Consider the following 55,866-nt stretch of genomic DNA (forward strand, 5'->3'; position numbering starts at 1 on the left):
GCGTCATCTCGAAGCTCGCGGCACATCCTTCGACCAACTGGTGGACGATGTTCGCCGCCAGGAAGCCGAACGGTATCTACGCGACACCGACGTTCCGCTCGGACAGATCGCCAGCATCATCGGGTACACCGAACAGAGTGCCCTGACCAGGTCATCAAAGAGGTGGTTCGGTCAATCGCCGTCAGCGATTCGACGCACATCTACCAACGCCCGTAATCCGCCTTGAGAATCTTGTTCCGGTCGACGCCGACCCCATCGACCGTGAACTTGTCGATTTCGTACTGATGAATGTGCGCGGCCGGGTGCACGACGCCGTTCGAACCCCAGTTGTGCTGCCAGAAGTACGTGCCGAAGCCGGCGTCGGTTGCCCAACCGATGGTCGGAGCGTTTGCGTAGACGCCGGTCAGGGACTTGCCGAGCACCTCCTGGCAGCCCTTCAGGTAGGGCGCGATGAGCGTCTCGAACTCGTCGAACGTCGGGTTGTCATCGATGCTCATGTAGATCGGCTTGTTCTTCGGACCTCCCGCGGCGAGGTGAAGTTCGAGTCCGCGCTTGGCGTGCTTGAGGCCGGCGTCGTATCCGCCGCGCCAGTCCGAGGTGTCGCCCTTGCCGAACTGGTAGCACGAAACGACGGCGAGTCCGGCCGCCTGCAGCGCCTGCGCCTCGGTCTGGAGCATGGGCTTTCCGACCATCCACTCCGCGCCCGGGCGACGGTCGGACACGTAGCGGATCGCACCCTTGAAGCCGGCGGCGGCGATCGCGGCAGCCGACGGAACGCCGCCGGCATAGTCGATGAGGTCTCCCCCGACATCGTTCGACGAGGGCGCAGCGGGAGCGGGTTCCTCAGCGGGGACGGCCGGAGCCGCGGGCGCAGACACCGGCGCGGGTGGCGTCGACGCTGTGGAAGGCGTCGATTCAGAGGTGCCGAAGAGACTTTCGAGCGAGCCGAGACCGGTTGCGCTGGCCACCGAAGCCGCGGCAATGGTGGCGCCGCCGGCCAGACCACCTGTTGCGAGGTACCGGAGCACGTTCCGTCTGGAGAGCGGCTTCCGCTCGAGACCCATCGTTCCCACCCATCCCAATAGTCACCTGGTTTCCCATTGGAATGATGGCCGCGCAGCAATCCGCCACGCGGGAGTTGGAATCACAATGCAGTCACGTGGCCGAGTCGCAACAAACCGAACGGCCAACCGACCAGTCACCGCCGCCAGCGAAATATGCCGCTGGCGGGGCTGTCAGGTCGCGTGGCCGCGAGAGCTCAGGCGTTGTCGACGCGTTCGCCGATGTCGTAGGTACGGCCACTCTGGTCCAGGACACGCTCGGCGACCGATTCGGCGACCTGCTCTTGCAACTGAGCCTTGATTCCGCCGACGGCACCGAGCATCTTGGCCCGGAAACCTTGCGCCTCGAGGTCGACCTTGATCGACTCCGAATCCGGGGCCGGGACATCGAGGATCAGCAACAGCGGGTCAGCACCGCGTGGGGTGAGCACGAGCGGGATGTCGATCTTCGCCTGGTACTTGTTGTCCTTGCTCCCGACTGCCACGTTCAGGTCGAGATCGATCGGAATCGTGAGGTCGAACGCGTGGTCCTGTCCCCCGCGGATCTTCACCGCAGGCCGCCGCATGACGCCATGCGCGGTCACTGTCGCCATGTCCTTCGGTCCGGCCTTCAACGGCTCGATGTCGATCGTGTCGCCGTCCATGTCCGCGGTGCCGTCGATGAGCTTGTCCAGCGTGACGGCCTTCTGCATGAAGCGCTTGCCGAACTCGGCGTAGCTGATGAACGTCAGTCTCGCCGGAATCTTGGGCTCGGTGTCGTCGATCGCGGCGCCGACATCGGTGATCCGGCCTTCCTTCGACTCCGGTTCGGCGAGCATCGCGTTCACCCGGTTCGCGACCTCCTGCCGCAGCAGCGCGGTGAGCGGCGCGAGGATCGGGTCGAGCAACATCTTCGCACCGAAACCAAGCGCTTCGGCCTTGATGACGAGACGGACGTCGTCGAGCGTGACCTGCGGAATGTCGACCACGACGAGGAGCGGATCGGCGGGCCGGGCACGCAACTCGAGGCTGATCTCGATACCTGCATTGAGCCGGAACTCCGAACCGAGCCGCGCGACGATTCCGAGCGTCACCGGGATGTCGAGCTTGAAGACGACATCGTCGCCGCCCTCTTGGGTTATCGACGGGCTACCGACATCACCCTCGGCGTTGACGCCGGCGAGCCCCACGTTGAGCGGACCGATCGAGATGTGGTGGCCCGTCACTCCATCGAGCGCCGCCTCGACCCGCTTCATGGTCACCGCGCGCCGGAAGAACCGACTACCGAACTCCTCGTACGAAATCCACTGGGTGCCCGACACGGCAGCTCCTCAACCTGAGCGGGAAACAGAATGGATTTCACCTTAATGGGGTGCAGTTCACAGGCGGGCTGCATTCCGCAACGGAGATAATCGCGGCGTGTACCCACAATTCGCCGGACCGATGACGCCCGCTCCCCTGCCCGGCCCGCCCGGACCGTACCGACCGGCGAGTTCCGGACGCGCATTGCGGATCTTCACGTGGATCGCGATGGTGTGTGGCGCACTCATTTGGGTCTGCAGCATGCTCGTGTTCGCGTACGAGGGACCCGCCACCGCGATCGTCAGCATCGGGCTGGCATTGCTCCCGTTACCGATCGTCCTCGCGGTCTTCATGTGGATCGACCGCGTTGAACCCGAGCCCGGGCGCTACCTTCTGATGGCTTTTGGGTGGGGCGCAACGTTCTCGGTCATGATCGCGCTGACGCTCGAAGAGATCCTGACTCCCCTCGTCGGCGAGACGGCGTCGCCGTATCTCGTCGCGCCAGTCGTGGAAGAGGGCGCGAAGGCGTTGATCCTGTTCTTCCTGGTGTGGTTCCGGAAAGCGGAATTCGACGGGGTCGTGGACGGCGTCGTCTACGCGGGTTTCACCGCCGCCGGTTTCGCGTTCACCGAGAACATCCTGTACATCGCGAACGCCTATCAGACTGGAACCAAGGGCGGCGAGGGCGCAATCACGATTGCGCCCGGCGGCGTCGACGACGCATTGTTGACGTTCGTGATGCGGTGCGTTTTCACCCCGTTCGCGCACCCACTGTTCACGATCATGACCGGCATTGGATTGGGCATCGCGGTCCTGAGCCGGCACACGGCGGTCCGAGTACTCGCACCTCTGCTCGGCTACACGCTCGCGGTCGCGTTGCATGGGCTGTGGAACTTCTCGGCCACCTTCGGCGTCATTCTGCTGACGTACGGGCTCATCATGATTCCGCTGTTCATCGGCATGGGCATCTTCATCGCCTGGTCGCGAAAGCAGGACCTGAAGGTGGTGGCGGCACACCTGCCGGCATATGCCCAAACGGGCTGGATCGCCGCGTGGGAACTGCCGGCACTATGCACGCTGCAGGGCCGAAAAGCCGCGCGTCGCTGGGCGAACGCGGTCTACGGAAAGCAGGGTGGTCAGGCGATGGCCGACCTGCAGCAGGCCGCGACCGAATTGGCCTTCCTGCATCGTCGGGCCAACGCCGGACAGCACCTCAACGACTTCCCCGCCAAGCAACAGGAACTGCTCGCAAAACTCACCGATCGCAAGCGCATGCTGGCCCCCGCGGCGAGCTACCAGCCATTCGGCGTGATGGCGGCCCCAATGCACGCGCCCGGGCCGATGCCACCGACCTACCGCTAGACATGAAAATGCCCCGGCTTGTCGCCGGGGCATTCGTTTGACGTCGGATCAGATCAGCGGGCTGGTGATCGCGAGTCCCGGGCCCTGGGCGAAGACCCATGCCAGAGCGAGCGCCGCACCGGCGAGAGCGATGTCCTTGTTGAAGGAGATCTGCGCCATCTGCTTGGCCTGCGGGTCCTTCTCGGTCCAGAAGTTGTGGAACAGGAACGCGGTCGGGAGGAGGAACAGCGCCAGAAGGAGCGAGCCGATCTCGCCGTAAATGCCGAACAGGACGCTCAGGCCACCGAGGGCCAGGACGACACCCGAAAGCTCAACGGACAGCTTCGCGAACGGCACTCCCTTCGCCTGGGCATAGCCGGCCATTCCATCCGCCTGAGTCAGGTGGCCCACAGCCGAGCCGATGAAGAGTGCGGCGAAGAGGATTCGGCCGACGAGAAGAATGATGTCCATTGCGATTCACCTTTGTGGTCTTTCGGTGGCGGTGTATCCGTCCCCGCTGACCGGTACAACATGGTTCCCATGTCAACCATTCCTGGTGTGACCGACGCCACTCTGCGACAATCAGATTCGTGACGTCCCCGACCAAGCCCGGGTCACGCAAGCGGACGTGGCTGATCATCGGGCTCATCGTGGCGTTCTGCGTGGGGCTCGAGATCTTCTGGTTCGTCTTCGACGAGGAGCCGGTCAGCGGCGGCCCGGCCATCAGCAAAGACGAGCCCGTCGTGCGCATCGACCCCACGGACATCGAGACCACGCGCAACATCATCAACGTCCAGATCAGTTTCATCCCCGGCAATCGATTGACCGGCGCCGACAACAAGCTCGACGAGACGGTGACCCTCGAAATCGATCCGATCTCGCAGCCATCAGACCTTCGCTTCGCGGCCGGCACCGTACCGGGCACGATCACGATCCCGTTCAGCGCGAACGGCGACCCGAAGAAGTGGCCGTTCGACAAGTACACGATTCCGTTCGACGTCTACCTCGTCACCGAGTCGGGGCAGAACATCCCGGTCACGGTCGAAATAGTCGGCCTGCCGGCCGGATTCCTGCACGACCAGCACGAGTCGCACCACCTCGCCTTCTCGCGCCCCGCCGGAACGGTGGTCTCCGCATTCGTGTTGTGCGCGATGTTGATCGCGATTGCGGCGATGGCCGTGATCGTCGCCGCGCAGACGCTGCGCGGGCGACGGCCGTTCTACCCCCCGATGATGACGTGGTTCGCCGCGATGGTTTTTGCGGTCGTACCGCTGCGATCTCTACTTCCAGGCGCGCCGCCCATCGGCGCCTGGGTCGATCGGCTCGTCGTCGTCTGGGTGCTGGCCGCGTTGGTCGTCTCGATGGGCGTCTACGCGCGGTGCTGGTGGAAAGCCGGCTAGAGGTTCGCTTCCAGCACCCATCCCCCGCCCAGCGTCGGCCCAGCGACGACCCGGCCACCAAGCTGCTGCACACGCTCGCGGAGCCCGCGAAGGCCGCTTCCCACTCCCAGGATCGATGGCGAAGCGTCGACCGCCGGGTCGTTCTCCACACGCACGATCAGGCTTCGCCCCGCGCCGCGAACCAGTACGCGCACGGCAGCGCCCGGCGCATACCGCAGTGCGTTGGTCAGACCTTCTTGAACCACTCGAAATCCCAGCTGGGCCGCCTCTGCAGCGACCCCGTCACGATCGCCTTCGAAGCGACACGTCACCTTCAGCCCGCTCGCCGTGGCCCGACCGACGATCTCCTCGATCATCGACAGATCCGGTGAGCCCACCTCTTCGCCGCCGAGCAGCCCGACCAACTTGTGCAGATCTTCGCGGCCACGCCGAGCGGAGTCGGCAATCGTCGCGAGCGCATTTCCCGCGAGCGCCGGATCGGCGTCGACGAGGCGTTGCCCTGCGGCCGCCTGCACGACCATGACGCTCAACGCGTGGCCGATGATGTCGTGCAATTCCGCGGCGATCCGAGCCCGCTCATTACGCACCGAAAGCTGCGCGAACAACTCTCGCTCCGCCTCGAGCTCCGTCCGACGGATCTCCAACTGTTTGGCGGTCTCATCGCGCAGCCGCAGCACCACCCCACCGAGGTATCCGGGCGTCAGCAGGACCAGGAAGCCAGGTGAATCGTCACCCGTCCGCCAGTACACCGCGGCAATCCACAGGACAAATGCGCCGGCCGCAATCCACGCGGCTCGGCCGCGGAAGCAGAAGCCGAAGATCGCCGCGAGAGCGAAAAACAACGGGAACGCCGAATTTCCGGGATCGAGGTCGAGCTCGATCCCAGCCATGACCACGGTGCAGGCAACAACAAGGGCGGCGGCCGGGTGCCGTCGCCACCACAGCAGCGGCAGACCGATCCCGAGCACGACCGCATAGGTCAGACATTCATGCAGGCCGGGAGGTAGTTTCCCGGTCACCGCGACCGCCACGAGAACAAGCAGAACACCGCCGGCGATCACAGCTGATTCCTGGCGGCGCAGCATGGCGCTAGACCGCGACCGGAATCTGTGCCCGCGCCCGCGCATGCCCACGCGAGACCTTGACGTCGAGCGTCCCGTCCTGGAGTCGAGCACGCTCACGCGCTCGCGAGACCGCTTGGTCGACATCGGCACCACGAGTCAGCGGTCCCGTGATCGAGAGTTCGAGCGCATCGTCGGCGAACGTCATTCGAACGTCGACCGCCTCGTCGTCGTTGCCGAGCACCGCAAGGAGATGCTCAACGATCCGGTACGCCGACAGTTCGATACTCGGCGGAAGCACTCGCGGATCACCCTCGACCGACAACCGCCCATTCCTGTGTCCCTCGCGCGTCAGCAACGCGTCGAGCTGCGTGACCGACGGAGCCGGAGACAAGGCCACTTCCCCGCCGCGCAGTGTCCCGACGATCTCGCGCATGCGGCCCAGTGTGTCCCGACTTCGCTCTTCGAGTTCGGCGAGCCGGCGGCGCGCATCCTCCGGATCGACGTCGAGGCCCGCGTCCGCGATCGCGGCGAGTTCGGACAGGTGCTGGTCGAGCAGCGCGTCGAGATCGGAAGACAACCGTATGCGATCGCCGGACACCTCGAGCGCCGCGTTCTGGTCTCGCAGGCGCTGCAACTCGGCGTTGTGCGCCTTGAGCTCCTGCGCCATCTTCGTGCGTGATTGCGCGAGGAAGCCGAGACCGACGAGTCCGAGCGAGATCGCCAGGGTCGCCGGAAGAATGTCCCGGCCCGCCGACGAATCGAACACAAGCACTGCCACGTTGAGCAGCGCGACCACCCCATAGCCGACCCACAGGTCCCGTCCGCGCAATTGAAGACCCACGAGGAACGCAAGCACGAACGCGAGGGGAAGACCAGAACCGCACCGCGTGAGATGACCGAACAACAGATCGTGCAGCGCCATGACAGTCGTCGCGACAGCGGTCACCTTGATCACGCTGCGTCGCCACCACACCACTACAAGCGGCGGAATCACGAACAACGGCACGATCCAGAATGAGTTGGAATCAATGATGACGCCATCCGCATCGGGCACGCCGACGGGCGCTCCCACCTGCACCGACGCCAGCAGCGCCGCCAGTATCACCAGCGGCACCGCGATGACGACGTCGAGGGGGCGCACGCCACGCAACAAGACGTACATCATTCTCCCTCTCCGTCAGACGTAGGCGGGTTCGAGAGTCCGTGCCGACTCTCGCCGTGCCATTTTCGCGCTGATCGCGCGAACCAGCAGGCCGATCCCGAAAGCAACCGCGCCAAGTCCCAGCGCGAACGGCATCGCTTCGAGTCCCGCCGCCGAATCGTCCACGAACACGACGACCTGGACGACAGCAACCCCGATCAGCAGCGGCAGCAAGTGTGCCTTCGGCGCGAATCGGGCGACCGCGTACGCCAGGAAGAGGCTCAGTGGCAGGCCGACTCCGCAGCGGATGACACTGCCGAACATCAGATCGTGGACCCCGATCAGTGCGACGGCACCTCCGATCGCCGCCGCCTGATTCGCCCTCCGCCACAGAATCGGCACCATCGCCAGGGCGAAGGTCGGCACGAGCAACCATGACTGGGATTCGATCGGGCTGGCGAGGTCGCCCATGTCAGCGGGGCTGGCGTTCATGTTGACGAGCATCAGTCCGGCGCCCGCGAGAACGAACAGCACGGCAATAACATAGTCGAGCGGTCGAACGCCCGTGAAAATGGTGTTCATAGGAAGTCCTTTCAGGTCCCGTGTGGATCTGAATTGACGTTATGACCAGCACATATTCGGCTTCGTCGGCCAATGGGACGAATAGTTCGCAGCGGCCTCATCCGAAAGGATGAACTACGCGTCTCGCCGCGCGAAGCCGGTCTCGTAAGCGAGAACCACCGCCTGCACACGGTCCCGCACTCCGAGCTTGGTGAGCAGGTTCGCCACGTGGGTTTTGACGGTCGTTTCGGAAACGAAGAGTTCGCCCGCGATCTCGGCGTTCGATCGTCCGCGGGCCAGGAGTCGAAGCACATCGGTCTCGCGACTCGTGAGATTCGACAGCTCCTTGGGTACGGCTTGCGATGTGGCCGGCGCGAACGCCTCGACCATGCGCTTGGTGATCGACGGCTCGATCAGCGAATCGCCACCGGCGGCTGCTCGGACCGCGGCAACGAGCCGCGACGATGGAGCGTCCTTCAACAGAAAGCCACTCGCACCGGCACGGATCGCGCGATAGACGTACTCATTGAGGTCGAACGTCGTGAGCACGACAACCTTGGGCGGCGTGCGGAGGCGCATCAACTGCTCGGTCGCGGCGAGCCCATCGAGGTTCGGCATGCGAATGTCCATGAGGACGACGTCCGGCCTGATCAGCTGCGCCTGCCGAACCGCCTCGACCCCGTCGTGAGCTTCGGCAACGACCTCGATGTCCGGTTCCGCGTTGAGGATCACCGTGAAGCCGGCACGCAAAAGCTGCTGGTCATCGGCGATGAGAACCCGGATGGTCACCCGCACATTGTCACTGACGGCTGCGGTCAGCGCGCGCGAAGCGCGCGGTACGACGCCGGGCCAACCACCTCGGCAAGTCCTTCCGGCGTCCATTCGCTCCCGTCCGCGAGGAACAGCCGGATCCCGGTCTCGCAGATACCGAGGAAGACTTCGACGAGCACCGGGCCGGTCTCGTCCGGGTTCGACACCTGCCACCGCTTGAACAACGGCATCATGACCGCACCCACCTGCGCGGAGATCTGCTGGCGACCGCGCGAAATGGCCTCGGCGAGTGCGGCATCGGAGTCGAGGCCGAAGATGATGCGCCACGATGCCGGCCGCGCCTCGACGACCGTCAGCAGGGCCCGGAATCCGTCGGTGAAGAGTTGCTCGACACTGCCGGACTTCGGTGGCGGAAGCATCCCGAAGACATTGGCGAGGAGCTCGCCGCGCTCGCGCGCCAGCAGCGCCTCGAGCACCTCTCCCCGACTCGCGAAGCAGTCGTAGACGACCGGACGCGTCACCCCCATGCGCTCGGCGATGGCCCCCATCGTCACCTTCGCGATGCCCTCGGTGGACGCGATCTCCAATGCGGTGTCGAGGACCAGGGGCCGGCGTCGCTCCGGACCGAGATGGACTGCGCGCGATTTCACCTCTGCCATTTTTTCACCGCAGTGTGATGTCCGAGATGACAAGGGGCGGCCACGCGATGATCTCGCCGATGACGGAGAAGAACCAGTCGAGGCCATGGAGATTCTCGAGGTGGCTGTCATGCGTGAACAGCCAGATCAGTCCGATCAGGCAGTACGGGATGCCGATCGCAATGACCAGGTACATGATCTGGCGGATGCTGATCCGATAGTCGAGGAACCTCTTCAACTCTGTCTCCTGTCAGGCGATGTCGCCGAGGATCGGCTGGGATTCGATGATGCCTTCGTCGCTTGGCGCCTGATGCGCGCCGAACACCCGATTGCGTTGACGTTCACGCAGTTCCAGATGCGCCTGTGACGGTAGCGCGTAGCCGTACCGCTCCTGCGCTTCCCGCGGAGTCAGCACTTCTTTGTTCCGCGGCGCGACCTCCATGAGCATGGGCGCCGCGACCGGCAGTGTCATCGGCGAGATCAGCCGGAGCAAGATCAGCTGGAGCCGAACACTGAAGCTGACCAGGGTGAAGCCGGCGCTGAGCCACGGGACGCACAGGGCGTCGAGCAGTCGACCGGTCGGTAGCCCGGACATCTGCCGCATCCAGCGCGGCATCGTCGCGAGCGTGCCACGCCGCAGGAACGCGGTGACGATCCACATGAACGGCCGCAGCACCAGCGGGATCGGCGGCAGCATGACGTCCGCGCGCAGGAGATGCTTCATCGCGTTCTTGGCGATGTCGGACCCGATGAGCTGCGGCCGCATCTGCTCGAAGTACTCCGCGATGCCCGCGCGGGTTCGCGGCACGTCATCCGGGTCGCAGGTCTGCAGTTCGGCGGCGATTGCGCACTCTTCCCAGTACTGCGCTTCCTCGTCGTCGGAAAGCCGCCCCGGGCCGTACTTTTCGTACGCCATGAGGATCGAGTGCCAGGCGGTGAGGTGAATCCACAGCTGCGAGTGCGGGTCGTTCGCGTCGTAGTTCTTCCCCGTCACCGGGTCGACTCCGACGCCCTTCGAGTGGATCTTGACGAGCACGTCGGCCGCTTTGGACGTCGACCGCGAGTCACCGAACATGACCATCGCGAAGTAGCGCAGGGTTCGGTCGTAGCGCGTGCGCGGCCGATCGAAGATCGCTTGCGTCTCGTTCACGGACGCCACCAGGGCCGGGTCGAGTTCTTCGATGACGACCGCCCGCTGGAAGCCGATCGTCAGTCCCGTTGGGTAGCTCCACACCTTCCACGCGACCGAGTCCGGTCCGAAGAACCCGTAGTCCTCCGCCGGTTCGACCTTGGGCAAGAACAACCAGTCACGCAGGGTCGCCTTCTGAGCCGGCACCGCAACCTCCTGAGATTTCCTACATGTTGTAGGAATCATGCATCGCGACGCCGCTCTTGGCAATGGGCAATTACACGGACCATTCGATCGCGGGCGGACGGACCGCTGCGCAACGAGGCATTCCGTGCCCGTCCGTGAGATGGACACTGCCCGTGAGCTGCCCGGATTCGAGAGCCGCGGTCCACGTTTCGGCGGGGACGCCATCGAGCATGAGTTTCGCGCGGCGAAACATCGCATGACTCCCCGAGTCGTCGCGGCCCATCCAGTTCAGGTAGATGAACCGTGCACCAGGACGACCCTGGATGTGTGGACCGAGTACGTCAGATCCCTTGACGGTGCAATCGAGAATCCAGACCGGCGCTTCGGCATCCGCGGCAACGACTCCGTCGACCTGCCCAGAGGGGCTCTTCCGCTGCATTCCGACGTGGATGTCGGAATAGGGGCCGCAGGCGCGACCGGGAAGGTTCGTCCCTTCGATCCGAATTCGCATGCCTGAAGTTTAGGAGTAGGCGTAGTCGTCGATCGGGAAGCGCCCGGCTTCCCACAGCCCCGATGCTGTCGGCGTCGGACGCAGCAGCGCTGCCTCGCCGTGTTGGTTGAAGTAATAGCTGTTCGCGCCGGAACAATCTCCGCGGTAGAAGACTGACGAGTCGAGCTTTTCGGTCATCCGGTCGAGGAACTCGTCGTTCGGCAGCTGCTTGACCTCGAACGTCTTGACCCGCCGTTTGCGCATCGCCCCGAACAACCGGGCCATGTGCTTCATCTGCATCTCGATCGTCCAGAAGTAGGACAACCCGTTGTACGAATACGGACTGTTGAGGCTGATGAAGTTCGGGAAGTACGGGATCGTCACACCCTCGTAGGCCTGGAAACGATTCTCCCGCCACCACTTTCCGAGGTTGCGACCCTGCCGTCCGACGATTTCGAACGCCGGGAAGTTCGCGTCCCACAGGTCGAATCCCGTGCACAGGATGAGGGTGTCGATCTGAGACTTGCGACCGTCGACCGTGACGATCCCGTCCGGCTCGATGTGGTCGATCGAGGTTGTTTCCAGCGTGACGTGCCGCTTGCTGAACGTCGGGTAGTACTCGTTCGAGAACGTCGGCCGCTTGCAACCGAACGAGTACTGCGGCGTCAGCTTGCGACGCAGCTCTGGGTCCGGCACCTGATTGCGCAAGTGCGCTCGCGCCAGAAGTTCTGCACCCTTGTTCGTTGCCCGCGCCTGCTTGTAATGCAGGACGCCGACGACCATCAATGCTTCGAGATACGCCGAATTGGCGAGGCGGGCCGCCTTCTGTGCGAACGGCACATGCGCGAACGCGAACTGCACCGGCTTCGGGATCGGGCCATCGACCTTCGGCACGACCCAGATCGGCGTGCGCTGATAGACCGTCAGCTCCGAAACCAATTTGGCGACCTCGGGAACCAACTGCACAGCGGTTGCCCCGGTGCCTATGAGCGCGGCTTTGCGACCCCGAAGTTCGTACGTGTCGTCCCACTTGGCGGAGTGAATCACCTTGCCGGCGAAGGTCTCGATACCCGGAATATCGGGCACCTTCGGCTGCGACAGGAAGCCGGTCGCGGTGAACAGATACCGCGCAACGAGGACCTCACCAGTCGCGAGGTGAACGTTCCACACCTGAGCCTTCTCGTCCCAGATCGCCTGCTCCACCGCCGTGTTGAAGCGCATGTGCCGTCGCAGGTCGTATTTCGCGGCGACGCGCTCGGCGTACTTCTTGAGCTCCGGGCCGGGTGCGTACATACGCGACCAGTACGGATTCGGCTCGAACGAATACGAGTACGTGACGGAGGCAATGTCGACGGCGAGACCGGGATACCGGTTGACGTGCCAGGTGCCACCCAGCCCGTCCTCGCGTTCGAGGATGAGGATGTTGTCGATCTTCATCCGCTTAAGCGCGATCGCAGCACCCATGCCACCAAATCCAGCGCCGACGATGATTGCCTCGTACATCACGGCCTCACTGACGTGTCTGCGAATTGACCGCCGCGTCGTAGGCACCGCGAACGGCGTGGTCGATCGAGGTGAGCGCGCGACGGTCACCGAGGATTCGCCGACCGAGTTTCATGATCGGTTCGGGTGTCACGGCGTTGACCAGGTCCCAGCCCGCGAGGTAACCGGGCACCGGAATCTCCGCCGCGCGTGTGTCGACACTGGCGACGATCGCCTTCGCGACGTCTTCGGGGTCGACCGTCGGCATGCCGTGGCCGAGTGGCACACCCGACGAAAGCCGCGTCCGGACAGCACTCGGCAGGACCGCGCTGACGCTGACGCCGGCGGGCTCGAATTCCTGCCGCACCGAGGCGGTCAGCCCGACCGCGGCGAACTTGCTGGCGTTGTAGACGGCCATGCCCGGCACCGCGAGCTTGCCGGCCATCGACGCTACGTTGACGATGTGGCCGTGACCCCGCTCGACCATGTGCGGCAGGACGAGACGCATGCCGTTGATCAGGCCGAACACATTGACGTCCATGGTGGCGCGACTGAGGCCGTCTGGTTCGTCGAGGAATCCACCGAGCGGCATGATGCCGGCATTGTTGACCAGGACGTCGATACCCGGACCCGACCGCAGGATCTTCTGAACGAAGGCCGCGAACGAGTCCTTGTCGGTCACATCAAGCGGCAGACCCATCGACAGCGCACCGAGGTTGCGAGCGGCTTCCTTCGCCGCGTCGCCGTCGAGATCACCGATGACGACGCGCGCGCCCTGCTTGGCAAACGCCTGAGCGGTCGCGTAGCCGATGCCCCGAGCGCCGCCGGTGATGACGACGACTGCACCGCGAAGCCCAAACTTCGGGTAGTTCGTCGAAAGCTTGGGAATGCTGGGGAGATTCACTGGAGGGCTTCCTTCCGGAGGGTGTTCGGGACGTTCGCCAACGCGGTTTCGAGGGCTGGAAGTCGACGCCGGGGGTCCATGTAGTTCATACCCATGGTCCGGAGTTCGGGGACGGTCGGATGTACTCGGATCACGCGCGTTCCGGAGGCCTCGAGCAGCTTGACCTCACGGTGCAGTACCGGCGACATCGCGGTGCGGATGAGGTTCTCGGCGCGGTGGCCGAACTCGCCGCCTTGGGACGCCATCGGCGCCACGATGACGACTTCATCGAGTCCGAGATGAGCGAGAAGGTCGGCCGATCCGGTCGACACCGCGCCGCCGTCGATGTAGCGGCGTCCAGCGATTTTCACCGGCGGATACCAGCCCGGAATCGCCCACGAGGCGCGGACCGCATCGCGCATATCTACGGACGGTGCTCCCGGCGAGCCGAACGCGACCCGTTTGCCGGTGGCCAGGTCGGCCGCCACGATCCAGGTCGCCGGGTGATCGACCCAGCCGCCGCCCGGGACCAGGCCATCGACCAGCATGTCGACGAAATCGGGGTTGCTTCGCCCGGCCGGGGCAAGGCCCGCAAGGATTTCCAAGCGCGACCGGCGGCGGAGGCCACCGAGCGCAAGTCCGACTGAGGAAGGCAGCCCAAAGGGGATGGCCGGGATCGTGGACGGCGGTTTGGTGAAGAACGTGCGGATCGGTTCTCGCGCGGACGGGCGTCCGAACTGCGCGTCAACCATCTCCGAGACCGGTGCACCGGCGCCGATCATCGTCGCGGCTGTCGAACCCCCCGACGTCCCGATGATGACGTCCGCAGTGCGGACATCCCAATCGAGGAACTCCTCGACCGCCGAAAGTGCGCCGACCTGCCACGCCCCGCCGACGGTTCCACCGCAGCCGAGTACCAATCCACGCTTGGTCATTCACAACTCCCTTGTTGGCATACCGACGGTATTCCGATGCACAGAGCATGTCAACGGTTCTAGAATTCGAGCCGTGGCCCGACTCAGCCGAACGGAAAGCCAGGCTCAGACCAGAAAACAACTTCTCGCGACCGCCCGTGAGTTGTTCTTCGCCGATGGCTATGTTCAGACGTCGCTGGAGAAGGTCGCAGATGCCGCCGGCTATTCGAAGGGTGCGGTCTACTCGAACTTCCGGAACAAAATCGAGCTGTGCACGGCCGTCCTCGATGAAGTCCGCGCGGAGCGCATCGAAGAAGTCATGGCGATCATCGCGCTCGACAGCGCGGAATTGCAGATGAAGGCCTTCGACGAATGGGCCCGCCGCGTCGTCGGAGACCCGGGCTGGACGAGCCTCGAAGTCGAGTTCGTGAGCAATACCCGAAGGAACGAGGACGTTCGGGACGCGCTGGGCGACCGGCTCGACAGCATCGTCAATCTCATGGCCGCCGGCATTGACGCCAGCGGCGTCGACACTCGACTCCCCGGACATGAAACGGCTCTGACACTCTTGGCGCTCGGCACCGGACTCGGGCTCTTCCGCTCGATCAACCCGTCGATTCCAGTCGACGGGTTGATCGACACGATGAAGATCATCCTGCGCAAGCACCAGTAAATGCCTAAACCAGGCGCAGTTCTCCCGGTGCGCCCGCGGGAACCACGGGGTTCAGCGGTTTGACCGGCGCGATCCGCTGGTAGGCCTCACCGAGCGCCGGACGTGGGTCCGCCTCCCCCTTGTTCGGCCAGAACGCCAACGCCCGTTCCGCCTGCGCGGTGATCGTCAGCGACGGGTTCACACCCAGGTTCGCGGTGATCGCACTGCCGTCGACGACGTGCAGGCCGGGGTATCCATAGACGCGCTGGTAGGGATCGACGACGCCGGTCTCCGCCGAATCACCGATTGTGCACCCACCGATGTAGTGGGCGGTGGCCGGGATGTTGAAGACATCGGTCGCGATGTTCTGCGTGATGCCATCGCACTGGGCCGCATACTCCCGCGCCAGGTCGTGCGCGATCGGAAGCCAGTCCGGGTTCGGTTCACCGGTACCGGGCTTGGTCTTCAACTGTCCGTGCTTGAGGAACGACGTCAGCGAGTTGTCGAGCGACTGCATGACCAGCAGGATCACTGAAGACTCCGAGGCGCCCTTCGGGTTCTGGGTCCGCACGAATGTGATCGGATGCCGCGCAATCGTCATCAAGAGCCGAGTGAACCGGAACGAACCACCGTCGACCAACGGGACCGTCTGCAGGAACAAGGAGTTCTGTCCCTTGCCGTAGGTACACACCTCGACGTGCGTCGTCGGCTCCGGATGGATCGACGAGGTGATCGCGACGCCCTGGGCGAAGTCCTTCCGGGTCTTGCTCGACACGGCGATGATCGCTTCGGAGTTGCTTCTCGTGAGCTCACCGAGTCGAGGCGACAGATCAGGGAGCGTTCCGTCGTCCTTGAGCTTGTGCAGCAACTTCTGCGTACCCAGCGCGGCAGCCGAGAACACGACCTGCTGCGCCGTGAACGTCTTGCGGCGCTTACGCAACTTGCCGTTCGCGCGTTTGGTTTCCACGAAGTATCCGCCCTGTCCGTCCGGCTTGACCGAAGTCACCGTGGTCAGGGGGTGGACCTCGGCACCCTTGCTCTCCGCGAGGTACAGGTAGTTCGTCGTGGTGACGTTCTTCGCATTGTGCTTGCAGCCGGTGAAGCATTCCGAGCAGTGGATGCAACCCGAACGCGTCGGACCCGCGCCACCGAAGTAGGGGTCGGCGACCTCTTCACCCTCGAGGCCCTCGTTGAAGAACACCCCGACGTTGGTCTTGTGGAAGGTGTCCGCGACGCCGCGGTCTTTCGCCACCTGGAGGAGGATCTCGTCGACCGGCCCGACGCGTGGGTTGGTCTCGACGCCGAGCATTCTCTTCGCCTGGTCGTAGAACGGCGCGAGTTCGGACTGCCAGTCAGTGATGTGCGCCCACGCCTTATCCCGATAGAACTCGGGAAGGGGCTCGTACAGCGTGTTGCCGTAAATGATCGAGCCGCCGCCCACCCCCGAACCGCTGAACACGACACACTTGCCCAGCACGCTGATCCGCTGAGGGCCGGTGAGGCCGAGTTTCGGCGCCCAGATCGACTTCCGGATGTTCCAGTTCGTCTTCGGGAAGTTCTCCGCGGTCCAGCGCCGGCCGGACTCGATGACGCCGACCTTGTAGCCCTTCTCCGTCAGGCGCAGCGCCGTGACGCTGCCTCCGAAGCCGGATCCGATGACCAGGACGTCGTAGTCGTAATCGGTCATGAGTTGACCACCTCATAATCTGCCGGGTTGAACTTGGCTTGGGCCTTGTACTCGTAGCCGAGCAGCGGCCAGTTGTTAGTGATCCGGCCATCGGACTGCCGGTACCAGGACGTGCATTGACTCCAGACGCTGCCGCCGAGCAGTCCCTGGATCTTCTCGTCGAACTTGCGTTCCACGTCGGCGCGAACCGCGAGCGGTCCGCCGCGCTCGGCCATGTTCTGGACGAGTTTCCCGAGGTAATGGGCTTGCGCCTCGAGGAAGTAGATGATCGACCCACCGCCGGTGTTGGTGTTCGGGCCGTACATGATGACGAGGTTCGGGAAGTCCGGAACCGTCATGCCGTAGTAGGCGTGCGCGCCCGACTGCCAGGCATCCTCGAGCTTGTGTCCCCCGACGCCCGTGATCGTCATCGGCGCCAGGAACTCGGTCGCCTTGAATCCGGTGCCCCAGATGAGAACATCGAACTCGTGCTCGACGCCATCGGCCGTCCGGATGCCCTTCTCGGTGATCTCGGAAATGCGGTCGGTGACGAGGTCGACGTTCGGCTGCGCGAGCGCCGGCAGATAGTCACTGCTGAACAGAATCCGCTTGCAGCCGATCGGATAGTCGGGCCACACCTTGTCAAAGAGTCCCGGCTTCGCCTTCGTCTGCGACTTCATGTGGCGCTTCGACCACGCCTTGACCACGGCGGCCAGCGGCTTCGAATAGACCCACGCGATGCTCAGCGCCTCGACGACGCCGTACCACGTTCCCCGCTCGACGAGCTGAGTCGCGGGCAGCAGCGTGAAGACGCGATGGTGCAGGTTCGAGAACTCGGTGTCCGGCCGCGGGATGACATAGGGCGCCGATCGCTGGAACACGGTCAGGTGGGCCGCTTCCTTCTGCACCTCCGGAATGAACTGGATCGCACTGGCGCCGGTTCCGATGACACCGACGCGCTTGCCCGTGAGGTCGACGTCGTGCTTCCACAGCGCCGAATGCATCTCGACACCCTGGAACTTCTCCCGGCCCGGGATAGGGGCGAACGCCGGCCGCGACAGCTGACCGACCGCGCTCACCAGGACGTCGGCCCGAACGACCTCGCCTGTACTGAGCGTGATCTCCCACTTGCGGTCCGCATCGACGTAGGCCGCACCGTCGACTTCGGTGTTGAACCGGATGTGGCTGCGCACGTCGTACTTGTCCGCGACATCGCGCATGTACTGCAGGATCGCGGGCTGCTGCGAAAAGCGACGAGGCCAGCGCGGATTCGGCTCAAAGGAGAACGAGTAGAACGGCGAAGGTACGTCACAGGCAGCACCTGGATACGTGTTCTCGCGCCACACGCCACCGACATCGTTGCCCTTTTCGAACACGACAATGTCGTCATAGCCGAGCTTCTTGAGCTCGATCACGGCAGCCAGTCCGCCGAATCCAGCGCCGATGACGGCGACGGACGGAGTAGTCATGATTTCCCCTCGTTCTTGTTACGCAATGCTTGTACCGCCTCGACGCAGAGCGTCGCGGAGTAGTCGATGAGCTCGGCCGGTTCGACGTCGAGGTGCCCGGCAATCCATTGCCGGAATGACTCGACGATTCCGCCGACGAGCGTGACAGAAAGTAGTTTCAGCTCCCGCTGGTATGGACGACCGTCAAACCCACCGAATGTCCGAAGCTGGAGTTCGACGAGTTCCGAGAACTCGAGAACGGCGGAGTCTCGTCGACCCTGCAAGGTCGGGCTTCCGTTGACTTCGAAGTAGAGCCGCGACAGCCCGGAGTTGTTCGCCAGGACGTCGAACAGGGCCTCTCCACCGGCCCGGCATTTCCAGTAGAGGCCGTCGGGAGCGGCCGCCATCGTGGTGAGCACGGTCGCTCGGAACTCGTCGATGAACCGGTCATAGAGAGCAGCACGCAGTTCGTCGAGGTTCCGGAAGTTCTCGTAGAAGTACCGCTCGGTGAGACCTGCGCTCACACAGACGAGCGTCACCGTCATGCCGGCGAGGCCGGCCTTCTCCACCGCCGCGAAGCCCGCGTCGATGAGTTTCGCGCGGCGCTCAGCGCGACGTTCGTCGGCACTGACGCCGCCGTACTTACGCTTCGTTGCCACCATGCGATCGATATTGACAGGGTTCGTTGTCAGAATCTAGTCTTTTTGACAAGAAGTTCTGTCAATTTCTCAAAGAGGCGACCATGACGTTCCGGAACGAGCTCACATCTCTCGAGCCAGCGTGCTCCCCCGAAGCCGCGATGGCGCTGTTCGACAAGCTGCCGGCGGTGCGCGCCGAAGACATCCTCGGCCGATGGAAGGGTCGTGAGCTCGCGACCGGACATCCCATGGACGGACGTCTGGTCGCGTCCCGCTGGTACGGCAAGCAGTTCGACAGCACGGAGAACGTGCACCCTCTGCTGTTCCAGACCCCGAGCGGCGAACTGTTCGCGGGCAACCCGTCAAAGATGCCGTTGAATCTCGCCGACAAGATCAACCCTGACGTCGTGCGCAAGATGGGCAATTTCATTGCCCTCGCGAAGCCGGTGATCTCGACCAAGAAGTACACAGCGCGACTGCGCAACATCGAACACCGCGGCGTCGTGACGGCGGCGATGGTCTACGACGCGCTACCCATCATCGACATCTTCCGCCAGGTGGACGACGACACTCTCTTGGGAGTCATGGATCTGCGTTGGTCAGATAAGCCGTACTTCTTCATCCTCGAACGCGACTAAGGCGCCTTGGCGCTCGCGATCTCGGCGAGCGTCATAAAGATCGGCTGGTCGACATCGATGTCGAGGCCCTTGGTCTGGAAGTACGCATCGAGCACTCCCCACACGAGAGGCGTGACGACGGCGATGAACTCGGCCGGGTCAGCAGCCTTTCCGGTCGAGGCGGCCGGCAACCAGGCATTCGTCGCGAGCAGCGGAACGCCGAGGAGTCCGCTGATCGCCATTTCCAAGCCCGACGTTTCTACTCCCGCGGTCCGGCTCAGCGGCTCGAACAACTCGTACAACCGTTCGGCGAACCCGCGCAGGATGCCCGTCGGAAAGCCCGACTCGCGCTGAATCCCGCCGGTGGCCAGAAAGCGGAAGACGTTCGGATGCTCGGCGACGACGTTGGCGTACCCCGACACCGCGTGGTGGATGATGTCGTGCGGTGGTCGCAACAGGAAGTTCAGATCGGGCTGGACGGCGTCGAAGACCTCATCGCTCAACTGCTGGGCAATGGCCACGGCGAGATCACTGCGGTCCGCAAAGTGCCGATAGAGCCGTGGCTTGCTCGTCTCCGCCTCGCGCGCGATGTCGTCCATGCTGACTGTCGTGCCGAGCCGGTCGATCGCGCGGATCGCCGCGTCGACGATCATGGATCGCGCGTCCCGCTCTTCCACTCGTCCCCCTCGCCTGCTCGAGGGCGATCATACGAAAAACCAGGTACGCGACGCGGCGGGTTACGCCAGCCGTTACTCTCAGTAACGCTGTTCGTACGTGGCAATCCTCGGAGGCGATGTGAACTCAGTACTGGCCGCCGGCTTTTTCGGCATGCTCGACTGGGAGGAGATGACGGGACAGTCGAAGTTCATTGTCGACATCGTCTCGATCCCGCTGTTCTCGGCGTTCGCCGGTCTCATCACCAACTGGACCGGCGTCATCATGCTGTTCGCACCGGCCCGATTCACCGGCTTCTACATGCCGGGCGCGAAGCTGATCTTCCCGTTCATGCCGCGCAAGATCCAGATCCTGCCGATCTGGGCACCCGGCGGAATCCTCGGATTCCAGGGCTTCATTCCCGCCCGCGCGGAGAAGATGGCGTCCCTCGTCACGGACAACGCGGTGGCGAAAATCGGTTCCGCCCAAGACTTCTTCATGGAGATGAACCCGCAGGCGATTGCGGCACAGGTCACTCGAATTGCGACGCCGCAGCTACCGGCGATGGTCGACCAGATCATGTGGCAGGAGAACGCGCAGCTCTGGAAGGACATGCCGCCCCAGGGTAAGAAGCTGCTGATCAACCGCATTCAGAAGGAGTCCCCGAAGATCATCGGGCGGGCGTTCGACTTCATCGGGAGCAACTTCAACAGCCTCATCAACATCAAGCTGCTCGTTGTGGGCTACCTGCGTAAACGGCCCGAGTTGATGAAGGACATCATCTACGACCTCGGCGCCCCGGAACTGAAGTTCATGGTGCGGATCGGTCTGCTCGGTTTTCCATTCGGTGTCATCCTCGCGCTCTGGTTGTCGTTCCTTCACTACACCGGTGAGCACGCCAAGGAGGCCCACGAGGCGAACCCCGGTGCCGTCTTCCTCGACGTTTTCCCGAGTTGGCTGGGCTGGCTCGACACCGGGCTGCACTGGATCCCGGTCTGGATCTGGGTGCTCGGTGGCGCCGCCCTCGTCGGTGTCGTCGTCAACATCATCGCGATCAAGGTCGTGTTCGAGCCGTCGACTCCGCAGCCCCGCTACAAGTACCTGTGGAAGCACGCGAAGTTCGCCAAGCGTCAGCATGATGCCGCCGCGAGCCTCGGCCACGCGATCGCCTACCAGATCGTCACCCTCGAAATCATCGCGCAGGAACTCTTCGACGGCCCCAACGGCGACAAGACGCGTGAGGTGATCGCGACCTTCCTGAAGGCCGAGATCAACCGAATGCTCGGCCCGATCCTCCCGCTCGCGCGGCTCGCATCGGGTAGCGCGGAATTCCAGGCAACACTGGAGACCGCCGGCGCCACCCTCGCGATTGAAATGCAGCCGTGGCTCGTCGACGATGTCGAATTCAGTCGCGAGACCGCCGAGAAGATCAAGGTCCTGTGCACGGAGAAGTTGCAGGAACTTCCGCCGGAAGAGTTCGTCGAGATGCTCTACGTGGCGATCGAGCAGGACGCGTGGCTGTTGTACCTCCACGGTGGTCTGCTCGGTGTCATCGTCGGCGCCTTCCACCTCCTGATGTTCGGCACCTGACCCTGGTGGTACCTCCGCGAGCCTGATCGGGCCACAATGTGCGTGTGTTCGACTCCTTGTCGCCCGTGGAGATCGCCGCCGTCCTCGGCGACGACATCGATACTCGCCTGCTGACCGAACTCACCGGGCGCGACACCTTGAGCATCTTGGACGAGCTGGCTCTCGCGCACGACGCCATCGAGGTCGACGGAACGCACGCGCGTTTCACCAGTGACGGCGCACGTCGCCAACTACTCAAGAGCGTTCCGCCGTCGCGGCGGGCAGCCGTCCACGCTGGCGCGACGCGCATTCTCATGGCCCAGCAGACCGCAGCCGACGTGCTCAAACAGCACCTTGATGCGGGCACTCCGGCGCTCACGGTCGCCGAACGTGCACGCGCCCTCGTCGCGTTGGGCGATGCCCTCCTCCGCGAACGCGACCTCAACAGCGCCCGCGAGACGTTCCTGGCCGCGGTCGAACCGGCGCGTGCCGCGGGCGACGCCGTCACGTTGTCGCGCGCGGCTCTCGGCCTGGGCGCCGGAACGGTCGGATTCGAAGTTCAACTCGTCGATCGAGCCCAGCTCGACCTGCTCGATGAAGCGCTGCGGGCGCTCGGCGACCGCGATGCCGGCCTGGCCGCAGCGTTGACGGCGCGAAAGTCGATCGCACTCACCTACATCGCACCACCGGACGAACGCGAGCGGCTCGCTCGGACGGCGCTCGAGAATGCACCTGATCCGGTGACTCGAGCCCATGCGTTGGCTGCGTTGTGCGACGCGCAGGCCGGGCCGTCTCATCGCGCCGAGCGCCTGGAGATGTCGAACGAGATCGTCGGCATCGCACACGGCGCCGCGGATGCTCGGCTCGAACTGCTGGGCCGTCGCCTGCGCCTCGTCGCCCATGCCGAAAGTGGCGACTTCACCGCGGTCGAAGCCGACGTCCGCGACTACGCGGCGCTCGTGCAGACCCTGCCGGAGCCGATCTACGCGTGGTACGTCCCGTTGTGGCGAGCAAGTCGCGCGCTGCTCGACGGCCGACTCGACGACTGCGCCCACCTGCTCGACAGCGCCATCCGCCACGGCGAATCGGCCGGCAGCTTCAACTGCTACATGCTCACCGAGACGCTGAAATGGTGCCTCTTCAGTACTCGCGAGGACGAATCCGCGCTGCGCGACATCGTGCGTGCGATGTCCGAATACAGCGAGCTGTGGGCGCTCGTCGCGCGAGCGCATGTGCACGCTCAGGTGGGAGACACCGATCGCGCCCGGTCGCTGATCGACGCCGTCGCCCCGCGGCTTCCGGAGTTGCCGTTCGACTCCGAGTGGCTGCCGTCGCTCGCGCAGGTCGCCGAGACGTGTGAACGACTGGGACAACACGCGGTGTCCGGTTGGCTGTACGACCAACTGCTGCCGTACGCCGACCAATGGGTCATCGAGGGGATCTTCGCGGCAGCTCGAGGCAGTGCGCATTTGTTCCTGGGACTCGCGGCGCGGGCGAAGGGCGATCCGGTCGCGGCTCAACGACACCTCGAAGAAGCCCTCGCTCGACACCAGGCTGCGGGCGCACCGGTTCTCGCGGCCCGTGCCCTGGCACTCCTGGGCGTACCGACGAAGAGCGCTGCCCCGAACGAAGGCTCGGGAACGTTCACGCGCGATGGCGACATCTGGCACGTCGGCCTCTCCGGAGTCGCCGCACCGGTCCGCCACGTCAAGGGCATGTCCGACATCGCCGCGCTGCTTCGCCGACCCCACGAGCCCGTGCGGGCCGTCGACCTCATCGGCAGCACGGCAGCGCCGACGTCCGGGTTGGGACCCGCCCTCGATGAACAGGCGAAGCGCGCGTACCGACAGCGGCTCAACGAGCTTTCGTCGCTGCTCGCCGACGCCGATGATCGCGGAGATTCCCGCGCGTCGAAGGCGCTCGCCGCCGAGCAGGAGGCGCTGCTCGGCGAACTGTCCGGAGCATTCGGGATCGGTGGTCGCGCGCGGCCGAAGGGTGATGCCGGTGAAAAGGCACGCACCGCCGTGACCGCCCGGATTCGGGACGCCATCAAACGGATCGAAGCCGCGCAGCCCGACGTCGGTCGCCACCTGCGACTTTCTGTCAAAACCGGAATTTCGTGCTCTTACGAGCCGGAACGACCCGTGCACTGGAATCTCACGTCGTAAGTCGCGATCTCACGCCTTCTAGGTGAAAGCAATGCCAATCACCGACAAGGAGGGCGACATGCCCAAGGCAAACAAGGCCGGAACCCCCATCGCCGTCAGCGAAGACGTCATCGAAGGCCGGTACGCCGAACTCGGTTCGTACACCGTCGGATTCGAGACGTTCTTCCAGGACGTCGACCCCGCGCCCCTGTTCCAGGGACTTCCCGACGACAAATGCCAGTCGCCGCACTGGGGTCACGTGGTCGCTGGTCGCATCACGTTCCGCTACGCCGACCACGAGGAGACGTACGAAGCCGGCGACGTGTATTACGCACCGCCCGGCCACCTTCCGCTCATCGCGGCCGGCACTGAGGTGATCGAGTTCAGCCCGACCGCCGAGCTCAACGCCACCATGGCCGTCGTCATGGGCAACATGGGTTAGGAGAAGAACAATGTACTTCGGCGTCTACCACTTCACCGGCGACAGCGCTGCTCTCCGCCGTTCCTATGACTCGCTCATCGACCACTTCGCCGACGAAGTCATCCTCAACCTGTGCGTCACGACCACCGACGGCATCAGCGTGTACGACACCTGCCCGTCGCGCGAGGAGTTCGAGGCGTTCGCCCGCAGCCCACTGTTCCGGGCGGCGCTTGACCGCGCCGGGCTCCCGGAGCCGACGGTCGAATTGATCGGCGCGGTGCACGCGGCCGCCGCAAAGGTTTAATCAGAACGCGCTGAAGGCCCGCCAGATGGCACGCCCGTAGAGCTCACCGAGCTCTGCGGGCGTCCACTTGTCCGGCTCGTGCACAAGGCTCAAGGCCGCCGCTTCGCACGACGAAAAGAACAGCATCAGAATCGTCGGCATCTTGCGCGCGATGTCCTCGACCCCGAGTTCGGTGAGCGCCGGACGAATGTGCCTGCCGAGCGCGTCCTCCACTACTGCACGCGCGGCGCGGTACACCTCCGCGATCGCCGGATCCGGGTCGCTGGCCAGGAGACGCCAGGTGTCCGGGTAGGCAACGGATACCTCGAGCCAGGCTTGCAGACCGTTGATGAAGGACGTCTCGATGTCATGGCCGATGCCGGCGTTGATCGCGGCGATGGTGGCAGAGACCAGCGACTCCGATTCCCGGTCCAGTAACGCTTCGAGCAACTCCACTCGATCGGCGAAGCAGGAGTAGACCACCGGCCGCGTCACGCCCAACCGTTCGGCGACGGAACCGATTGTCACGGAAGGGATTCCGCTCTCCGCAGCGATCGTGCGGGCGGCATCGAGAATCAATGGGCGGCGACGCTCGGGACCAAGGTGCGCGGCGCGGGTGCGAGTGGGGCCCGACCGATCGGCGGGGCTGGGTGTCGCAGGCATCAACCTGGATCGTAGCGGGCGCGCCTACTGACCCGTAACTTACGGTCGCGTATACCTTTGCTTCAAGTTTGCAGAATTTTGCCTTCGATCGGAGCACTCAGCATGACGCGAGACCTAACGCAGCTGGAGCTCCTCCGGGAACTACAACCCGTTGCCGAAGAGAACCTCAACCGCCACCTGGCGATTGCCAAGGAATGGCACCCGCACGACTACGTCCCGTGGGATCAGGGCCGGAACTTCGCCGCGATGGGTGGTCAGGACTGGGAACCCGAGCAGTCGAAGCTGAGTGAGGTCGCGAAGGCGGCGATGATCACCAATCTGCTCACCGAGGACAACCTGCCCTCGTACCACCGCGAGATCGCCGAGAACTTCTCGATGGACGGCGCCTGGGGTACGTGGGTCGGCCGCTGGACTGCCGAGGAGAACCGTCACGGCATCGCCATGCGGGACTATCTTGTCGTCACCCGCGGGGTCGATCCCGTTGCCCTCGAACAGGCCCGGATCGAGCACGTGACCGTGGGCTTCGGGCCGTCCGAAGACGAACGCCAGAAGGGCTTCGACGGCTTTCTTTCCTCGGTGGCGTATGTGACGTTCCAGGAACTCGCGACGCGGGTGAGCCACCGCAATACCGGCAAGGCCTGCAACGACCCCATCGCGGACCGCATGCTCCAGCGCATCGCCGCCGATGAGAACCTGCACATGATCTTCTACCGCAACGTGTGCGGTGCCGCCCTCGACCTCGCACCCGACCAGACGCTCGAAGCGCTTGCCGACGTCGTGGAGAACTTCCGCATGCCCGGCACCGGCATGCCGAACTTCCGCCGCAACGGGGTCCTTATGGCGAAGGCCGGCATCTACGACCTGCGTCAGCACCTCGAAGAGGTCCTGTGGCCCAATCTGCGCAAGTGGGAGATCTTCGAGCGCACCGACTTCACCCCGCGTGGTGAGAACCGGCGCGAGCAACTCGCCGCATTCCTCGAGGTTCTCGAGCAGTCCGCGGGCAAGTTCGAAGAACAGCGGGATCGCATGCTCGCGCGCGAGGCACTCAAGCGGGAGCGGACCGCGTCGTAGGCTCGTAGTCGTAGGCTCCTAGTCGTGAGCACTCCGGAGCGCGAACTCACGCGCGATCACTTCGACCTCGTCACGCGCGTCACCACGCGTTGGTCGGACAACGACATGTTCGGCCACCTCAACAACGCGGTGTACTACGAGCTGTTCGACACTGCGATCAACGCGTGGATCATCGAAGAGACCGGGCTCGACATGGTGACGATGCCCGAGCTCGGCGTCGTCGCGGAGTCGGGGTGCAAGTACTTCACCGAGGTCGAATTCCCTGGTGCATTGGATGTTGGCGTTCGGGTCGCCCGACTCGGGAACAGCAGCATCACTTACCAATTGGGCCTTTTCGCAGCCGGCCGCGACGAAATTGCCGCGCTCGGGCACTGGGTACACGTCTACATCTCGCGGGAGACCCGGCGTCCGGTTCCGATCCCGTCGGGGATTCGCGAGGTCATGGAGCAGTAGGAGCACGCGCATGAAGATCCAGGGTGCAGTCCTCGAAGAGATCGGTCGCGCACGGCCGTTCGCACAAACTCGACCGCTGACGATCAGCGAGCTCGAACTCGATCCGCCCGGTCCCGGCGAAATTCTCGTGCGGATGGAAGCTGCCGGTGTCTGCCACTCCGACCTCTCGGTCGTCGACGGCAATCGCCCGCGGCCGGTACCGATGTTGCTCGGGCATGAAGCGTGTGGCCGCGTCGAGGCCCTCGGGCCGGGCGTCGATCGGCTTCGCGTCGGGGAGCGAGTCGTGATGAGCTTCCTCCCCCGCTGTGAGGAGTGCGCGGCCTGCGCGACCGACGGGCTGATGCCGTGTGGTCCGGGGTCGGCGGCGAACGGTGCCGGAGCGATGCTGTCCGGCGGGCGGCGACTGCACCGCGATGGGTCGGAGGTGCACCATCATCTCGGCGTCTCGGCGTTCGCCACGCACGCCGTGGTGGATCAGCATTCGGCGGTCGCGGTGGGCGATGACGTTCCGCCGACGGTCGCCGCGGTTCTGGGTTGTGCGGTGCTGACCGGCGGTGGGGCGTTGCTGAACGCGGGCCACCCCGCGCCTGGCGAGACGGTCATCGTCGTCGGGCTCGGCGGCGTCGGCATGGCTGCGGTGCTCACCGGTCTGGCGTTGGGCAACCCGGTGATCGCCGTTGATCCGGTTCCGGAGAAGCTCGAGCAGGCTCGTTCCTTGGGAGCCTTCGGCATGACACCCGCCGAGCTGGCCTCCAGTGGAGTTCGCGGCGCGGTTGTCATCGAGGCGGCGGGGAGTGCGAGGGCATTCGAAACCGCCTTCGCCGCCACAGCTCCGGGTGGCAAGACGATCACCGTCGGGCTCCCCCACCCGGATGCCCGAGCGTCGATCTCGCCGCTGACGATGGTCGCCGAAGCACGCACGATCATCGGCAGTTACCTGGGTTCGTCGGTGCCGAGCCGCGAGATTCCTCGTTTTGCTCAGTGGTGGCGGGAAGGCCGGCTTCCGGTTGAGCAGCTCGTGTCGTCGACCATCGGATTGGCGGACATCAACCGGGCGATGGACGAGCTTGCGGATGGTCATGCGGTGCGTCAGGTGATCGTTTTCGACTGATCCTGATATCTAGGTGGCGCTGACCACCACCTAGATATCAGGATCGACAGTGACCGACCTCCCAACCTCCCATAGCCTGACCCCATGCCACGTTTGCGAATTCCCGGTTTCGGCTCCTGGGGCGAAGACCCGCTCTGGGCAACGTTCTACGACTGGTCCGTCGAAAACCCGCGGTTTGGGCGAGCGATCTGGAAGTTCGGCGTCGGCACCAGCCTCGACAAGCTGTATGCCGCCGCCGCCGAAATCGGCAGCCTGCCTGCGGGATCGAAGGTGCTCGACGTCCCGTGCGGTGGTGGTGTCGCCACCCGCGGGCTGAAGCCGGGCCAGAACATCACATACATCGCCGCGGACATCTCCCAACAGATGTTGGACAAAACGATGGCAGCCGCGAGAGAACGCGGAGTGGCCGACCAAGTCCACCCACAGGTGTCCGACGTCCACAACCTCCACTTCGCCGATGGCGAGTTCGACCTCGTCGTCAGCTTCACCGGACTGCACTGCTTCCCCGACCCACACCAGGCGATCCGCGAAATCGGGCGCGTACTGAAACCAGGCGGCCACCTGACCGGAAGCACGCTCCTCCTCGACGCCTCGTGGCGCTCGAAGCCGATGACCGTGGTCGGAAAACGCGCGAATCTGCTCGGCCCCGGGCTGACGACAACGCAACTCGAGAGCTGGCTGGCCGAAGCCGGCCTGACCAGCATCAAGGTCGACATTTCCGGCGCGATCGGATACTTCCGGGCCGTTCGCCGATAGAGCGAAACGCCCGAAATCTTTGGGGCACTTGAGATTGGCTCAGTTATCACGGTGTTGCACGGACATCAGACGGCAACACAGGTACTGTGCTCAATGTCACCGAACTCATCGGAGGTGCCCGATGGCAGCAACCGAATTCAACGACCTGCACGTAGCGATCAAGAGCCTCAAGGCTGCGCTACACGACCTTTCTGTGCGCTATGGACCGGCCACCGGACTGTTGCGCATACAAAACGACATCGAGCGGTTGACGATCGACGTCAACGACCTCGATACCACTCCTCTGCACTCCGTCACGGTGGGTTCGCAGCCCACTGAGGCGATCTACGTGCCTGAGCTACGGTCCGACGAAGCCGCCTGGATGGGCGCGCAAGACGAGGGCCTGGGCTTCCACTCACGCAAGCGCACCCAGTGAGCGCACCGGTCCGGGCGCAGAGCGGGGTTTTCTCTTCCACTCGAGCGAAAATCAGCGTCCGGACCTTGCGCACCGATCGGTGGTGGGTTCCCCCGCTATTGACGGTCGTGGGTCTTCTCGCGTTCATCGCCTATGCCACGACCCGCGCCTTCTGGGACGCTGCATTCTTCGTCCCGGAGTACCACTACCTCACGCCCTTCTACTCACCATGTGTGACGCAGGGCTGTGGGGACGCCGCGGACTTCGGCATGCTGCCGTTCGAGCTACCGCCCTTCATCCCGAAGGGCTTCCTCGTTCTGCCGTTCCTGCTGGGTTTCCGACTGACGTGCTACTACTACCGCAAGGCCTACTACCGGGCCTTCTGGGCGTCACCGCCGGCGTGTGCGGTCGCCGAACCGCATGCGAAGTACTCCGGTGAGACGCGGTTTCCGCTCATCATCCAGAACTCCCACCGGTACTTCTTCTACTTCGCCACGATCGTCTCGCTGATCAACACCTACGACGCGATCAACGCATTCCATGGCAAGGACGGCGGGTTCGGCATCGGACTCGGATCGCTCGTCCTCCTGGGCAACGTCATCATGCTGTGGGCGTACACATTGTCGTGTCACTCCTGCCGTCACATCACCGGCGGACGCCTCAAGCATTTCTCGAAACACCCTGTGCGCTACCGCATCTGGACCTTCGTTTCGAAACTCAACACCCGGCACATGCTGCTGGCGTGGATCACTCTCGGCACCCTCACGCTGACCGACTTCTACGTCATGCTCGTCGCCAGCAACACCATCTCTGACCTGCGTATCTTTAACTAATTTCAAGGAGGCTCGCCCCCGATGGCGGAAGTCGAGCGGCACAAGTACGACGTGGTGGTCATCGGGGCAGGCGGAGCTGGGCTGCGCGCGGTCATCGAGGCCCGCCAGCGCGGGCACTCGGTCGCGGTGGTCTGCAAATCCCTCTTCGGCAAGGCGCACACCGTCATGGCTGAGGGCGGCTGCGCCGCCGCGATGGGCAACGCGAACAGCAAGGACAGCTGGGAGGTGCACTTCCGCGACACCATGCGCGGCGGGAAGTTCCTCAACAACTGGCGCATGGCCGAGCTGCACGCGAAGGAAGCCCCGGACCGCGTGTGGGAACTCGAAACCTACGGTGCCCTGTTCGACCGGACCGCGGACGGCCGAATCAGCCAGCGCAACTTCGGTGGCCACACTTACCCGCGCCTCGCGCACGTCGGTGACCGCACCGGCCTCGAGCTGATCCGCACAATGCAGCAGAAGATCGTCTCGCTGCAGCAGGAAGACTTCGCCGCGACTGGCGACTACGAATCCCGCATCAAGGTGTTCGCCGAAGTCACCATCACTGAGCTGCTCAAAGACGGCGACGCGATTTCTGGAGCGTTCGGCTACTACCGCGAATCCGGCGGGTTCGTCGCCTTCGAGGCACCGGCGATCGTGCTCGCCACCGGCGGCATCGGCAAGTCGTACAAGGTCACGTCGAACTCGTGGGAGTACACGGGTGACGGCCACGCTCTCGCCCTGCGCGCCGGCGCGACGCTCATCAACATGGAGTTCCTGCAGTTCCACCCGACGGGCATGGTCTGGCCGCCGAGTGTGAAGGGCATTCTCGTCACCGAAGGTGTTCGCGGTGACGGTGGAGTCCTCAAGAACTCCGAGGACAAGCGCTTCATGTTCGAATACATCCCGCCGGTCTTCAAAGGGCAGTACGCGGAGACCATCGAAGAAGCCGACCAGTGGCTCAAGGACAACGACTCGGCTCGCCGCACGCCGGACCTCCTCCCCCGCGACGAGGTCGCCCGCGCGATCAACTCCGAGGTCAAGGCTGGTCGCGGCACCAAGCACGGCGGCGTCTACCTCGACATCGCCTCCCGTCTGCCCGCGGACGAGATCCGTCGTCGCCTGCCCTCGATGCACCACCAGTTCCTCGAACTCGCCGATGTCGACATCACCAAAGAACCCATGGAAGTGGGACCGACGTGCCACTACGTCATGGGCGGCATCGAGGTGGACCCGGACACCGCTGCAGCCACCGTTCCCGGTCTCTTCGCAGCCGGGGAATGCTCTGGCGGCATGCACGGCTCGAACCGCCTGGGCGGTAACTCGCTGTCTGACCTGCTCGTCTTCGGACGTCGCGCGGGTCTTGGCGCCTCCGAGTACGTCGAAGGCCTGAAGAAACAGCCGCAGGTCACCGAGGCTGACATCGACCAGGCGGCGGCGAGCGCACTGACACCGTTCCATGCTCCCGCCGATGGCAAGCCGGAGAACCCGTACACGCTGCACTCGGATCTGCAGCAGTCGATGAACGATCTCGTCGGAATCATCCGCAAGCACGACGAAGTCGAGGAGGCGATCGATCACCTCGACCAACTCCGCAGCCGGATGGTCCGCGTCGTCGCCGAGGGCGGCCGTGAATTCAACCCCGGTTGGCATCTCGCCCTCGACCTCAAGAACATGCTGATCGTCAGCGAATGCGTCGCGAAAGCGGCGCTGCTCCGGACCGAGAGTCGTGGCGGCCACACCCGCGACGACTTCCCGAAGATGGACCCACAGTGGCGCAACAAGCTGCTCGTGTGCTCGGTCGACCGGAAGGGCAACGTCAAGGTCGAGGCAGAGGATCAAAAGCCGATGCGGCCGGAACTTCTCGACCTGTTCGAGATCACCGAACTCGAGAAGTACTACAACCCGTCTGAAATTGCCGGCCACAAACAGCGGGAGGCATAGATGTCGTACGACGCGAAGTTCCGAGTGTGGCGCGGAGACCAGTCCGGTGGCGAGTTGCGCGACTACACCGTCGAGGTCAACGAGGGTGAGGTCGTTCTCGACATCATCCATCGCCTGCAGGCGACCCAGAGTCCGGACCTGGCGGTGCGCTGGAACTGCAAGGCCGGAAAGTGCGGTTCGTGCTCGGCCGAGGTCAATGGACGCCCCCGACTGCTGTGCATGACCCGCATGTCGACGTTCACTGAGGACGAGGTCATCACGGTGACCCCGATGCGGACGTTCCCCGTCATGCGCGATCTCGTCACCGACGTGTCGTTCAACTACCAGAAGGCGCGCGAAGTTCAGTCCTTCACTCCCCCAGCGGATCTCAAGCCGGGCGAGTACCGGATGCAGCAGGTCGACGTCGAGCGGTCGCAGGAATTCCGCAAGTGCATCGAATGCTTCCTCTGTCAGAACACGTGCCACGTCGTCCGCGACCACGAGGACAACAAGGAAGCGTTTTCGGGTCCTCGATTCCTCATGCGAATCGCGGAACTCGAGATGCATCCCCTCGACGTCGCCGACCGCCGGGTCACCGCGCAGGACGACCACGGACTCGGCCTCTGCAACATCACCAAGTGCTGCACCGAGGTGTGTCCGGAGCACATCAAGATCACCGACAACGCGCTCATTCCGATGAAGGAACGCGTCGCCGACCGCAAGTACGACCCGATCGTGTGGCTGGGCAGCAAGATCTTCCGGCGGAATCCCTAGTTCGTATCCTGAAGATGTGAGCGCTGAGCACAGCACCAGTGCGCGGTACGTCGAGTTCGCGCCGCCGCAACCGCTGCGCGCCTACGTGCAGTGTCTGTGGGCGCGCCGCAGCGCTGCGGTGCCACGCACTCATCTCGTCTTTCCCGACGGCTGTGCAGACATCATCGCGACGGACAGTTCGGTGCACATTGCCGGACCGATGACGGTCGCCGAATCGGTCGATCTCGGCCCCCGCGCACTGGTTGCCGGCATTCGATTCCGTCCGGGCGCCGCGTCGGCTGCGCTCGGTGTGAGTGCAATGACCCTACTGAATTCGAATCCACCGATCGGCGGTCTCTGGGGACGCGAAGGTGACCGAATGACGTCGAGACTCACGTCCGTGGAATCCGCGCGCGAACGTCTGATCCTTCTGGCCGACGCGATGATCGCGCGACTGCCAGAGATCGACGAACCCGACGACATCGCGATCACCGCGGGTCAGCAGCTCACCCGACAGCCCGAGATCCCGATTGCCGAGATGGCCTCGCAGCTCGGCCTGAGCGAACGGCAACTGCGCCGACGGATTTCGGAATCTGTAGGCTACTCACCCCGAACGTTGGCCCGCATCATGCGTTTTCAGCGATTCCTCGCGGCCCGTGAGAGCAGCCCGGACTCCGCCATCGCCGATCTCGCGGCGTCGGCCGGCTACGCGGATCAACCACACCTCACGCGTGAGTGCCGCGAGCTCAGTGGCCTGACGCCGGCCCAATTACTCAATCGCGACTGATGTCCGATTCGTTCAAGACCATCAGCGCCCGGTCTTGAATGATCGAGTCATGAGCACTCCACGATTTGACCTGGTCGGCATCGTCGTCAACGACATGGCCGCCGCACTCGCCTTCTACCGCGCTCTCGGAATGGACATCCCCACGGAAGCCGACACCGAACCGCACGTCGAAGTGACGCTTCCGGGCGGCCTCCGAATTGCCTGGGACGCCGTCAGCACGATCCAATCCTTCGATCCCGACTTCCAGCCGAGCCAAGGCAACACCATGGGCCTCGCCTTCGCGCTGGACTCACCCGGTGACGTCGACGACACGTACAAGCGCCTCGTGACCGCCGGATACACGGGCCACAAAGACCCATGGGACGCCTTCTGGGGTCAGCGGTACGCGATTGTGCACGATCCCGATGGTCACGGCGTCGATCTCTTCGCCCCGCTCGGTTAGCCCCGCGGGTTGTCGATGAACTGGATGATGAGCTTGGCAACCTCTTCGGGGTGCGATCGCTGAACCCAGTGACCGGCATCGATCTGTCGGTGGACGAGGTTCGGGACCCGTCGTGCGGCTTCGTCGATGAGGCCTTTGTGCACGAAGGGGTCCTTCGTCGTCTCAATGACCTGCACCGGAAGGTTGGTTCGGCCTTCGCCCGGATTCAGCAACTTCGGAATGAAGTTCGCGCGGTACATACCGACGCCGTACGCACCGTCCTTCTGCAGTTCCGCAGGTGTCGGCAGATCCTCTGGTCGGAGTCCCTCGATCTTCCCGACGACGGCCGGGAAGATCTTGTCGAGGCCGTTCCGCCACAGGAACGGCGCGACGAGCGGCAATTGGAACATCATGATGTACCAGGACTTCGCGAGTTGCCCGGCCAAGGAGCCAAGGCTTTCGGCATCCGGCTTCACCAGTCCGCGGAGCCAGTGTGCAGCGTGATCGAGGGCCGGCGCACCGAAGTACGTGTACGTCGAAATATGTTCTGCGACATGCGGATCGAGCACCGCTTCCCACGACTGAATCGAGCCCCAGTCGTGCGCCACGAGATGGACCTTGCGGCCCCGCGGCACGACCTGATCGAGGACCGACGCCAGATCGGCAACCAGCAGATCGAGTCCGTACCCACCGAACTTCTCGCCCGGTTGCGATCCACCGGTGCCGCGCACGTCATATGTGACGACGTGGAATCGACTGGTCAGGCGTTCGATGACCGGAAGCCACACGTCGGAGTTGTCCGGGTATCCGTGGACGAGCAGGATCGTCGAGTTGTTGCGGTCTCCCCACTCACGAGCGCGGAGTGCAATGCCATTCGCGCCGGTGACGGGACGCTCGACCGCACTAGACATCAGTGCCCCCGACCTGCTTGGGGTCGATGAGGATCTTGGCGTGGCGTTCGGGGCTTCCAAGCGCGGTAAACGCGGCGTCGACGCCGCCGAGGCCGACCGTCCCCGTGATGAGGGGCCGCACGTCGACCTTGCCGTCCGCGAGCATGTGGAGCGTGTCGCGGAACTCGATCGGCAAGTAGCCGAGCACGAACCGGATGTCGATCTCCTTGTTGATCGCCAGCGACGGCCGGAACTTGTCGAAGTCCATGCACACACCGACGACGATCACCCGTGAGCGCAATGGCGCCGCCGCGATGATGTTGTCGATCATCCCGGGGACGCCGACGCACTCGAAAATCACGGCCGACTTGGCGTCGACCTGGCCGGCAAGTTCGGCTGCGCGGAACATCGGCTCCCACGGCAACGGCGAACGTCGCATGAGGGACATCGCACTGATGCCGAGGTCGAACAATGCCTCACCGGAGACGAGGTGTCCCCGATCTTCGAGGTCATCATACGGCGAGGTCTCGCCGGGATGCACCACGACGTGGGCACCCATCTTCTCGGCGAGCGCGCGGCGCGCCGGCGAGAAGTCGCTGGCGACGATATGCCGCACACCCTTCGCCTTCAGCATGCCGATGACGGCCAATCCAATGGGCCCACAACCGATGACGATGGCGGTGTCGCCCTTGCCGACTCCCGATCGGCGAACCGCGTGCCAACCGACCGCCATGGGTTCAGTGAGGGCCGCTTCCTCGGTCGACAGACCGTTGGGAACGGTGAAGCACATGGACTCCTCCGCGACCACCTGCTCGGCGTAGGCGCCCGGCGCAAGTTCGGAGAATCCGGTCGGATGTGCGAGTCCCTCGTTCCGGCGAATCGGCATCGCGACGACGCGCGTTCCGGGCTTCCATCGCTTTCGCGTGCCCTTGCCGTACTCGGCGATCTCGCCGATGAATTCGTGCCCCATGACGACCTTGTGGTCGGCCCGCATCATCGACAGGACGCCGACCAGAGCAGCGTCATCGGCGAGCTGATCGGCGTGGTGACGTGCGTGCAGGTCGGAGCCGCAGATGCCGCAACGGAGAACCTCGAGGACGACCTGACCGCGACCGGGCTTTGGCGCCGGCAGGTCGGCGAGCTCGAAAACACCGTTCTGGACAGTCAGTGCCTTCATCCGTCGTCTCCTTTTCGATGCTTCGCCAGTTCAGTCCGTGCAAGAGCATTCTTGTGCACTTCGTCCGGCCCGTCCGCGAATCGCAATGTCCGAATCCCGGCAAAAGCGTTGGCGAGCGGGAAATCCTGCGACAAACCGCCCGCGCCGTGCACTTGGATGGCTTTGTCGAGAATCCACTGCACGGTGGACGGCGTCGCGATCTTGATCGCTTGGATCTCGGAGTGCGCGCCCTTGTTCCCGACCGTGTCCATGAGCCAGGCGGTCTTGAGCACGAGCAAACGCAGCTGCTCGATCCGGATGCGCGATTCCGCGATCCAGTCGCGAATGACTCCCTGTTCGGAGATCGGCTTCCCGAACGCAACGCGACTTTCGGCGCGGGCGCACATGAGCTCGATTGCACGTTCGGCAACACCGATCGACCGCATGCAGTGATGAATGCGTCCCGGCCCGAGTCGAGCCTGCGCGATCGCGAAACCGGAGCCCTCGTCGGAGATGAGATTCGAGACGGGAACGCGGACGTCGGTGAAGGTCAGCTCCGCGTGCCCGCCGTGCTCGTGATCGTCGTACCCGAACACCTCCATGCCCCGGCGAATCTCGAGGCCCGGAGTATCACGCGGGACGAGAATCATCGACTGCTGACGGTGCCGCGCCGCGGAGGGGTCGGTCTTACCCATGACGATGAAGATCGTGCAGTTCGGGTTCATCGCCCCGGTGATCCACCACTTGCGCCCGTTGAGAACGTAGTCGTCGCCGTCGCGCTCGATGCGCGTCGCGATATTCGTCGCATCCGACGAGGCCACGTCCGGCTCCGTCATCGCGAATGCCGAACGGATCTCGCCACTGAGAAGGGGATCAAGCCACCGCTCGCGCTGCTCCGGAGTGCCGAATTGAGCCAGCACCTCCATGTTCCCGGTGTCCGGGGCGGCGCAGTTCAACGCTGCGGGTGCGATGTGGATGCTGCGTCCCGTGATCTCCGCGAGCGGCGCGTACTGGAGATTCGTCAGTCCCGCGCCGTGCTCCCCCGGCAGGAAGATGTTCCAGAAACCCCGACGGCGCGCTTCTTCGCGCAACTCCCCGAGGACCGGCACGGAGTCCCAGGCCCAGCGATCGTCGAGGTCGGCGAGCTGGGCGTGGAAGGTCGCTTCCGCGGGATGGACGTGCTGATCCATGAAATCGAGGAGACCTGCGCGCAGTTCCTCGGTGCGGCTGTCGAAGGCGAACTCCATCAGCGGTACTCCTTCATCGAATTGAGCCCGGCCTCGAGCAGAACGTTGACGGCATCGCCGAGGTGGTCGAAGCCGGAACCGACCGTCTGCCCTTGGATGAATCGGAAATGGATGCCCTCGACGATCACCGCGAGCTTGTAGCTGGCAAGCCCTAGGTACCAGCCGATGCGCGCCAGATCTCTGGAACTGCGCGCCGAATACCGTTCGACGACTTCAGATTCCGTGAGGTAGCCCGGTGCGCTGGAAACATTCGTCACCGCGCTCTCGGCCGCCGAGACGCCGAGACGGTCGTAGATGAGCATGAGCGCGAGGTCGGTGACCGGATCACCCAGAGTTGCCATCTCCCAGTCGATGACAGCGGCGGGACGGTCGTTCGCGTCGACGAGAACGTTGTCGAGTCGGTAATCACCGTGCACGATGCCGCCCGCACCCTGGACCGGGATATCGGCCGCGAGCTCCGCGAACAGCTTGTCCGCCGCCGGCAACGGCCGGCTGTACGAAGAGTGCAGTTGCTTGTTCCAACGGTTCAGCTGACGCGTGAGGAACCCGTCGGCGCGACCGAAGTCAGCGAGCCCGACCGCTGCGGGATCGATTTCGTGCAGATCAGCGAGAACATCGACGAGGCGCTCGGAGATCATGCGCGTCCGCGTCTGGCCGAGTGCCTCGAGCTCGATCGCCGACCGGTATGGCACGCCCTCGACCTTCGACATCACGTAGAACGGCGCACCGATGACCGAGTCGTCGGTGCACATCGCGTACATCCGCGGCACGGGCACGGCACTGTCCTGCAGAGCAGACATCACCCGGAATTCGCGCCCCATGTCATGCGCGGTCGCGAGAACATGCCCGAGCGGCGGGCGCCGAAGAATCCAGTGGCTCGTCCCGTCGGTGACCGTGTAGGTCAGGTTCGACTTGCCGCCGGCAATGAGCTCAGCGCCCTCCACCGGACCGGCACCCGGAATCGCGGTCGGCAGCCACGCATCGAGACGGTCGAGGTCGAGACCAGGCGGACTCGGTCGGGGCATCACTCGTCTCCTTGCTGCAATGCGGGCAGCCATGCACGCAGCGCCGCCCGTGTTTGCGCCGCCGATTCGTGCAGGATCGTTTGAAGCCCAACCGCTTGGGCCCCAATGAGATTGGGTTCGGCGTCGTCCACGAAGACAATGCGCTCCGCCGGTACCGCAAGCTGCTCGGCGGCCATGAGATAGATCTCCGGTTGAGGCTTTCGAAGCCGGACCTCGCTCGAGATGATGATCGAGTCGAACAGCGGGTCGATCAGATCGCGCGGGTACGCGTTGCCCCAGCTGTTGGACAGCAGCCCGACTCGGAGACCGAGCTCGCGCAGCTCCCGGACGAGCGCGAACATCGCGTCGTCGGAACGCATTCCGGCGAACATCCGGGCCAGCACGCCGTCTGGGTCGACCGGGGCGCCGGAGTGTGTGATCAGTTCCGCGGCCAGCAGGCGGTCGAACTCAGGGATCGACACCTCCCCCATCTCGAGTCGATGGATGGGGGTCCCGTACGGCACGTCGCGAGACATCCAGGCCTTGAGAGTCACCGAGAACGACAGCGGATCGATTCCCTCAGCCGCGAGCCAGACGCCGATCGCCTCGCGCACGGGATTGGTGAGAACTCCGCCGTAGTCGAAGACCACAGCCTGAATATCGTGCTGCGCCATGTCTGAAGCCTCGCTGCCGTCAGATCGGGTTGTTGATCACTCTCGGTGAGCCTGTCAGACCGATCCGCGCAAGGGAAGACCGCGACCGAAGGAGACACGGCGCCGTTGCCGCGTCTCCACTCGCGTCGCCCTGTACCCCCGACCGGGCAGTCGAATTCTTGCAAGGCGGGCGATGGTTCCAAAGGCTGTCGGCTCCCTAAAAACCTCCCTATCTGTACGCGACCAGCGAAAACCGATTGAAAGACGTTGCGAAACAAGCTGTTAGCATCCACGGGCGGTGCAAGGGCGGACCGGCGGAAGGGCAGATCAAGTGGTGCAGGTGGCAGAGGCGTCGGTGATCATCTACCGACCCGTCACGCACCTGTGGACACATCTCACGTCGCCGTCGAACGTCCCGATGTTCTTACCAGGAACGTTCTCGGTCACCACCGATGAACCGTCCGGAATCGTCCGGCACGGGTCGACGGTGCGGGGACACACGGCGTTTATGGGTGTGCTCGCCGAGTGGACCTCCGAGATCATCGACTTCGACGAGCCGAAAACGGTCGCGACGAAGACCTCCTTCACGACGCACAGCGGCTATCGGTTCAGTGCGGCATTCGCCGGCTGTCTCGAACCGGTCGCCGAAGGCACCCTCTTGTCGATCAACGTTCGGACCGATTCGGGGTTCAACGGCATGTTCGGCGACGTCGCCGATGAGATCGTCACGATCGCTTACAGCCGGTTACTCCAGGCGAGTCTCATGAACCTCGCGGATGTGCTGGACACCGGAAAGCGTCGCAACCTCACCTCGCGCCACCGAGAGGTCCTGCGAATGATCCAGCAGGGGCTCACGGACCGCGAGATCGCCGAGAAGCTGTACATCAGCCCGAAGACGGTCGGCCATCACGTGAGCGCGATCCTCGCCGCGTTCCGGGTCACGCAGCGACAAGACCTGCGGAGATCGATCGACCTTCCGGACCAATGAGAAGAGGGAGCACTTCATGGTGAAGTGCTCCCTCCTCATTACCCCCGGGTTAGTGGTGAGCTCCGGCCGGTGAGTCGACCTTGTTGGGCAGGAACACCGACAGCACGACGACGATGACGCCGAATGCCGCTCCCACCACGAAGGCCCACTGCAGACCGCCGACGAACGCAGCCGCCTTGCTCGCACCTGCCGCGGCCAAATCGGTCGAGCGGTTCTCGAGGACGACCACGAGAATCGCCGTTCCGATCGCACCCGCGACCTGCTGCAACGTGCCCAGGATCGAGCTGCCGTGCGAGTACAGCGCCGGCGGCAGAACACCCAGACCGAGGGTGAAGACCGGCGTGAAGATCGCGGACAGGCTGACCATCAGGACGACGTGCAGCGCCAGGATCAGCGCGTAGGGCGTGTCCGTTTGGATCTGGCTGAACAGCGCGAGAACCACGACCATGACGATCGCGCCCGGGATCACGAGCATCCGTGAACCCTTGCGGTCATAGAGGCGACCGACGCGCGGACCAAGCAGACCCATCGCGAGACCACCCGGCATGACCAGCAGACCGGTCTGCATCGCCGACAAGCCGCGCAGATCCTGCAGGTACAGCGGAAGCAGAATCATCGAGCCGATGAACGACATGAATGCGGCCGACATCAGCAGCAGCGAGACCGTGAAGGTCCGGTGCTTGAGTGTCCGCAGGTCGAGCAGCGGGCTGTCCGACTTCTGCAGTCGCAGCTGGTAGGCGATGAAAGCAGCGACCAGCACCGCACCGACACCGATGATGACGGTCAGCTCCACGCCGCTGCGGGCGCCGATCTCGCTGAGACCGTAGACCAACGTCGCGAATCCGAGTCCGGCCAGCGCCACGCTGACCCAGGAGACGGCACTGTGGTTCGACTCGCCGATGTTCTCCAGGCGGCGCAGACCGAGAAGGGTGATCACCGCTGCCACTGGCAACACGAACGCGAAGATCAATCGCCACGAACCGAGGTGCAGGATGAGCCCGGAGATTGCGGGACCCATCGCGGGGGCAACCGACATCGCGAGCATGACATCACCCATGACGCGACCGCGGTCTGCCTCGGGCACGACCTGCATCAGCGTCGTCATCAAGAGCGGCATCATCACTGCGGTGCCTGCGGCCTGAATTCCACGGCCGACCAGCAGCACCTCGAACGACGGAGCCAGTCCGGCGACCAGCGTGCCCAACCCGAAGGTGACCATCGCCAGCGTGTAGGCCTGTCGGGTCGTGACGCGCTGCAGGAACCAGCCGGTCACTGGGATGACCGCGGCCATTGTCAGCATGAAGACCGAAGACAGCCACTGCGCCGAACGCGCACTGACGTTGAAGTCGACCATCAGCCGCGGAATCGCGTTGATCATGATGGTCTCGTTGAGGATCACCACGAACGTCGCGGCGACCAGCAACTTGATGATCGTCGGCGTTTTGCCGGAGACAGTCTCGGACTCGACAGCGTCCACCGGTTCTACGGGATCTACGACGTCTGTCACGGCACTCATGGGGTCCCCTTCGATAGTTGGCGCGGAAGGCCTTCTGACCACCCACTCATCAGTACGACGAACGAGAAGGCCGAAATACGACAAGCTTCGAAAGAAAGTTTCGAGGTTCTCTGCGAGCCGACTGAGATCACAACCGCGTAGTCAGAATGCGTATTCCCGCAACACGCGCGCAACCGATTTTTTTCGGGCGGAAGTTCGCTCAGGCGTCGGGGTCGACAGCGATCCCCATGTCGCGGGCGGCCTGCTCGACGACGAGCCACACCTGGCGCGTCAGCTTCTCGACGAGTTCGTCGTCGGTGAGCTGGTCGGGGTTGTCGAGCCACCACAGCACGCTGGCGTCGACGAGTCCGACGACGGCGGCCACCGTCTGTGCCGGGAAGACCGCGTCGTGGCCGAGTCGGTGCAGGTAGGCGGCCGCCGCGCGGGAATAACCCTGCACCGCAGGTGCATCCCGGCGGAGCGCGCGGAAGCGGTAGAGATTGGGGTGTTCGCCGGCCCAGCCCACCACTTCGCGACTGGCCGAACGAATGATTCCGATGGGAGATCCCGAGTCACTGAGCGTCGGTCGCACGCGGCGACCGAGAACGCGCGCGGCGTGCTGGGCCACGGCCTGATCGAGTTCGGCCTTGCTCTCGAAGTGGCGGTAGATATGCGGCCTCGGCAAACCTGCGAGGTCGGCGGTCACGCCGATTGCGACATCGGGTCCGAACTCCTCGATCGCCTTCGTTGCGGCGTCGATGATCTTCTGCTGGCGGTCGCTGCCTGCGGAGAGCGCAGCGGAGGAATCAGCGCGCTTCTCCACGTTAGTCACGACACGCAAAGGTACACCCTGTTCCATCCAGAGCCTTGGTGGTACATGATGTCCAAGACAACTTTGGTACACCGTGTACCGCTAGATGGCTTCAAAGGAGAACCCATGCCCTCCTCCCCTCGGTGGATGGACGCAGACCTCGAACTGTTCCGCGACCTCGCGCGCGAATTCTGTGAGCGCGAGATCAAGCCGAACGTCGATAAGTTCATTCAGAACCACCAAGTCGACCGCGACCTGTGGAACAAGGCCGGCGAGCTCGGCCTGCTGTGCGCCTCGATCCCGGAGGAGTACGGCGGCATCGGTGGCACGTTCGCGCACGAAGCCGTGCTGATCGAAGAGCAGGCGCGCGCCGGCGACTCGAGCTGGGGCGCTTCGCTGCACAGCGGCATCGTGGCGCACTACATCCTCGCGTACGGCACCGAAGAGCAGAAGCAGCACTGGCTGCCCAAGATGGCCAGCGGCGAGGTCGTCGGCGCCATCGCCATGACCGAGCCCGGCACCGGCTCGGACCTGCAAGGCATCAAGACCAGGGCGATCAAGGAAGGCGACGAGTACGTCGTCAACGGCGCCAAGACCTTCATCACCAACGGTGCGCAATGTGACCTGGTGATCGTCGCCGCCAAGACCAACCCCGAGGGTGGCGCGGCGGGCGTCTCGCTCGTGCTGGTCGAGACCGAGCGCGAGGGCTTCCGCCGCGGCCGCGTCCTCGACAAGGTCGGCATGAAGGGTCAGGACACGTCAGAACTGTTCTTCGACGACGTCCGTATTCCGGTGACGAACCTGCTCGGCACCCAGGAAGGACTCGGCTTCTTCCACCTCATGGCGCAGCTTCCGCAGGAGCGCCTCATCGTCGCGGTCAGCACGCAGGCGGCGCAGGAATTCGCCCTGGAGCTCACCAAGCAGTACACCCACGACCGCGAGGCCTTCGGACGCGAGATCTTCAAGTTCCAGAACACCAAGTTCAAGCTTGCCGAGATCGCCACAGACTGCCGCGTCGGACGTTCGTTCATCGACGAGTGCATCGAGCTGCACATCGAAGGCAAGCTCGATGTCCCGACGGCCGCGATGGCGAAGCTGTGGGCCAGCGAGACCGCGATGAAGAACATCGACAAGTGTGTGCAGCTCTTCGGTGGCTACGGCTACATGCTCGAGTACCCGATCGCACGTGCCTGGACCGACATCCGGGTCTCGCAGATCTATGCCGGCACGAGCGAGATCATGAAGGAGATCATCTCGCGCACCATGTGAGCCGACACGGCGTAGATCACATTCGAGAGCGTCAATCCCTTCGTCGCAGATAGGCTGACCTGCAACGAAGGGATTGTCATGCTCGGATTGCTGTTTGCCGCTGCCGCTGGAGCCACCGGATACGTTTTCGGTACCAAGGCCGGACGCGAACGCTACGACCAGATCGTCGCCAAGACGAACGAGCTCGTGGGCGACGAGAACATGGCGAAGATGCGGAGCGCGGGCCAGACCGTGGGCGACAAGACCCGCGAGATCTTCTCCGAGGAGAATCGCGAGAAGGTTCGCTTCGCGACCCAGTCGGCAGCCGACAAAGCCCGCCAGTTCGTCGACGACGCCAAGGCGAAGAAGCGCGCGCAGGCATAGTTCACGCGAGGCGCTGCCGGGCATCGACACTGATGCTCGCTAGGCTCGCCAACCATGCGCAACTCGTCCAAGATCCTGATCGCTGCGGCGACCCTTTCGACCGCGGCCGCACTGGCCGCCTGTGGCTCGAGCGGTTCGGCCAACTCGGCAACCGCGACGACGGTTGACACCCGCCCGCCGTGCAAGGCCGACGACGTCAAGGTGACCGGAAAGCTCGGCTCCCGTCCGGAGATCACGATCCCGGACACCTGCGCACCGCCGACGCAGCTGCTGATCAAGGACATCACTGAGGGTAAGGGCGCGGCGGTCAAGGACGGCGACAACGTGACGGTCCAGTACGACCTCGTCACGTGGTCCGACAAGGTCGAACTCGACGCGTCGTGGAACCGCAATGAGCCGTTCACCGTCGAGAACGTCGGACAGGCCTCGGTCATCGATGGCTGGAACCAGGGACTCGTCGGCATCAAGCCCGGTGGGCGCCGACTGCTCATCGTGCCGCCGGCCTTGGGTTATGGCGAAGGCGGCAACGGCATGAAGGCCAACGAGACGCTGGTCTTCGTCATCGACGCGGTCAAGTAGCGCAGCTTACGATTAGGCCGAACCCCTAGGTTCGAAAGTAGGTGGGGTTTGGAGCCCATCGCAGTATTCGCAGATCGGTACCGGCTCGACGTGGTTCTCGGCGTCGGCGGCATGGGCTGCGTGTACCGCGCCTGGGACGACAAGCTCGACCGGATGGTCGCGGTCAAAGTACTGCGCAGCGAGCTGATCGCCGACGCGTCGCAGCCCAGCAAGTATCTGGATCGATTCCGGCGCGAAGCCAAGGTCATTGCGGGATTCGACCATCCCGGAATCGTGCAGGTCTACGACATGGGGGAAGGCCGGCTCAGCGGGCAGACGGTCTACTACCTGGTGATGCAACTCGTGTCCGGCATGACGCTGTCGGCGGCGCACCAGAAGTACGGTCCGCTCGCGACGCTTCAGTTGATCGAGATCATGGCGAAGGTGCTCGCCGCTTTACAGCACGCGCACGACCGCGGCGTGGTCCACCGCGACATCAAACCCTCCAACATCATGCTGACGGACACCGGTGGCGTGAAGGTGATGGACTTCGGGATCGCGCATCTCGCCGGTGGAAACGAACTGCTCACCGGGACCGGGGACGTCGTGGGCACGTTCGCCTATCTCGCCCCGGAACAAGCCCAGGACAGTCGTCGGGTCGACGCCCGGACCGACATCTACGCCGTCGGTTGCACGATTTATCACCTGCTCACCAACCGGCTTCCGTTCCCTGGGGAAACACCGTGGCAGATCATCGAAGGGCGGATGAAGAACCAGTTCCCACCGGTTTCGGAAGTGCGCCCCGCACTTGGGACGGTCTTCGACGAGATCATCGAACGGTCGCTCGCCTTCGATCCCGCCGACCGATACCCCTCCGCGACGGCGATGCGCGAAGAACTGCTCCGGCTGCGCGCGCACCTTCCCGCCGGCCACGACACCGCCGAATCCGGCTTCACGTGGAGCGGGTCCGACGAGCAGACCGCGCTGCGTACCCCATGGTCGGACCAGACCACCGGACCGGGTGGTCCCTCGTCTGAAGACACCGGCGCATCGACCGTCGCGTCGCCCTCGACTCCGGCGAAAAGCAAGGAGTCCGAATCCATTCCGGCACCGAGCCCGGAGCCCGCTGCGCAACCAGCTCAACCCGTCGTCAAGCGCCAGCCGAGTCGACGCCTGGTGCTTGCCGGCATCGGCGGCGCTGCGGTGGCGGTCGTCGGCGGCGCGGCGGTTTGGCGGCTCGGTTCGTCGTCCGAGGAGACCAAGAGCGTGCCGCGGCCGACCGCAGCCGGCGAGGTCTGGTGGACGAATCAAGTCAGCCCGATGATGCTCTCCTCGACTCCGCTTGTGGTCGACGATCGCGTGTTCATCGGCGGCGCGGACGCGAAAGTGTATGCACTCGAACTCAATTCCGGGACACCGACGTGGACGACCACGATCGGTGACCGAGTTCGCCCATCGCCGGTCGTCGCCGCCGATACCGTCGTCGCCACCAGTTGGGATGGCCGGGTCTACGGCCTGAGCGTCGATGCCGGCACGGTGCGATGGAAAACACCCACCGGCAATCAGGGCGATTCCTATCCCGTGTCGCCAGCCACCGCGGAGAACCTGGTCTTTCTCGCCACCACCGACTGGTTCGTTCTGGCCCTCGATCCAGCAACCGGCCAGGTGCGCTGGCAAACGCCGGTCAACGGAACCGCCAGCTCCGCTCCCGCGATCGCAAACGGCACGGTTTATGTCGGCACGGACGGACACGTCAGCGCTCTCGACGCCGCCACCGGCACGATCAAATGGAGCGTTTCCGCGGGCGACTCCTGGACCGCTCCCGCAATCGGGGACTCCATGGTCTACCTGGGGAGTGACGACGGTTCGATGTATGCGTTCGATGCTTCGTCGGGCGCCCAGGCCTGGAAGGCCCCGATGGGCGGAGAGGTCTACTCCTCCCCCGTCGTCGCGAACGGATTCGTATACGTCGGCGGCTACGACAACAACATCTACGCGCTCGATGCGAAGACCGGCGAAGTCCGCTGGAAGACCGCCACCGGCGGACACGTGACCGCGTCACCCACAGTGTCGAAAAACGTTGTCTATGCGGGAAGCTGGGACGGCTATCTGTACGCGCTCGACGACGGCACCGGAAAGGTCAGTTGGAAGGCACCGACCGGCGGACCCATCTGGTCATCGCCCGCGGTCGCTCAGGATGCGGTGTTCGTCGGGTCCTATGAGGGCAAGGTCTTTGCCTTCCAGACCTGATCATTTAGGAATGTATTCCTTTCGCCACACGGTGTCGCGCGTCGCGTAGCTGACGTTGCCGAGGAGTGGGCAGTACCGCTCGTACTTGGCGCGGTCGGCGAACACCGCGGCCGGGCTGTTGTTGTCGGCGACGTAGGTATCGATGGACGCCGCCGAATCGAGCAGGATCGACTCCGCCACGAGAACGCGCGGAATCTGCTTGCCCTCGATCCAGTCGGCCGCGAACCACCCGATGCCGTAGCCCATGAGCTGCCATCCGAAGGCAAGCGTCGATCGATACGGTCCGTCCTGCCGGATGAGCTCGAGAGCCTTCGCATCGCCGTCGATACCCGCGAAATACATGTCGGGGCGAAGCTTTCCGTCGGCCTCCATGGCTCGATAGGCGGGCGCGACGAACCCGTCTCCGCCGAGGATGATGTTGATTTCCGGATGTGCCGCCAACGCCACCATGAAGGCCTTCACGTTTTCCGAAGCAGTGTCCTTCCAGGTCAGGTCGCTCACCACCTCGACCGCGTCACCCGCGGTCTTCAGTCCGTCAAGCACGCCGAGGTGGCGAATCTTGAGCTGGGGAACCGTGTCGCTATTGGTGTAATGAACCCGGCCCAACCCGTTCAGATGCTGCAGGGCGTAGTCGGCAGCGCCCTTGCCTTGCCGAAACCCGATGTCGTACTGACTCGCCGCAATCTGCAGCGTGCTCGGGTGGGTGATGATGCCTTCCAAGCACACGCCCTGCCGCAGCGCGGCCTCGAGGACCGGGAGCTGCGCGTTGTAGTCCGAGGGTTGAAAGGCCAGCGCACCCAGCCCGCGCGCCAACGCTGTTTCGAGTTGCCGGACGTTCTTGACGAGGTTCGTCGTCGTGTACGCCTCGACGTATTGGACCTCGCGGGAGGCAACCGCTTTGTTCATGCCGATTCCGAATTGGCGGAAGAACTCGACCTCCTCCGTCGTGATCCAGGCCGCCCGACGTGGAAGGTGCGTCGGCGGACCAGCGGGAAGCGACGAATCGAAGGTGGCCAGGTCCGCGGTGGAAACCTCGGGAGCAGACGAGCTCGATGATCCGGACGAATCGTTGCCAGTGCTGCAACTCGGGCTGAGCACTGTCAGCGCCCCGAGCTGCAGGAGAGTCCGGCGATTCATGGACGTAACGACTCCGGGTGGCCTATCGAAAAGCTGCGGCTCTCAACAATTATCCGCGTGCTGGCGACCCGGGGCGAAGAGTTACTCCGAATCGTTCCGGAAGGTCGACACCGCCAGGATGCCCGGAATGTCGCTGACGTCATCGACGACCGCTTGGACGTCGCCTTTCCCGTCGAGGAAGACCCGCAGCTCGATCGAGTGTTGTCCGGGCTCGGCACCTTCCTCGTGCCGCGTCGTGGCGATATCGGTGACGTGGAATCCAGCCTCTTTCGCCGTCTCGACGATCTTCTGAACCAAGCCCTGGCCCTCGTAGAAGCGCACTCGCAACGACGGCGCTTCGGCTTTGACGAACCGGCGGGACCAGCGCGCGAGCGGCGGCAGGAACCACACCGCGACGAAGTAGCCGACGGTTCCGGCGATCGCGAGTTCGGACAGGCCACCGCCGGCCGCAGCACCGATCGAGGCGGTCAGGAAGATGCCGGCCGCGGTCGTGAGTCCGTGAACGACCGAATCGCGTTTGACGAAGATGATGCCGCCGCCGATGAAACCGACACCCGCCACGATCTGGGCTGCCACGCGCGACGGGTCGACCATGATCGTGCCGTCGCGCAGGACGTCGGTGAATCCGTATTTGCTGACGAGCATCCACAGCGCCGACGCAAATCCGACAACGGTGTAGGTCCGCACACCGGCAGACTTCTGCTTGAGTTCGCGCTCGAGCCCAATGAGGACAGACAGCACGAAGGCGATTCCCAAATCGGCGAACTGGTCCCAACTTTGGCCCATCGGCTCGCCAAAAGCCGCAAGGTTCACCAGTTCACGCTAACGCCGGCCACCCCCTCTGGGTGGGGCAAACCGGGCACATTGCCCACACGGGCAACCGATACACGCGCGCGCTTTCCAATACATATGACTAGGCAAACCTCGATCAAGATGTTTCAATCGACAAATGGTCAAAGACGATCTATGGCCGCACTCACCGTCGCGTATGGGCGTTCTCATGAACGTTGCGCTGCGTACCGTGCTGCGGACTCCGAGTCATCTTGTCCCGACAAATCGCCTCGGCGTCGCGCTCGTGCGGACGATGTTCAACGTCGTTTGCTACGCGACCCACGGAACCGAACTCCCCCACACGAAGATCGATGCGCGGTGGTCACGAGGCCGCACTCGCGGTGAGTGGGTCGGCACTCCGGCCAGTCTCGGTCAGACCGTCGTGTACTACATGCACGGCAGTGGCTACGTCGGATGCAGCACGGCAACGCACCGCGGCCTGACATCGGAAATCGCGCGACGACTCGACATGCCGCTGTTCTCCCTCGATTATCGGCTCGCGCCCGAGCACCGGTTCCCCGCTGCTCACGACGACGCACTCAACGGCTTCCTATGGCTCGTCGAGCAAGGGCACCGACCACGCGACATCATCGTGGCGGGCGATTCTGCGGGCGGCCATCTCTCCCTCGGACTCTGCGCGCAACTGCGCGAACTCGGCGTCGACCAGCCACGAGCCGTGATCTGCCTGTCAGCGCTGGTGGACCCCACATGGACGCTGTCCGCCGAGCGGGAGAAGACCGTCAGGGATTCGTTCATGACCGTCGCCCTCGCGAGTCGCATCGTGGGCATGTACACCCGAACCGGAGACCCCCGCGACCCGCGGCTGGACGTCGCATCGGTCGTCGGACCGGACTTCCCGCCGATGCTGCTCCAAGCGGGTGGTCGTGAACTCCTCGCTGCGGACGCCGAGCATTACGCACGAGAACTCAACGCGGCCGGCGGCCACGTCCAGCTCGAAGTGTGGCCCGGGATGTTCCACGTGTTCCAGATCGGCTACCCGTTGCTTCCCGAAGCCCGGGCCGCCCTCGACAGCATCGAAAAGTTCGTCGCGGCACTGGAAGCCGGCCGGAACAGTCGCCTCGCCTGATCGCTCGAGATCCGCGTTTTACAACTAAGCACCTTCTGTCCAAACACATTTCAATTTCGTTTCGACCACGCCACGAATCCGCCCTGGAGTGGCGGCGCCTCCGGTGACCCGCTAGATCCGCTCGAAACTGAGCCAAATCGGTGTTGGAATCTGTGGATCGGGGCGGGAACCATGGCGGGTATCTCACGGCTCGGAAAACGCGTGCTTGCTGCGGTCGCAGCGGCGCTGACCGTGACGATCGGCGCCGCGACGCCGTCCGCGGCCGCGCCGGTCAAGGGACCGCTTCCCGTTCCGTGGGATCTGCGAGCCGGCATCGTTCCCGGACTCGTCGGCGCCGAACAGGCGCCGCCCGGTGCGAACGATTGGCATTGCAAGCCGAGCGCTCGGCACCCCCGACCGGTCGTGCTGGTCAATCCGACCGTCACGACGCAAGCCCTCGCCTTCCAGGCCGGTTCACCGTTCCTGAAGAACCAGGGATTCTGCGTCTTTACGTTCAACTTCGGGAACGTCACGCAGATCCCTGGATTCCCTATCCAGGCCCTCGGCGATATCCGACAGTCCGGCCGCAAACTCGCCGCCACGGTGGACCGAGTGCTCGCCGCAACCGGCGCCTCGCAGGTCGACTTGGTCGGTCAGTCGCAGGGCGCGGGAATCCTCCCCGACTACTACTTGAAGTTTCTCGGCGGAGCGAAGAAGGTGCATACGAAGGTCGGAATCTCGCCGTCGCGGGGAACGACTCTCAGCGACATGGTGTGGATGCGGACCCTCATCCCGGTCATTGGCCCGTTCGGCGAACAGACCATTCGATTCCTCACTCCCGGCCTGACGCAGCAGGAATACGACGACAAGCTCATCAGGCAGGTCTACGGGAACGGGGACACCGTCCCGGGCCCGCAGTACTACGCGATCGTCACCAAGTACGACGAAGTGGTGACCCCGTACGACACGCAGTTCTACGACGCACCGAACGCGACGAACTGGCTCGTTCAAGACGGATGCGCACTCGACCACTCCGAGCACGCCTCGATCCTCTACAGCCAGCGGGCCTGGTGGTACGTGCTCAACGCCCTCGATCCGGCCACCGCCTCGCCGGTTCCGTGCTTCTATGTGGCGCCGTTCCTGCCGTACGTGAGGTAGCCGGTAGCTGCGCAGCCGCTGTTGCAGTTCCCTGACCGAAATATGCCGATATCGTCCTTACCAGGGAACAACTTGACGGCATTTACGGCAGATCAGGAGGCCTGACGATGTTCGGACTGGTGAAGCGGGACGTCCCCTATCGGCTCATCATTCGCGCCTCGAAGGCATGGATGCGGTTCTCCGTGCCGATGGATATGGCCAACACCGAACGCGTGCCCAGAAGCGGCGGTGCCGTGATCGCCTGCAACCACAACTCCTACTTCGACTGGATGATGGCCGCCTACCCCGCGGCCGAGCAGAAGCGGTTCACCCGGTTCATGGCCAAGCGCGAGATCTTCGACAACCGCTTCGGCGGACCCTTCATGCGCGCGTTCAAGCACCTGAGCGTCGATCGCGCCAGCGGCGCCGAGGCCCTCGATGTCGCGGTCGATGCGTGCCGCCGCGGAGAGGTCGTCGGCATCTACCCCGAGGCGACGATCTCGCGCAGTTTCCTCATCAAGGATCTGAAGTCCGGTGCCGTTCGGATCGCAGCCGCCGCCGGCGTGCCGCTCATACCGGTCGTCCACTTCGGGATGCATCGCTATCAGACCAAGGACCACCCGCGCGACTTCTCCCGCGGCAAAGCCGTCGTGATCCGGGTCGGCGAACCGATGCACCTGACCGGCGAAGACCCGGTCGCGGAAACTGCCGAACTGCGCCGCCGCATGGAGGCTCTTCTCGACGAGTGCATCAAGGCGTACCCGCAGAAGGAAGACGGCGCCTGGTGGCTTCCCGCGTCCTACGGCGGGTCTGCGCCATCCCTGGAGAGGGCCGCTGAGCTCGATGACGAAGAGAAGCGCATTCGGGCCGAGCGAAAGGCAGCTCGCAGACAAAGCTGACCGCAAACAGGCAATCCGGACCGCTCGATTTACGATGGCGTCGTGGAGAACGACGGACGGCCCTTGTCGTGGCTCGAGCGCGCCCGTCGAGTCCGCGATGGCGAGGGTGAGCTTGCCAACAAGCCCGCCGAAGTGTCGTACGTCGACCTTCAGGACTTCGTCGAGACGCTGTTGCGCCGCGCGTACGACGCGGTTGTGCTGTGCACCCGTGGCGGCATGTATCTCGAGGTGAGCGACTCGTTCTGCACCCTCACCGGATACCGCCGCGAGGAGCTGCTCGGCCAGACGTCAATCACTCTCGGTCTGGTGGACCCGAATGGTGTGCGCCGCGCAGTCACCTCGGACGTCCATAGCGGTATCGAGGGCCTGTACGCGAACACGATCGTCCGGAAGGACGGCGCGCGCCGAACGGTCGAGTTCTCGCACCAGTTCCTCGACGGCGGCTACACGCTGGTGATCATTCGCGATATTTCGCGGCGATAGGGATCAACAGTCTCGCGTCGCGGTTCGGACCCCAATGCAACGTGCACTTTCCGCGCGGGGAACTCTCATACGCTGCTGGAAACTGGCCCGTCAACGGGTTCCGCGGCCACAGCCACCGACCGGAAACAACGAGCTGTAGTCGCTCCCCGCGCCGGAACATCGTGGCAGACGGACCGAGCGGGAGGTCGACCTGAACGACCTCGCCGGGAGACAGTAACTGCTGGTCAGTCAGGGTGGGAACAGGGGCGAATTCGCGGGTCTGTGTCTCATCGAGCCGTCGCATCGAGGCCTTCTGCCAGCCCGTCGTCACGCGGTCGCGTCCGAAGCCGTACGACCCTTCGAAGGGAACGAACGTCCCGTCGCGCCACTTCTCGACGCCGACGAAGAGATACACGTCCGGCGCGGTCGATTCCACGAACAGCCGCAGCGCCATCGGCCCGACGACCTCGATGTCGTCCGGAACGGTCCAGCCGAACCGAACACCCTGCGATCGAGCGTTGAATGCGATCGATCCCGTCTGCCCGGCTGGCTCCGGTGTCAGGCCAGATTCGTTGAGGCGCAAGGTGGTCCACGTCGCGCCAACCGGCGGCCACGTCGATTCCGCACGAACCGATGCGACGACGTCCCGCGATTCCCGAACCTCGAGCCGGACCGGAGGAAGCTCCGGAGCGTCGATGCCGCGCAGGTGCCGATTGAAGAAGTCCAGCTGCACCGCGAGCGCCTCGTCGGAGTAAAACGTTGCCCACTTGCCCGCACGATGCGTGTACACGTGCCGCTCGACCGAACTGATTCGCTCGAACGCTCGAAACGATCCTCGACTGTGCAGGTTGTTGTCGGAGAAGCTGCCACAGATGAGTAGAGGCACAGTGATCCTCGACAGGTCCGGAACGAGCGAATCCCACCAGTCGTCGTGCAGTGGATGCTTGTCGGCGGCGTCCTCGATCCCGAACGTGAGGCCCGCACGTCGCAAGCCGAGGCTCCAAATCCGGAGGAACCCTTTCTCCCGGATTCCGCCGGGACGGACGAGATCTCGGTAGCAGTCGGTCAAGCCTTCCCACGGCACGATCGCCTTGAGACTCGGCGGATGCAGCGCCGCGGTCTTCCACTGCGACATCGCGAGGTACGAGACACCCATCATCCCGACGGAGCCGTTGCTCCAGGGTTGGGCTCCGGCCCACTCGACGAGGTCGTAGACGTCCTCGCCCTCCTGATCGGTCAACAGGGCGAGCGTCCCCTCGGACGTGCCCGCCTCACGAAGGTCGCAGTTGACGACGGCATATCCCTGCGCAACCCACCAAGCCGGGTCCGGCGCTTCCCACGAGGTCAGCGTCGAGAACCGCACAGTTCGCGGTTGCCGGAGCATCCGGTACTGCACCGAATATCGGTACCCGAATCGGGTTCGTACGGGAAGGTTGTCCTTCCCATACGGATGCGCACACATCACGACCGGGAACGGACCGTCACCCGGCGGGCGATAGACGTTGGCACGCAACGTGGTTCCGTCGCGAGAGACGATCGGGACGTCGAGATCACTGACGATCGCACCCGGTTCCGGTTCGTACACCGTGACGTCCGGATGAATCAGTCCGCGAATCCGAGAGATCGCATACCGAACCGCACCGGGACGCTTCCACGGCCGATCACGCGCCGGGGCGTTCGGGTCGGGCATGATCGACCTCCGTCAGTCGAAGCGCACTGCATTCCAATCGACGATCCGTGGGTCGGCGAGCCCTTCACTGACAAATGGGTCGCCAGCGATGAATCGCTCGGCCTCTTCGCGCGAGGTGAAGATTCCCATCGATCCGCCGGCCGCGTCCGGGGCACCAAACGGGCCCAGCGCGACGAGACCGCCGCCACCCGCCTGGAAGGCCTCGTAAAACGCCTTGTGCTGGGGGTAGATCTCCATGAGGCGAGCTCGATCGACGCCGTCACGGAGGGTGTAGAACAGCACGGTTTCCATGCGTTGTGACATTACCGGTGCTTGATCATGCCGGGCGGCGGAGCATCAGCTCGATCGGCGGCGACCCGAGCGGCCGCACAACGTCCAGAGTGACAAATCCGTGGCGCCGGTACAGGCGCGCGCTGTCGGGGCTGGTGGCCTCGAGGTAGGCAGATGTTCGCTCCACGTCGCAACGGTCGACCAAGGACTTCAGCATCGCGCTGCCCACGCCCTCGCCCCGGACACCATCTCGGACGCCGATGAACGGCACGTAGTAGTGCGGCTCCCGGATGTGTTTGTGTTCGAAGATCGTCAGTAATCCGAAGGCGTGCCCGAGGCGGCGACCAAAGACGCGACCGAACCCCACACTGTTTCGCACTTCGACGGAGAACGGTGTTCGCCATTTGTTCGGCGGCAGAACGAGCATCGCGCCGACCTCTCCTTCCGCGGTCGAAGCCACCAGGCATGCGTTGTACGGCAACGCAACCGCCTGAGCTTCAATGGCGAAGAAGCGACGCAGCGCAGCCGGGCGCCGGCGGTCATCCGGAACGAGCCAGCGCATCACCGGATCGGTCGTGAAAGCCTCGGCCAATATGTCTGCAATCGGTCGCCAGTCATCACGTGTGGCCGTCTCGACTCCCGTCAGGGCGCTCGCCTCCCCCAGGCACCGACAAGCGCGGGTCCCACGTCCCAGTAGTTCGGATCGGTGAGCAGTTGATCGACCGCGTCGAGGTCGGCTTGGGTCGCGATTCCGGCCTCGACGATGCGCGGCCAGAGCGTCCGCAGCGACAGCCCAATCCATTCCGCGAACGGCGAAAGCCCTTGCACAACCGGGGCATTCACCGCGGCATCGATATCGGACAGTCCCGCGTCGACGAGCGGCTTGGGGAAGGTGCGGGCCCATTCGTAGGAGGTACCCGTCCGACCGATCATCTCCGCGAATGCGCGCCAAGCCTTCGGCATCGGCGGGTAGGGCGAGGAGTCGGCGGTGAACATCGAGAAGTTGTCGAGGTACAGCCATCCGCCCGGCGCGAGCCACTCGCACACCCGGGGAACGGCGTTGACCCGGTCCGCTATGTGCTCGAATACCGCTCTCGCGTAGATGAAGTCGAACGATCCGGGGGCGAAATCGTCGGTCAGCAGATTGTGTTGCAGCACCGTCAGATTCGGCTCGTCGAGTTGACTGATCCACCGCGTGTCGAGGTCAGTCGCGGTGACCGATCCGGTCGGGCCGACCTGCTGGCACATCCATCGAGTCATCGACCCGTGTCCGGCGCCAATCTCGAGACACCGCGCGCCCGGCCCGATTCCGAGTTGTGTGAGTCGAGCAGTGGCTCCGGGGTCGAAGATCTGCTCGAGCAGGGCAAGACGTCTACCCTCGTGTTCCCACTCCGGGCTCAGCACGTACCGCGGGGTATCGGAGGTGGTCATGGCGCCGCTCCAGCAGTTCGAACGACTTCTTTTACACCCGTCAGTCTGGGCTATCAGTCGTCTTCGAGCAGGCGCTTCGGATGCATGCCGTCGACCTGCCCCACGAACGGCGGATGGATGCTGTAGCCGAGCATTCGTCGAATGTCTTCCGAGACTCGGCGCACCGTCTCCTTCGTCATGGAGAGCGCGAACGCCTCCTGGGTCCGCAGCCAGGGCTCGCAATATTGCGCGGTCAGGGCAAGCCGAGATCCTTGCGTGCGGTTGGCCCCACCGCCGTGCCACAACGTGCCGAGGAAGAAAACGCACGAACCAGCGCTCATCACGACCGGCTTGCGATCCAGGTCCGCGGGCATCTCATGGCCCCAGAGGTGACTGCCGGGGATGATGTCGGTCGCGCCGTTGTCCGCCGTGAAGTCGTCGATCGCCCAGATCGTGGCCGCACTCAACGCCGCGCGCGGTCGCGGCAGCGGGTAGAAGCTGTCGTCGCAGTGCAGCATCTGGCGCTGCTCCCCCGGCAGGATGTTGATCGCCTGCAGCATCGACAGCAGGTAGTTCGGCATGAGCAATCGATCGAGAATCGCAAGCACCCGCGGATGGTCCGCAATCCGATCGCAGCTCGAGGTCTTGTTCAGGACGCTGTACACGCGCTGTGTCGTGTGGCCCTCGAAGTTGTTCCGC

General features: G+C 64.2%; 61 protein-coding genes (2 of these 61 only partly in view). 28 read left to right on the forward strand and 33 right to left on the reverse strand.

Features of this window, described 5'->3' with window-relative positions:
* Positions 1-226, forward strand: the final stretch of a protein-coding gene (locus F600_RS0106655) for an AraC family transcriptional regulator (RefSeq protein WP_018159817.1). 791 nt of this gene lie to the left of the window's left edge; the window shows 226 of its 1,017 coding nt (coding positions 792-1,017); its start codon lies off the left edge, out of view; its stop codon occupies positions 224-226.
* On the opposite strand, the gene F600_RS0106660 is transcribed toward F600_RS0106655, so the two are convergent.
* Entirely contained in the window at positions 201-1,064 is an 864-nt protein-coding gene (locus tag F600_RS0106660) for a DUF1906 domain-containing protein (RefSeq protein WP_081628738.1), read from the reverse strand. The two genes, F600_RS0106655 and F600_RS0106660, sit on opposite strands and share 26 nt — an antisense overlap.
* A gap of 194 nt (positions 1,065-1,258) precedes the next feature.
* Positions 1,259-2,362 carry a hypothetical protein gene (locus tag F600_RS0106665; protein ID WP_018159819.1) on the reverse strand — a complete coding sequence of 368 codons (1,104 nt, stop codon included), beginning with the start codon at positions 2,360-2,362 and terminating at the stop codon, positions 1,259-1,261.
* Between the two features lie 97 nt (positions 2,363-2,459).
* Between F600_RS0106665 and F600_RS27220 the strand changes: the two genes are divergently transcribed.
* Positions 2,460-3,704, forward strand: coding sequence for a PrsW family intramembrane metalloprotease (locus F600_RS27220; RefSeq protein ID WP_018159820.1), 1,245 nt, complete (start codon positions 2,460-2,462; stop codon positions 3,702-3,704).
* Positions 3,705-3,752: 48 nt separating this feature from the next.
* Here the strand turns inward: F600_RS27220 and F600_RS0106675 are convergent, their stop codons facing one another.
* Complete coding sequence (locus F600_RS0106675; RefSeq protein ID WP_018159821.1) at positions 3,753-4,154, reverse strand: DoxX family protein; 402 nt, start codon at positions 4,152-4,154, stop codon at positions 3,753-3,755.
* A 119-nt stretch (positions 4,155-4,273) separates the two neighbouring features.
* On the opposite strand from F600_RS0106675, the gene F600_RS27225 reads away from it, so the two are divergent.
* The gene (locus F600_RS27225) at positions 4,274-5,083 is read left to right on the forward strand and encodes a DUF4436 family protein (RefSeq protein WP_018159822.1); all 810 of its coding nucleotides are present in this window, start codon (positions 4,274-4,276) and stop codon (positions 5,081-5,083) included.
* On the opposite strand, the gene F600_RS0106685 is transcribed toward F600_RS27225, so the two are convergent.
* The 11 genes from F600_RS0106685 to F600_RS27230 form a co-directional block, all read right to left on the reverse strand.
* On the reverse strand, positions 5,080-6,168 hold the full coding sequence (locus F600_RS0106685) for a sensor histidine kinase (protein ID WP_018159823.1): 1,089 nt from the start codon (positions 6,166-6,168) through the stop codon (positions 5,080-5,082). The two genes, F600_RS27225 and F600_RS0106685, sit on opposite strands and share 4 nt — an antisense overlap.
* 4 nt (positions 6,169-6,172) lie before the next feature.
* Positions 6,173-7,312: a sensor histidine kinase gene (locus F600_RS31550; RefSeq protein WP_018159824.1), complete on the reverse strand. Its 1,140-nt coding sequence runs from the start codon at positions 7,310-7,312 to the stop codon at positions 6,173-6,175.
* Positions 7,313-7,324: 12 nt separating this feature from the next.
* Entirely contained in the window at positions 7,325-7,870 is a 546-nt protein-coding gene (locus tag F600_RS0106695; RefSeq protein WP_018159825.1) for a hypothetical protein, read from the reverse strand.
* Positions 7,871-7,984: 114 nt separating this feature from the next.
* The gene (locus F600_RS0106700; RefSeq protein ID WP_018159826.1) at positions 7,985-8,638 is read right to left on the reverse strand and encodes a response regulator transcription factor; all 654 of its coding nucleotides are present in this window, start codon (positions 8,636-8,638) and stop codon (positions 7,985-7,987) included.
* A 26-nt stretch (positions 8,639-8,664) separates the two neighbouring features.
* On the reverse strand, positions 8,665-9,279 hold the full coding sequence (locus F600_RS0106705) for a TetR/AcrR family transcriptional regulator (protein WP_018159827.1): 615 nt from the start codon (positions 9,277-9,279) through the stop codon (positions 8,665-8,667).
* 4 nt (positions 9,280-9,283) lie between these two features.
* A complete protein-coding gene (locus F600_RS0106710; RefSeq protein ID WP_018159828.1) occupies positions 9,284-9,496 on the reverse strand; it encodes a hypothetical protein in 213 nt (70 codons plus the stop codon).
* Positions 9,497-9,508: 12 nt separating this feature from the next.
* The gene (locus tag F600_RS0106715) at positions 9,509-10,594 is read right to left on the reverse strand and encodes an oxygenase MpaB family protein (RefSeq protein ID WP_018159829.1); all 1,086 of its coding nucleotides are present in this window, start codon (positions 10,592-10,594) and stop codon (positions 9,509-9,511) included.
* Positions 10,595-10,664: 70 nt separating this feature from the next.
* Positions 10,665-11,084: a DUF5990 family protein gene (locus tag F600_RS0106720; RefSeq protein ID WP_018159830.1), complete on the reverse strand. Its 420-nt coding sequence runs from the start codon at positions 11,082-11,084 to the stop codon at positions 10,665-10,667.
* A gap of 9 nt (positions 11,085-11,093) precedes the next feature.
* Complete coding sequence (locus F600_RS0106725; RefSeq protein WP_018159831.1) at positions 11,094-12,566, reverse strand: flavin-containing monooxygenase; 1,473 nt, start codon at positions 12,564-12,566, stop codon at positions 11,094-11,096.
* 7 nt (positions 12,567-12,573) lie between these two features.
* Positions 12,574-13,449, reverse strand: a complete 876-nt coding sequence (locus tag F600_RS0106730) for an SDR family oxidoreductase (protein WP_018159832.1) — start codon at positions 13,447-13,449, stop codon at positions 12,574-12,576.
* Positions 13,446-14,363: a patatin-like phospholipase family protein gene (locus F600_RS27230; RefSeq protein WP_018159833.1), complete on the reverse strand. Its 918-nt coding sequence runs from the start codon at positions 14,361-14,363 to the stop codon at positions 13,446-13,448. The genes F600_RS0106730 and F600_RS27230 overlap by 4 nt, the downstream gene beginning before the upstream one ends.
* 73 nt (positions 14,364-14,436) lie before the next feature.
* Between F600_RS27230 and F600_RS0106740 the strand changes: the two genes are divergently transcribed.
* Positions 14,437-15,015 (forward strand): TetR/AcrR family transcriptional regulator, encoded by a 579-nt coding sequence (locus F600_RS0106740; protein ID WP_018159834.1) that lies wholly within the window; start codon positions 14,437-14,439, stop codon positions 15,013-15,015.
* 4 nt (positions 15,016-15,019) lie between these two features.
* Here F600_RS0106740 and F600_RS0106745 read toward each other — a convergent pair whose 3' ends face one another.
* From F600_RS0106745 to F600_RS30155, 3 genes are read right to left on the reverse strand one after another with little or no spacing between them, the layout of a single operon-like run.
* Positions 15,020-16,681, reverse strand: a complete 1,662-nt coding sequence (locus tag F600_RS0106745; RefSeq protein ID WP_018159835.1) for a GMC oxidoreductase — start codon at positions 16,679-16,681, stop codon at positions 15,020-15,022.
* Positions 16,678-18,129: a flavin-containing monooxygenase gene (locus tag F600_RS0106750; protein WP_018159836.1), complete on the reverse strand. Its 1,452-nt coding sequence runs from the start codon at positions 18,127-18,129 to the stop codon at positions 16,678-16,680. Before F600_RS0106750 ends, F600_RS0106745 begins: the two co-directional genes overlap by 4 nt.
* Positions 18,126-18,770, reverse strand: coding sequence for a TetR/AcrR family transcriptional regulator (locus F600_RS30155; RefSeq protein WP_018159837.1), 645 nt, complete (start codon positions 18,768-18,770; stop codon positions 18,126-18,128). Before F600_RS30155 ends, F600_RS0106750 begins: the two co-directional genes overlap by 4 nt.
* A gap of 80 nt (positions 18,771-18,850) precedes the next feature.
* Between F600_RS30155 and F600_RS0106760 the strand changes: the two genes are divergently transcribed.
* Positions 18,851-19,384 (forward strand): DUF4334 domain-containing protein, encoded by a 534-nt coding sequence (locus tag F600_RS0106760; RefSeq protein WP_018159838.1) that lies wholly within the window; start codon positions 18,851-18,853, stop codon positions 19,382-19,384.
* Here F600_RS0106760 and F600_RS0106765 read toward each other — a convergent pair.
* Complete coding sequence (locus F600_RS0106765; RefSeq protein WP_018159839.1) at positions 19,381-20,040, reverse strand: TetR/AcrR family transcriptional regulator; 660 nt, start codon at positions 20,038-20,040, stop codon at positions 19,381-19,383. The genes F600_RS0106760 and F600_RS0106765 overlap by 4 nt on opposite strands.
* Before the next feature lie 118 nt (positions 20,041-20,158).
* Between F600_RS0106765 and F600_RS0106770 the strand changes: the two genes are divergently transcribed.
* The 4 genes from F600_RS0106770 to F600_RS0106785 are packed head-to-tail and all read left to right on the forward strand — an operon-like array spanning position 20,159 to position 24,458.
* Complete coding sequence (locus tag F600_RS0106770; protein ID WP_040630737.1) at positions 20,159-21,607, forward strand: DUF445 domain-containing protein; 1,449 nt, start codon at positions 20,159-20,161, stop codon at positions 21,605-21,607.
* A gap of 44 nt (positions 21,608-21,651) precedes the next feature.
* Positions 21,652-23,754, forward strand: a complete 2,103-nt coding sequence (locus F600_RS0106775) for a hypothetical protein (RefSeq protein ID WP_156024448.1) — start codon at positions 21,652-21,654, stop codon at positions 23,752-23,754.
* 31 nt (positions 23,755-23,785) lie between these two features.
* Positions 23,786-24,175, forward strand: coding sequence for a cupin domain-containing protein (locus F600_RS0106780; RefSeq protein ID WP_018159842.1), 390 nt, complete (start codon positions 23,786-23,788; stop codon positions 24,173-24,175).
* Between the two features lie 10 nt (positions 24,176-24,185).
* Positions 24,186-24,458, forward strand: a complete 273-nt coding sequence (locus tag F600_RS0106785) for a hypothetical protein (RefSeq protein WP_018159843.1) — start codon at positions 24,186-24,188, stop codon at positions 24,456-24,458.
* On the opposite strand, the gene F600_RS0106790 is transcribed toward F600_RS0106785, so the two are convergent.
* Complete coding sequence (locus tag F600_RS0106790; RefSeq protein ID WP_051090752.1) at positions 24,459-25,100, reverse strand: TetR/AcrR family transcriptional regulator; 642 nt, start codon at positions 25,098-25,100, stop codon at positions 24,459-24,461.
* Between the two features lie 102 nt (positions 25,101-25,202).
* On the opposite strand from F600_RS0106790, the gene F600_RS0106795 reads away from it, so the two are divergent.
* The 10 genes from F600_RS0106795 (at position 25,203) to F600_RS0106840 (ending at position 33,602) form a co-directional block, all read left to right on the forward strand.
* Positions 25,203-26,171, forward strand: coding sequence for an acyl-ACP desaturase (locus tag F600_RS0106795; RefSeq protein WP_018159845.1), 969 nt, complete (start codon positions 25,203-25,205; stop codon positions 26,169-26,171).
* 24 nt (positions 26,172-26,195) lie between these two features.
* Complete coding sequence (locus tag F600_RS0106800) at positions 26,196-26,624, forward strand: acyl-CoA thioesterase (protein ID WP_018159846.1); 429 nt, start codon at positions 26,196-26,198, stop codon at positions 26,622-26,624.
* 10 nt (positions 26,625-26,634) lie between these two features.
* Positions 26,635-27,735 carry an alcohol dehydrogenase catalytic domain-containing protein gene (locus F600_RS0106805; RefSeq protein ID WP_018159847.1) on the forward strand — a complete coding sequence of 367 codons (1,101 nt, stop codon included), beginning with the start codon at positions 26,635-26,637 and terminating at the stop codon, positions 27,733-27,735.
* Positions 27,736-27,819: 84 nt separating this feature from the next.
* Positions 27,820-28,491: a class I SAM-dependent methyltransferase gene (locus F600_RS27240; RefSeq protein ID WP_018159848.1), complete on the forward strand. Its 672-nt coding sequence runs from the start codon at positions 27,820-27,822 to the stop codon at positions 28,489-28,491.
* A 121-nt stretch (positions 28,492-28,612) separates the two neighbouring features.
* Positions 28,613-28,906, forward strand: coding sequence for a hypothetical protein (locus tag F600_RS0106815; RefSeq protein ID WP_018159849.1), 294 nt, complete (start codon positions 28,613-28,615; stop codon positions 28,904-28,906).
* Positions 28,903-29,718, forward strand: coding sequence for a hypothetical protein (locus tag F600_RS0106820; protein ID WP_026306242.1), 816 nt, complete (start codon positions 28,903-28,905; stop codon positions 29,716-29,718). The genes F600_RS0106815 and F600_RS0106820 overlap by 4 nt, the downstream gene beginning before the upstream one ends.
* A 21-nt stretch (positions 29,719-29,739) precedes the next feature.
* Positions 29,740-31,641, forward strand: coding sequence for a fumarate reductase/succinate dehydrogenase flavoprotein subunit (locus F600_RS0106825; protein WP_018159851.1), 1,902 nt, complete (start codon positions 29,740-29,742; stop codon positions 31,639-31,641).
* On the forward strand, positions 31,642-32,394 hold the full coding sequence (locus F600_RS0106830) for a succinate dehydrogenase/fumarate reductase iron-sulfur subunit (RefSeq protein ID WP_018159852.1): 753 nt from the start codon (positions 31,642-31,644) through the stop codon (positions 32,392-32,394).
* Between the two features lie 16 nt (positions 32,395-32,410).
* A complete protein-coding gene (locus F600_RS27245; protein ID WP_018159853.1) occupies positions 32,411-33,160 on the forward strand; it encodes a helix-turn-helix transcriptional regulator in 750 nt (249 codons plus the stop codon).
* A 49-nt stretch (positions 33,161-33,209) separates the two neighbouring features.
* On the forward strand, positions 33,210-33,602 hold the full coding sequence (locus tag F600_RS0106840) for a VOC family protein (RefSeq protein ID WP_018159854.1): 393 nt from the start codon (positions 33,210-33,212) through the stop codon (positions 33,600-33,602).
* On the opposite strand, the gene F600_RS0106845 is transcribed toward F600_RS0106840, so the two are convergent.
* From F600_RS0106845 to F600_RS0106865, 5 genes are read right to left on the reverse strand one after another with little or no spacing between them, the layout of a single operon-like run.
* Complete coding sequence (locus tag F600_RS0106845) at positions 33,599-34,492, reverse strand: alpha/beta fold hydrolase (protein ID WP_018159855.1); 894 nt, start codon at positions 34,490-34,492, stop codon at positions 33,599-33,601. The two genes, F600_RS0106840 and F600_RS0106845, sit on opposite strands and share 4 nt — an antisense overlap.
* The gene (locus F600_RS0106850) at positions 34,485-35,648 is read right to left on the reverse strand and encodes a zinc-binding dehydrogenase (RefSeq protein WP_018159856.1); all 1,164 of its coding nucleotides are present in this window, start codon (positions 35,646-35,648) and stop codon (positions 34,485-34,487) included. Before F600_RS0106850 ends, F600_RS0106845 begins: the two co-directional genes overlap by 8 nt.
* The gene (locus tag F600_RS0106855; protein ID WP_018159857.1) at positions 35,645-36,874 is read right to left on the reverse strand and encodes an acyl-CoA dehydrogenase family protein; all 1,230 of its coding nucleotides are present in this window, start codon (positions 36,872-36,874) and stop codon (positions 35,645-35,647) included. The genes F600_RS0106850 and F600_RS0106855 overlap by 4 nt, the downstream gene beginning before the upstream one ends.
* A complete protein-coding gene (locus F600_RS0106860; protein ID WP_018159858.1) occupies positions 36,874-37,899 on the reverse strand; it encodes a phosphotransferase family protein in 1,026 nt (341 codons plus the stop codon). Before F600_RS0106860 ends, F600_RS0106855 begins: the two co-directional genes overlap by 1 nt.
* Entirely contained in the window at positions 37,899-38,552 is a 654-nt protein-coding gene (locus tag F600_RS0106865; protein WP_018159859.1) for an HAD family hydrolase, read from the reverse strand. The genes F600_RS0106860 and F600_RS0106865 overlap by 1 nt, the downstream gene beginning before the upstream one ends.
* Positions 38,553-38,862: 310 nt before the next feature.
* Here F600_RS0106865 and F600_RS32335 point away from each other — a divergent pair, with 310 nt between their 5' ends.
* Positions 38,863-39,519 carry a LuxR C-terminal-related transcriptional regulator gene (locus F600_RS32335; protein ID WP_026306243.1) on the forward strand — a complete coding sequence of 219 codons (657 nt, stop codon included), beginning with the start codon at positions 38,863-38,865 and terminating at the stop codon, positions 39,517-39,519.
* Positions 39,520-39,568: 49 nt separating this feature from the next.
* Here F600_RS32335 and F600_RS0106875 read toward each other — a convergent pair whose 3' ends face one another.
* Both F600_RS0106875 and F600_RS0106880 read right to left on the reverse strand, forming a co-directional pair.
* Positions 39,569-41,035, reverse strand: coding sequence for an MDR family MFS transporter (locus tag F600_RS0106875; protein ID WP_018159861.1), 1,467 nt, complete (start codon positions 41,033-41,035; stop codon positions 39,569-39,571).
* A 199-nt stretch (positions 41,036-41,234) separates the two neighbouring features.
* A complete protein-coding gene (locus F600_RS0106880; RefSeq protein ID WP_026306244.1) occupies positions 41,235-41,846 on the reverse strand; it encodes a TetR/AcrR family transcriptional regulator in 612 nt (203 codons plus the stop codon).
* A gap of 105 nt (positions 41,847-41,951) precedes the next feature.
* Here F600_RS0106880 and F600_RS0106885 point away from each other — a divergent pair, with 105 nt between their 5' ends.
* From F600_RS0106885 to F600_RS30160, 4 genes are all read left to right on the forward strand, one after another.
* Positions 41,952-43,094, forward strand: a complete 1,143-nt coding sequence (locus tag F600_RS0106885) for an acyl-CoA dehydrogenase family protein (protein WP_026306245.1) — start codon at positions 41,952-41,954, stop codon at positions 43,092-43,094.
* 78 nt (positions 43,095-43,172) lie between these two features.
* On the forward strand, positions 43,173-43,457 hold the full coding sequence (locus tag F600_RS27250; protein ID WP_018159864.1) for a hypothetical protein: 285 nt from the start codon (positions 43,173-43,175) through the stop codon (positions 43,455-43,457).
* 54 nt (positions 43,458-43,511) lie between these two features.
* Positions 43,512-44,036 carry an FKBP-type peptidyl-prolyl cis-trans isomerase gene (locus tag F600_RS0106895; protein WP_018159865.1) on the forward strand — a complete coding sequence of 175 codons (525 nt, stop codon included), beginning with the start codon at positions 43,512-43,514 and terminating at the stop codon, positions 44,034-44,036.
* Positions 44,037-44,084: 48 nt separating this feature from the next.
* Positions 44,085-46,265, forward strand: a complete 2,181-nt coding sequence (locus F600_RS30160; RefSeq protein ID WP_018159866.1) for an outer membrane protein assembly factor BamB family protein — start codon at positions 44,085-44,087, stop codon at positions 46,263-46,265.
* On the opposite strand, the gene F600_RS30165 is transcribed toward F600_RS30160, so the two are convergent.
* The gene (locus tag F600_RS30165) at positions 46,266-47,402 is read right to left on the reverse strand and encodes a sugar ABC transporter substrate-binding protein (RefSeq protein ID WP_018159867.1); all 1,137 of its coding nucleotides are present in this window, start codon (positions 47,400-47,402) and stop codon (positions 46,266-46,268) included.
* An 81-nt stretch (positions 47,403-47,483) separates the two neighbouring features.
* Positions 47,484-48,215 carry an MgtC/SapB family protein gene (locus tag F600_RS0106910; RefSeq protein WP_026306246.1) on the reverse strand — a complete coding sequence of 244 codons (732 nt, stop codon included), beginning with the start codon at positions 48,213-48,215 and terminating at the stop codon, positions 47,484-47,486.
* Between the two features lie 136 nt (positions 48,216-48,351).
* Between F600_RS0106910 and F600_RS0106915 the strand changes: the two genes are divergently transcribed.
* From F600_RS0106915 to F600_RS0106930, 4 genes are all read left to right on the forward strand, one after another.
* The gene (locus F600_RS0106915) at positions 48,352-49,320 is read left to right on the forward strand and encodes an alpha/beta hydrolase (RefSeq protein ID WP_018159869.1); all 969 of its coding nucleotides are present in this window, start codon (positions 48,352-48,354) and stop codon (positions 49,318-49,320) included.
* A 171-nt stretch (positions 49,321-49,491) separates the two neighbouring features.
* On the forward strand, positions 49,492-50,457 hold the full coding sequence (locus tag F600_RS0106920; protein ID WP_018159870.1) for an esterase/lipase family protein: 966 nt from the start codon (positions 49,492-49,494) through the stop codon (positions 50,455-50,457).
* A 107-nt stretch (positions 50,458-50,564) separates the two neighbouring features.
* Positions 50,565-51,335: a lysophospholipid acyltransferase family protein gene (locus F600_RS0106925; protein ID WP_018159871.1), complete on the forward strand. Its 771-nt coding sequence runs from the start codon at positions 50,565-50,567 to the stop codon at positions 51,333-51,335.
* Positions 51,336-51,377: 42 nt separating this feature from the next.
* Positions 51,378-51,818, forward strand: a complete 441-nt coding sequence (locus tag F600_RS0106930; RefSeq protein WP_018159872.1) for a PAS domain-containing protein — start codon at positions 51,378-51,380, stop codon at positions 51,816-51,818.
* Here the strand turns inward: F600_RS0106930 and F600_RS0106935 are convergent.
* The 5 genes in view from F600_RS0106935 to F600_RS0106955 are tightly spaced (at most 53 nt apart) and all read right to left on the reverse strand, a layout consistent with a single transcriptional unit that may run on beyond the window.
* Positions 51,793-53,487, reverse strand: coding sequence for a CocE/NonD family hydrolase (locus F600_RS0106935; protein WP_018159873.1), 1,695 nt, complete (start codon positions 53,485-53,487; stop codon positions 51,793-51,795). The genes F600_RS0106930 and F600_RS0106935 overlap by 26 nt on opposite strands.
* 12 nt (positions 53,488-53,499) lie before the next feature.
* Complete coding sequence (locus F600_RS0106940; RefSeq protein WP_018159874.1) at positions 53,500-53,778, reverse strand: YciI family protein; 279 nt, start codon at positions 53,776-53,778, stop codon at positions 53,500-53,502.
* Between the two features lie 25 nt (positions 53,779-53,803).
* Positions 53,804-54,349, reverse strand: a complete 546-nt coding sequence (locus F600_RS31870) for a GNAT family N-acetyltransferase (RefSeq protein ID WP_018159875.1) — start codon at positions 54,347-54,349, stop codon at positions 53,804-53,806.
* A 50-nt stretch (positions 54,350-54,399) separates the two neighbouring features.
* Positions 54,400-55,188, reverse strand: coding sequence for a class I SAM-dependent methyltransferase (locus tag F600_RS27265; protein WP_018159876.1), 789 nt, complete (start codon positions 55,186-55,188; stop codon positions 54,400-54,402).
* Positions 55,189-55,241: 53 nt separating this feature from the next.
* Positions 55,242-55,866: the 3' portion of a phytanoyl-CoA dioxygenase family protein gene (locus F600_RS0106955; RefSeq protein ID WP_026306247.1), read on the reverse strand. 218 nt of this gene lie beyond the right edge of the window; only the last 625 of its 843 coding nucleotides appear in the window; its start codon lies beyond the right edge, outside the window; its stop codon occupies positions 55,242-55,244.

It is taken from the genome of Smaragdicoccus niigatensis DSM 44881 = NBRC 103563 (genome assembly GCF_000380645.1).
Lineage (GTDB): Bacteria > Actinomycetota > Actinomycetes > Mycobacteriales > Mycobacteriaceae > Smaragdicoccus > Smaragdicoccus niigatensis.

Bases quoted from the DNA above. Each gene is read 5' to 3' on its own strand.
- F600_RS0106660 (WP_081628738.1), bottom strand. From the start codon at position 1,064: ATGGGTCTCGAGCGGAAGCCGCTCTCCAGACGGAACGTGCTCCGGTAC.
- F600_RS0106675 (WP_018159821.1), bottom strand. From the start codon at position 4,154: ATGGACATCATTCTTCTCGTCGGCCGAATCCTCTTCGCCGCACTCTTC.
- F600_RS0106685 (WP_018159823.1), bottom strand. From the start codon at position 6,168: ATGCTGCGCCGCCAGGAATCAGCTGTGATCGCCGGCGGTGTTCTGCTT.
- F600_RS31550 (WP_018159824.1), bottom strand. From the start codon at position 7,312: ATGATGTACGTCTTGTTGCGTGGCGTGCGCCCCCTCGACGTCGTCATC.
- F600_RS0106695 (WP_018159825.1), bottom strand. From the start codon at position 7,870: ATGAACACCATTTTCACGGGCGTTCGACCGCTCGACTATGTTATTGCC.
- F600_RS0106705 (WP_018159827.1), bottom strand. From the start codon at position 9,279: ATGGCAGAGGTGAAATCGCGCGCAGTCCATCTCGGTCCGGAGCGACGC.
- F600_RS0106720 (WP_018159830.1), bottom strand. From the start codon at position 11,084: ATGCGAATTCGGATCGAAGGGACGAACCTTCCCGGTCGCGCCTGCGGC.
- F600_RS0106725 (WP_018159831.1), bottom strand. From the start codon at position 12,566: ATGTACGAGGCAATCATCGTCGGCGCTGGATTTGGTGGCATGGGTGCT.
- F600_RS27230 (WP_018159833.1), bottom strand. From the start codon at position 14,363: ATGACCAAGCGTGGATTGGTACTCGGCTGCGGTGGAACCGTCGGCGGG.
- F600_RS0106745 (WP_018159835.1), bottom strand. From the start codon at position 16,681: ATGACCGATTACGACTACGACGTCCTGGTCATCGGATCCGGCTTCGGA.
- F600_RS0106750 (WP_018159836.1), bottom strand. From the start codon at position 18,129: ATGACTACTCCGTCCGTCGCCGTCATCGGCGCTGGATTCGGCGGACTG.
- F600_RS30155 (WP_018159837.1), bottom strand. From the start codon at position 18,770: ATGGTGGCAACGAAGCGTAAGTACGGCGGCGTCAGTGCCGACGAACGT.
- F600_RS0106760 (WP_018159838.1), top strand. From the start codon at position 18,851: ATGACGTTCCGGAACGAGCTCACATCTCTCGAGCCAGCGTGCTCCCCC.
- F600_RS0106780 (WP_018159842.1), top strand. From the start codon at position 23,786: ATGCCAATCACCGACAAGGAGGGCGACATGCCCAAGGCAAACAAGGCC.
- F600_RS0106785 (WP_018159843.1), top strand. From the start codon at position 24,186: ATGTACTTCGGCGTCTACCACTTCACCGGCGACAGCGCTGCTCTCCGC.
- F600_RS0106790 (WP_051090752.1), bottom strand. From the start codon at position 25,100: ATGCCTGCGACACCCAGCCCCGCCGATCGGTCGGGCCCCACTCGCACC.
- F600_RS0106795 (WP_018159845.1), top strand. From the start codon at position 25,203: ATGACGCGAGACCTAACGCAGCTGGAGCTCCTCCGGGAACTACAACCC.
- F600_RS0106805 (WP_018159847.1), top strand. From the start codon at position 26,635: ATGAAGATCCAGGGTGCAGTCCTCGAAGAGATCGGTCGCGCACGGCCG.
- F600_RS27240 (WP_018159848.1), top strand. From the start codon at position 27,820: ATGCCACGTTTGCGAATTCCCGGTTTCGGCTCCTGGGGCGAAGACCCG.
- F600_RS0106815 (WP_018159849.1), top strand. From the start codon at position 28,613: ATGGCAGCAACCGAATTCAACGACCTGCACGTAGCGATCAAGAGCCTC.
- F600_RS0106825 (WP_018159851.1), top strand. From the start codon at position 29,740: ATGGCGGAAGTCGAGCGGCACAAGTACGACGTGGTGGTCATCGGGGCA.
- F600_RS0106830 (WP_018159852.1), top strand. From the start codon at position 31,642: ATGTCGTACGACGCGAAGTTCCGAGTGTGGCGCGGAGACCAGTCCGGT.
- F600_RS0106840 (WP_018159854.1), top strand. From the start codon at position 33,210: ATGAGCACTCCACGATTTGACCTGGTCGGCATCGTCGTCAACGACATG.
- F600_RS0106845 (WP_018159855.1), bottom strand. From the start codon at position 34,492: ATGTCTAGTGCGGTCGAGCGTCCCGTCACCGGCGCGAATGGCATTGCA.
- F600_RS0106850 (WP_018159856.1), bottom strand. From the start codon at position 35,648: ATGAAGGCACTGACTGTCCAGAACGGTGTTTTCGAGCTCGCCGACCTG.
- F600_RS0106855 (WP_018159857.1), bottom strand. From the start codon at position 36,874: ATGGAGTTCGCCTTCGACAGCCGCACCGAGGAACTGCGCGCAGGTCTC.
- F600_RS0106860 (WP_018159858.1), bottom strand. From the start codon at position 37,899: ATGCCCCGACCGAGTCCGCCTGGTCTCGACCTCGACCGTCTCGATGCG.
- F600_RS0106865 (WP_018159859.1), bottom strand. From the start codon at position 38,552: ATGGCGCAGCACGATATTCAGGCTGTGGTCTTCGACTACGGCGGAGTT.
- F600_RS0106875 (WP_018159861.1), bottom strand. From the start codon at position 41,035: ATGAGTGCCGTGACAGACGTCGTAGATCCCGTAGAACCGGTGGACGCT.
- F600_RS0106885 (WP_026306245.1), top strand. From the start codon at position 41,952: ATGCCCTCCTCCCCTCGGTGGATGGACGCAGACCTCGAACTGTTCCGC.
- F600_RS27250 (WP_018159864.1), top strand. From the start codon at position 43,173: ATGCTCGGATTGCTGTTTGCCGCTGCCGCTGGAGCCACCGGATACGTT.
- F600_RS0106895 (WP_018159865.1), top strand. From the start codon at position 43,512: ATGCGCAACTCGTCCAAGATCCTGATCGCTGCGGCGACCCTTTCGACC.
- F600_RS30165 (WP_018159867.1), bottom strand. From the start codon at position 47,402: ATGAATCGCCGGACTCTCCTGCAGCTCGGGGCGCTGACAGTGCTCAGC.
- F600_RS0106915 (WP_018159869.1), top strand. From the start codon at position 48,352: ATGGTCAAAGACGATCTATGGCCGCACTCACCGTCGCGTATGGGCGTT.
- F600_RS0106920 (WP_018159870.1), top strand. From the start codon at position 49,492: ATGGCGGGTATCTCACGGCTCGGAAAACGCGTGCTTGCTGCGGTCGCA.
- F600_RS0106925 (WP_018159871.1), top strand. From the start codon at position 50,565: ATGTTCGGACTGGTGAAGCGGGACGTCCCCTATCGGCTCATCATTCGC.
- F600_RS0106935 (WP_018159873.1), bottom strand. From the start codon at position 53,487: ATGCCCGACCCGAACGCCCCGGCGCGTGATCGGCCGTGGAAGCGTCCC.
- F600_RS0106940 (WP_018159874.1), bottom strand. From the start codon at position 53,778: ATGGAAACCGTGCTGTTCTACACCCTCCGTGACGGCGTCGATCGAGCT.
- F600_RS27265 (WP_018159876.1), bottom strand. From the start codon at position 55,188: ATGACCACCTCCGATACCCCGCGGTACGTGCTGAGCCCGGAGTGGGAA.